Origin of the sequence: Streptomyces sp. NPDC058632 (genome assembly GCF_042717095.1) — a bacterium.
Classification (GTDB): domain Bacteria; phylum Actinomycetota; class Actinomycetes; order Streptomycetales; family Streptomycetaceae; genus Streptomyces.
Genome location: NZ_JBHXQZ010000063.1, coordinates 1 through 47,358, shown reverse-complemented (window position 1 = coordinate 47,358; position 47,358 = coordinate 1). Strand labels below are relative to the sequence as shown.

The window sequence follows — 47,358 nt, the reverse complement described above, 5'->3', positions numbered from 1 at the left end:
GCCGTCCGGCGCGCTCCACGGCTGGGACGCGGCGGCCAAGTCGCTTCCCACCGGACCCTGCCGGTGGTCCGCAGCGGCCTGGAGCACTGCGACGCGCAGCCCGCCTGCGAGCGCGTCGTCGAAGGCCGTGCGGTTCCCGAGCGGTGCGAGGCGTGTCACCCCTGGCGGACCGCTGGGGGGTTCCGGGCGCACCGACCGCGTGCTCCGTGACGTTCGGATCGGGGGTCGTCGAACCCGCGAGTGAACGCCCCAGCGGCTTGCCGGCGGACTTCAGCAGGGGAGCGGTTTCGGCTTCGGTGACGTGGGACCGGACGCCGACAGCGCTTTCGCCTTCGCCGGGACGCCCTGCTCAGGAGCGTGTGGGAACCGGTCGGCGCGTCCCCTCCATGACCCGATCGGCCGACACGCAGGGCCCGCTTTCCCGGTCGGTACGCTGCGCGAGTTGCCGTCCACGTCGTGTCACCCACACCATGGAGGCCTCGTCCGGAGGCCGACTCGTCCGGCCTCGCCGCCGGGGACGGAAGGGGTGCCGTACATGACCAGGTACTTCGAGAACGGCACCGGTGAACTCGTCCCCGACGCGCTGTCCGGATTCGCCCGCGCTCACGAGGACCTCGTGGACTACGACCCCGCGGACGGATACGTCACCGCCCGGCACCCCGCGCCGACACGGGCCGTGGGGCTTCTCTCGGGTGGCGGGTCGGGACACGAACCCCTGCACGCCGGATACGTCGGTGCGGGCATGCTCGATGCCGCCTGCCCCGGCAGGGTCTTCGCCTCTCCGCACAACCGGCAGATCTTCCGGGCCTCCCGCGCGGTGGCAGGGCCGCACGGCGTGCTGCACATCGTGAAGAACTACACGGGCGACCGGATCAACTTCGGTATCGCGGCCGAGCGGCTCGCCGACGCGGGGATCGCCTGCGGGAGGGTCCTCGTCGACGACGACCTCGCCTCCGACTCCGAGGACATCGCCGCCGGGCGCCGCGGCACGGGTGCCACGGTCCTGGTGGAGAAGGTCCTGGGCGGCGCCGCGGACACCGGAATGGGGCTCGACGCACTGGTGGAACTCGGCACCTTTGTGGCAGGCCGATGCCGGACGCTTGCCGTCGCCTCCGCCGCTCACCACGCACCGGTCACCGGTGAGCCGGCCTTCGCGCTGCCGTCCGGCGAACTGGAGTACGGCGTCGGTATCCATGGTGAACGCGCCGACCGCACCCGCAGCCAGAAACAGGTCGGCGTGCTGGTGGAGGACATGGCGGGGGCGCTGCTGGACGTACTGCGCCCCGGACCCGACGATCCGGTCGTCGCCCTGGTCAACGGTCTGGGCTCGGTCACGTCGCTCGAGCTGTACGGCATCTTCGGCGAGCTGGGCCGCGTCCTCGACGCCCGGCGGGTCCGGCTCGCCCGGCACCTCGTCGGCGACTACGTCACGGCACTCGACATGCGGGGCTTCTCCCTGACCCTCATGGTCGCCGACCGCAGGGTGCTGGACTTCTACGATGCGCCGGTCCACACCCCGGCGTGGCGGTGGTGAGTGGTGAGTGGTCAGTGGTCAGGGGCCGAGGGGGTCCGCGCCCGACGGCCCGTGACAGGAGCAGGAGGACGGCATCATGACGACCGCCGCTTTCGACACCGCGCAGACCCGTGACTGGATGCGTCGCTTCGCCGCATCGGTGTACGCCACCGAGGCCGAGCTGACCGAGCTGGACCAGAAGGCGGGAGACGGCGACTTCGGGACCAATCTCGCCGCGGGGGTCCGGGCCGCCGGGCTGCTGCTCGACCGGACGGGAGGTTCGGTCGGCTCCGCGAAGGAGCTGGGAGTTGTGGCCACCGCCTTCCTCGACGAGATCGGTGGGACCAGCGGCCCCCTGTTCGGTCTGTTGTTCCAGGCGTTGAGCAGGGCCGCCGATTCCACCGCCGACCCCGGCGGCGGGTTGACCACGGGTGCGCTCGCCGAAGGCACCGCCCAGGGCCTGGCCGCCATCCGCCGTGTGGGCGGTGCCGCGCCCGGGGACAAAACACTCGTCGATGCGCTGGCCCCGGCCGCCGCCGCGTTGCGGGCGGCGGAGGGCACTCCGCCCGCGGCGGCCCTGGCCGCGGCGGCGGACGGCGCATGGCAGGGGGTGCGGGACACCGCGTCCCTGACGGCGCGCAGGGGCCGGGCGAGCTACCTGGGCGACCGGGTGACAGGCATCCCGGATCCCGGGGCGGTGGGCGTTGCCCTGTTCTTCGCCTCCGCCGCCGCGACCGTGCACACCCTGGCGCCTCATCTCCCCACCGCCTGAACGTTTCCCCGTCCGGGCCCGGTGCCCTCTACGCGCCGATCCGGCTGTGGGCCCACGACAGCAGTTCACCGTCGGCGAGGCTCGCGACCCACAGGTCGGCCTTCTCCGCCTCCGGCCCCGGCGGGCACGGTCCGATGCCGAGGACGCGCAGTCCCGCCCGGCGGGCCGACTCCATGCCGGTCAACGAGTCCTCCACGGCCAGCGCCTCCTCGGGCGGCACGCCGCAGAGACGGGCGGCCACCCGGTAGACGTCGGGCTGCGGCTTCGGCCGTACGTCCTCGCCGGCGACCACGACGTGGCCGAAGCAGCCGAGAAGTCCGGCCCGGTCCAGGCACGACTCCACCACCTCGCGGGGGCAGTTGCTCGCCACGGCGAGGGGGAGGTGGCGGGCGGCCAGCCGGACCAGGGCGGCGGCGCCCGGCATGGTGACAGGGTCCTGGTCGACGAGTGTGGTGAAGGTGTCGAGGAGTGTGCTGGTCAGGTCCTCCACGAGGCCCGGCTTCCCGGTCTCCTCGGCCATGAGCGCGCCGCACTCGGTGTAGTGCATGCCCTTCGCCCGCTCGGCGAACCCGGCCGGCGGTTTGAGGCCGAACGCCCGGAACGTGATGCTCCGGGCCTCCTGCCAGTGCTGTTCCGTGTCCATCAGGGTGCCGTCGCAGTCGAAGACGATGGCGGCGGGTGACCAGGAAAGGATGCGATGAACTGTCATGCCACTGCCGTTCTCCAAGGCCGCGCCGACCGGTTCGGTGCCGGGGCGCAGGCGTGTACCGGGATGTGAGTGATCCACTCGCGGACACGAGTGGTGACGGGGGATCCCGTACGGCTGCCGCGGTCGTGCGAGCGTGACGGAGCGCGCTGTGGCGGACGCGGGTCGTCGTTTTCGGGCGATCCCCAAAAACATCGTGGTCGTTACGTTAATTTCGCTTCTTCGATTTCCGCAATCACCAATTCGGGTACAAGGGAATGTCCCGGCCGGAGGTCGTCGGCCTCTCGTTCGCGGGACGGAGAAAGAAGTCGGAGCGCTTGGGGGACGTTCAACACGCCTGGTGAAAGCTGTTTCCGGTGTGCCGCGGCGTCGGTCGGGGCGGGGTTCCCGCGCTCAGCTGAAACGATTCTGTTCGGCGGGGCCCACCCCGGGGTGCGTTACAGCCCGTTCCCGCGCATGGTCGAAGAATAATAAGATCTTCGCGCACTGCTCATGTGCCTCAACGGGTGGTGCCTGGATTTTCCCGTCATAGCGTTGGCGCGTTTGAGCGAAGGTGGAACTGGAGTGCAGGACAGGGCGCGTGCAACCCGCAAAGTGCTGTTGGAATCGGCAGCACATCTATTCGTCGAGCGGGGATATGCGGGAACGAGTGTCAACGACATAAGTGATCACTCGGGAAGAACCAGTGGGGCGATCTATTTCCATTACTCCAGCAAGGAGAAGCTGGCGCTGGCCGTGGTCCGCGAGCAGTTCGCCACCTGGCCGCAGCTCGACGCCGTCTACGCCAGGCCCGGCGTCCCTCCGCTGGAGAAGCTGGTCGGTCTCAGCTTCCGGGTCGCGCAGTCCCTCAGTGAGGACGTCGTCGCACGTGCCGGTGCACGGCTGTGGGCGGAACGCCGCACCATCGAGGCCGACGTACCCACGCCGTTCGACGCCTGGTCGGTGGCCGCCACCCGGCTTCTCGCACAGGCCCGCACCAGAGGCGAACTCGCGGAGGGGGTCGAGCCGTCGGCCGCGGCCGTGACGCTCGTGTGCGCGTTCTTCGGGCTCTGCACCCTGACCGACGAGATGCCGGGCGGGCGGAACTGGAGGGAGCGGCTCGACCAGTGGTGGATGCTGGTACTGCGGTTCCTGCAGGCGGATCCCGACCCGGCCGCTCTGCTCGCCCGGGCACGGGCGGGGATGCCCGCGCAGCGGGAGGACCCGGCTCCGTGCCACGCCTGACGGAGCCGACCCGCCCGGCTCCGGCAGGCAGGAGTTCCGCGCCGTGGTCACGGGGCGGGTCCACGCGACCGCGGGCCCGCCCCGCAGGCTTCCCTCCGCCGGCAGTCGCGGTCCGCGCCCGCTGTTCACGGACGAGGGGAGGGCGCTCTCACGGCGGCCCGCGGCGGGGGAGTTCACCGACCGGAGCGGGCGGCCGGCCCGAGCAGCAAGCAGCGAGCTCCCACGGGACCGGCGCGGTCACCCGGCCGCGTCGGTGATCCCGAGACGCAGATGCTCCACGTGGTACACCGCCTGGTCCAGCAGCCCGGCGACATGGTGGTCGTGCAGCGCGTACACCACGGAACGGCCCCGGCGCTCGCCCACCACCAGGCCCAGGTTGCGCAGCAGCCGCAGCTGGTGCGAGCAGGCCGACTGCTCCATGCCCACCTCCGCCGCCAACTCCGTGGCCGGCAGAGGCCCTTCGCGCAGCCGGGCGAGGATCAGCAGCCGGGACGGAGTGGACAGGGCCTGGAGCGTGGTGGCGACCTTCGCGACATTGTCCGCGTCGAGGCGGACACGCTCGGCGTCGTCCTGCGCGGGGATGACGGCTCCATGACCCATACGGACATCCTACCCACCGGTCACGAACACCTGAGTGAATGAACAGATGAATGAGTCTTCATGTGTTCCTGTATGGTGGCGTCCGTGTCCATGACTCTCGCTCCCGCGCCCCCGCCGTCCACCGGTGTCCCGGCGGGGCGCCGCCGCACCCGCGTGCTCGCCCTCCCGGAGGCGCGGTGGGCGCTCGCCTCGCTCGTCGCCTTCCTGGCCGGTCTCGCACTGGACCTCGGCGGGGCGCCGGGCTGGGTGAGCGGTGTCCCGTTCGCGGTCGCCTACGGGTGCGGCGGCTGGGAACCGGCCCTCGAAGGGCTTCGCGCGCTGCGCGGGAGGACCCTCGACGTCGACCTCCTGATGATCGTCGCCGCGCTCGGCGCCGCCGCCATCGGCCAGGTGCTCGACGGCGCCCTGCTCATCGTCATCTTCGCCACCTCCGGCGCCCTGGAAGCCCTGGCCACCGCCCGCACCGCCGACTCCGTACGCGGACTGCTCGACCTCGCGCCCGCCACGGCGACCCGGCTGACCGGCACCGGCGAGGAGTCGGTACCCACCGCCGACCTCGCCCCCGGCGATGTCCTGCTGGTCCGCCCCGGTGAGCGCATCGGCGCCGACGGCACCGTCCTGGACGGCGTCGGCGAGGCCGACCAGGCCACCATCACCGGCGAGTCGCTGCCGGTCGTCAAACGCCCCGGCGACGAGGTCTTCGCCGGCACCCTCAACGGCACCGGCGTCCTGCGGGTGCGGGTCGGACGCGACCCGGCCGACTCGGTGATCGCCCGCATCGTCGCCCTGGTCGAGGAGGCGTCCCGGACCAAGGCGCCGACCCAGCTGTTCATCGAGAAGATCGAACAGCGGTACGCGGTCGGCGTGGTGGCCGCCACGCTCGCGGTGTTCGGCATCCCGCTCGCCTTCGGCGAGAACCTCACCGACGCCCTGCTGCGGGCGATGACCTTCATGATCGTCGCCTCGCCCTGCGCGATCGTGCTCGCCACGATGCCGCCCCTGCTCTCCGCCATCGCCAACGCGGGACGGCACGGCGTCCTGGTCAAGTCGGCGGTCGCGATGGAACGCCTCGGCGAGATCGACGCGACCGCCCTCGACAAGACGGGCACCCTCACCGAAGGCACCCCCGAGGTGAGGGCCGTACGTCCGCTGCCCGGCTCCGGCCTCGACGAGGACGCCCTGGTCGCCCTGGCCGCGTCCGCCGAGCACGCCAGCGAGCACCCGCTGGCCCGTGCCGTGGTGGCCGCCGCCCGCGCCCGCGCCCTGCCCCTCACCCCCGCCACGGACTTCACGGCCACCCCCGGCCGCGGCGTCACCGCCACCGTCGCCGGACACGTCGTGACCGTCGGCCACGCGGAGACGGCAGTCGGCGCGGACCGGAAGGCTGCCGAGACGGGCGAACGGCTGCTCGGACCGGACGGCGGCGAGACCCTCGTCCACGTCACCCGCGACGGTGTCCCCGTCGGCACCCTCGCCCTCACCGACCGCCTCCGCCCCGACGCCCCCGGGGCGACCGCCGCGCTGACCGCCCTCACCGGCACCGCGCCCGTCCTGCTGACCGGCGACAACGCGCGCGCCGCCGCCCGGGTGGCCGCCGGGACCGGCCTCACGGACGTCCGCGCCGGCCTCCTGCCCGAGGCCAAGGTGCACGCCGTACGGGACCTCCAGGACGCCGGCCGCAAGGTCCTGTTCGTCGGCGACGGCGTCAACGACGCGCCCGCCCTCGCCGCCGCCCACGCGGGCATCGCCATGGGCCGCGCGGGCTCCGACCTGGCCCTGGAGACCGCGGACGCCGTCGTCGTGCGGGACGAACTCGCCGCCGTGCCCGCGGTCGTACGGCTGTCCCGGACCGCCCGCCGACTGGTCGTGCAGAACCTCGTCATCGCCGGCACGGCCATCACCGTCCTGGTCCTGTGGGACCTGATCGGCCACCTCCCGCTCCCGCTCGGCGTCGCCGGCCACGAGGGCTCGACCGTCCTGGTCGGCCTCAACGGGCTGCGGCTGCTGCGCGAGTCGGCGTGGCGAACCGGGGCGGCGCAGGCCGGCTGAGGTTCACGTCGGATTCCCGCGAGACCGGGCCCGGTCCGTGCCCGATGCTTGACCCATGCAGAAGGGGATGCACACCGACAACGAACGCTGCGTGCGTGCCGTGCGCTCCAAGGACGCGCGGTTCGACGGCTGGTTCTTCACCGCGGTCCTGACCACCGGCATCTACTGCCGGCCCAGCTGCCCGGTGGTACCGCCCAAACCCGAGAACATGGTCTTCCACCCGAGCGCGGCGGCCTGCCAGCAGGCGGGGTTCCGGGCCTGCAAGCGGTGCCGTCCCGACACCAGCCCCGGCTCACCGGAGTGGAACCGGCGGGCCGACGCCGTGGCCCGCGCCATGCGGCTGATCGCCGACGGGATCGTGGACCGGGAGGGCGTGCCCGGCCTCGCCGCCAGGCTCGGCTACAGCACCCGACAGGTCGAACGCCAACTGCTCGCCGAGCTGGGCGCCGGGCCCCTCGCCCTCGCGCGGGCCCAGCGCGCGCAGACCGCGCGGCTGCTCATCGAGACGACGGACCTGCCGATGGCGGAGATCGCCTTCGCCGCCGGCTTCTCCTCCGTCCGTACCTTCAACGACACCGTGCGCGAGGTCTTCGCCCTCGCCCCGAGCGATCTGCGCGCCCGCGCGCCGAAGCGGACGTCCGGTCCTGCCGCACCCCCCGGCCCCGCCGGTACCCCTGCGGCCACCGGCACCCCCGCCGCTCTGTCGCTGCGCCTGCCGTTCCGGGCCCCGCTCACCCCCGACAACCTCTTCGGCCACCTCGCCGCCACCGCCGTACCGGGCGTGGAGGAATGGCGGGACGGCGCCTACCGGCGCACCCTGCGGCTGCCGCACGGGCACGGCTTCGTGGCCCTGGCCCCGCGGCCCGACCACATCGCCTGCCGTCTCACCCTCACCGACCCGCGCGACCTCACCGTCGCCATCAGCCGCTGCCGCCGCCTCCTCGACCTGGATGCCGACCCGGTGGCCGTCGACGACCGGCTGCGCACCGACCCGGTTCTCGCACCCCTCGTGGACAAAGCCCCCGGACGCCGGGTCCCGCGTGCGGTCGACGAGGCGGAGTTCGCCGTCCGGGCCGTGCTCGGACAGCAGGTCTCCACCGCGGCCGCCCGCACCCACGCGGCCCGCCTGGTCACCGCGTACGGCGAACCGGTGCACGACCCGGACCCGGAGGGCGGACTCACCCACCTCTTCCCCTCGCCCGAGGCACTCGCGGACCTGGACCCCGAAACCCTGGCCCTGCCCCGCGCCCGCCGCGCCACCTTCACCACCCTGGTGCGCGCACTCGTGGACGGCAGCCTGCGCCTGGGCGTCGAGAGCGACTGGCCCGAGGCCCGTGCGAAGCTCCTCGCCCTCCCGGGCTTCGGCCCCTGGACCGCCGACGTCATCGCCATGCGCGCCCTCGGCGACCCCGACGCCTTCCTCCCCACCGACCTCGGCATCCGCCGCGCCGCCCGGGAACTCGGCCTGCCCTCCACCCCCGCCGCGCTCACCGCACACGCGGCGGCCTGGCGGCCCTGGCGGGCGTACGCGGTGCAGTACCTGTGGGCGACGGACAGCCACCCGATCAACATCCTGCCGACATGAGGACGTATGAAGCAGCACACCGTGATCGACAGCCCGTACGGCCCGCTGACGCTCGTCGCCGACGACGGCGGCGTCCTGTGCGGCCTCTACATGACCGACCAGCGCCACCGCCCTGCGGAGGAGGCCTTCGGAGACCGCGTCGACGGCGCGAGGGCCTTCGCCGAGGCCGAGGAACAACTGGAGGCCTACTTCGCGGGCGGGCTGAAGGAGTTCACCCTGGAACTGCGCCCGCACGGCACCCCGTTCCAGCGCCGCGTCTGGGACCTGCTGACGCGCATCCCCTACGGCGAGACCCGCACCTACGGTGAACTCGCCGAGGACCTCGGAAATCCGAAGGCGTCCAGGGCCGTGGGGCTGGCCAACGGCCGCAACCCGATCGGCATCGTCATCCCCTGCCACCGGGTCATCGGCGCGAGCGGCGGCCTCACCGGGTACGGGGGCGGTCTGCACCGCAAGCAGCGACTGCTGGAGCTCGAGCGGGGCCCGGGCCTGTTCCGGCAGCCACTGCTCCCCGGCCCCGTCAGGGGCCCCGTACCGGGGGGACACGGGCGACGGACGGGGACCGCCCGGGGGTGAACGCGCCACCCGCCGCGGTCCGCGCGTCGCGGCGTCCCTCGTCGTTCCCGAGCACCGTCCCGGAGTCGAGCACGACGATCACCACGGTCAGGACGAGGTCCGCCACCGGGCCGGCGATCAGCACGGACAGCGCCACGGCCACCGTGTCGTAGCGGATGGTGCCGGCGTCCGCGGCGGCCATGCCGATGCCGTCCGTCACGTAAGGCGTCGTCGTGGTGTCACAGGGCGTTCATCGCGGCGCCCGGCGGACTTCCGGACTCCGTCGAGTCCCGATCGGTTCGGCATCGGCTTCGGCCGGCTTCGTTCGCCTCAGTTCGCTCGATGGCCGTCCTCCAGCTCCGCGGTGCCCGAACCGTCGGCGAGGACATCCAGGGCGGCCAGCACACGACGTCCGAGGGAACCGGGGAGACGGCCTGTCAGCTCCTCGCGCGGCACGAGCCGCCAGGACAGCAGCTCCGACTCCTGGAGGCGGATCGCGGCGAGGTCGTCCGAGCCGAGCACCCCGCCGTCGTACAGGTAGGCCACCACCGGCGGCCGTCCGGGGCCGCGCACCCAGTCCACGACGAGCAGCCGTCCGAGCTCGCGGTCGAGCCCGATCTCCTCGGCCGTCTCGCGCCGGGCTCCCTGCCGGGGGGTCTCGCCCTCGTCCGACTCGATCGTGCCGCCGGGCAGTGCCCACCCCTCACGGTAGTTCGGCTCGACGAGCAGTACGCGGCCCTCGCCGTCCCGGAAGAGGGCGGCGGCGCCGGCGAGGACCCGGGGGAGCGAGGCGATATAGGTGGCGTAGTCCTGAGCGTCCTGAGCGATGGTCATGCGGGAAGGGTAGTGGCGGCGAACGGCCCCACCTCGGGCGGAAGCCCGGCCGGCCAGGGCGCACGGCAGCACATGCCGGTTCCGCGACCGGCACCGGACGGCGCACGCGCCGGGGGCTCCGCACGCCGAGGCCGTTCCACGGGCTGGGCAGGGACATGACGGTCCGGGGGCCGAGGGCTAGGGTCTGTCCGGCGGGTCAAGCCGGAGGAGGGCGTGCCGGCCCCCGCGTCTCCGGCATGATCTGCCGGACAGACCCTGGGACCGGTGGTGGCGCGGCCGACCCGGCATGCGGACGGGCCCGGAGAGCAAGGGATGGCGGAAGTGGCGGACGACGCAGTGAGTGGTAAGCGATCGGCGCAGTCGGAAGCGCCGGTGCGGCGGGTGCTCGTCGCCGCGGACAAGTTCAAGGGGTCGCTGACGGCGGTGGAGGTCGCCGAGCGGGTGACCGCCGGGCTGCGCCGGGTGGTGCCCGGCCTCGAGGTCGAGGCGCTGCCCGTGGCCGACGGAGGCGACGGCACGGTGGCCGCGGCGGTCGCGGCCGGGTTCGACCGGCGGGAGGTACGGGTCACCGGTCCCCTCGGCGACGAGGTCACCGCGGCGTTCGCACTGCGCGGCGACACCGCCGTGGTGGAGATGGCGGAGGCCAGCGGACTCGCGCGGCTGCCGGGCGGTGTCCTCGCACCGCTGACGGCGTCCACGTACGGATCCGGCGAGCTGCTGACGGCCGCGCTCGACGCGGGCGCGCGCACCCTTGTGTTCGGGGTCGGCGGCAGCGCCACCACGGACGGCGGCGCCGGCATGCTGGCCGCGCTGGGCGCCCGCTTCCTGAAGGCCGACGGCGAGCCGGTGACGCCGGGCGGCGCCGGTCTCGCCGGGCTGGCCTCGGCGGATCTGTCGGGCCTGGACCCGCGCCTCGGCGAGGTCGAGCTCGTGCTCGCCAGCGATGTCGACAACCCGCTGACCGGCCCGAAGGGCGCCCCGGCGGTCTACGGCCCGCAGAAGGGCGCCTCCCCGGAGGACGTAGGGCGGCTGGACGCGGCGCTCGCGCACTTCGTGAAGGTGCTGGAGGAGCCGGCCGGGGCCGGGGCCGCCGAGTTCGCCGCCTCGCCGGGTGCGGGCGCGGCCGGCGGCATCGGGTACGGCGCGCTGCTCCTCGGAGCCCGGTTCCGGCCCGGTATCGAGGTCATGCTGGACGTCCTCGGCTTCGCGCCGGCGCTGGAGCGGGCCGACCTCGTGATCACCGGGGAGGGCTCGCTGGACGAGCAGACCCTGCACGGCAAGGCCCCGGCGGGGGTGGCCGCCGCGGCCCGTGCCGCCGGCAAGGAGGTCGTCGCGGTGTGCGGGCGGCTCGCGCTGGCGCCGCAGGAGCTGGGGCGGGCGGGGATCCGGCGGGCGTACGCGCTGACCGATCTCGAGCCGGACGTGGCGACGTGCGTCGCGGAGGCGGGCCCGCTCCTGGAACGCACCGCGGAGCGGATCGCCCGGGACTTCCTGAGCTGAGGCCGCCCGGTCGCGCCCTACCAGGGGGCAGGGCCCCGGCAGGGCCCGCCCCCACGCCGGGTGCCCGCACGGCAAAGGGCCCCGGACCCCACAGGGTCCGGGGCCCGAAGCGGCAGGCGTTACGGCTGCGCCGCCCTCGCCTCGCGGCGATTGCCGCGGAAGTTGTTCACCCGGCGAGCCGTGGCGAACAGCGGGATCACCGCGCCCAGCACCAGCTGCAGCGCGCAGCCGGTCTGCAGGAGCAGCTGGCCGCCCGGGGCGTCGAAGGCCCAGGCCGCCAGCAGGCCCATGGCCAGCACGATCCAGGAGAGCATCGCGACCGCGAGGGGGCCCCGCGGCTTCGGGTACTCGACCCGGCTCACCATCAGCCAGGCGGTGCCCAGCACGGCCAGCACCGTCGCCACGAACGGCAGCTCGAGGAGCACGATCGAGACGACGGTCAGCGCGCCGAACGGGGACGGCATGCCCTGGAAGGTGCCGTCCTTGACGGTGACGCAGGAGAACCTCGCAAGCCTCAGCACCACCGCCAGCAGCACCACGATCGCCCCGACCGCGGCCACCTTCTGGTGCGCGTCGTCCGCGACCATGCCGTAGACGAGGACGAAGTACGCCGGCGCCAGACCGAAGCTGATCAGGTCCGAGAGGTTGTCGAGCTCCGCGCCCATGGGGGAGGAGCGCAGCTTGCGGGCCACCAGGCCGTCGAACAGGTCGAAGACCGCCGCGCACAGCATGAGGATCACGGCGGTGGCCGCGCTGTGCCGGGCCATCCCGGTCTCCTGGCTGCCCATGAGGTGCGGGATCAGGATGCCGGTGGTGGTGAAGTACACGGCCATGAAGCCGCAGGTGGCGTTGCCGAGGGTGAGGGTGTCGGCTATCGACAGGCGGAGAGAGAGGGGCATCTCCTCCTCGTCGTCGGTCTCGTCGGCGCCGGGCACCCAGCCGGCACTGGTCTTCTCCGGATCAACCACGGTCAATGCGAGTCACCCCAGCCATGGTCTTCTGGCCCACCTCGACGTCGATCTCCACGCCCTCGGGCAGGTAGAGGTCGACACGGGAGCCGAACCGGATGAGACCGATCCGCTCGCCCTGCTCGACCTTGGTGCCCTCGGGCACGTAGGGCACGATGCGGCGGGCGACCGCGCCGGCGATCTGGATCATCTCGATGTCACCGAGCTCGGTGTCGAAGTGCCAGACGACGCGCTCGTTGTTCTCGCTCTCCTTGTTGAAGGCGGGAACGAATCCACCGGGGATGTGCTCGACCGACGTCACCGTGCCGGCCAGTGGCGCGCGGTTGACGTGAACATTGAGCGGGCTCATGAAGATCGCGACGCGGGTCCGGCCGTCCTTCCACGGCATGATGCTCTGCACCACACCGTCGGCGGGCGAGATGACCCGGCCCCGGGTGATCTCGCGCTCGGGGTCGCGGAAGAACCACAGCATCCCCGCCGCGAGAGCGGTAACGGGGACGGCTACGGCCTTGGCGGCACCCGAGCGGCGGGCGCGGACCAGGCTGACGGCTGCGGTGGCGACGGTCGGCAGGAGCCACGGCGATGCTCCGCGCGCGAGGCGCACGCCGGCGATGCTGTCGCGAGATGCAGAGGTTTGGCTGTGGGGCATGGATGACCTTCGTAGCGGATAGTGCCGCGCACATGGACGGGGGACGGCGGCTTTCCGGCGATCGTAGCGGCTCCGGGCGACAACTGGGTAAGCCAGTCAGTCGAGTCGATGGCCGGAGGGTGCTGACGGGGCGTGATCCTGTAGCCCACGAAAACACCCCGTATCCGGACATTCAGCCCTGGAATCGATACTCTTCGAGCAGTCTGCGGCCGATGATCATTTTCTGGATCTCGGCGGTGCCCTCGCCGATCAGCAGCATCGGCGCCTCGCGGTAGAGGCGCTCGATCTCGTACTCCTTGGAGAAGCCGTAGCCGCCGTGGATCCGGAAGGCGTCCTCCACGACCTCCTTGCAGTACTCGGACGCGAGGTACTTCGCCATCCCTGCTTCAAGGTCGTTTCGTTCTCCGGAATCCTTTTTGCGTGCGGCGTTCACCATCATCGCATGCGCCGCCTCCACCTTGGTAGCCATCTCCGCGAGCTTGAACTGAATGGCCTGGTGCTGGGCGATCTGCTTGCCGAAGGTGTGCCGCTGCTGGGCGTACCGGACACCGAGCTCGAAGGCGCGCTGGGCGACACCGCAGCCGCGTGCCGCCACATTGACCCGGCCGACCTCGACGCCGTCCATCATTTGGTAAAAACCGCGGCCGGTGACCCCGCCGAGCACGCGGTCCGCCGGAATGCGCAGGCCGTCCATGATGAGCTCGGTCGTGTCGACGCCCTTGTAGCCCATCTTGTCGATCTTGCCCGGGATGGTCAGCCCGGGCCGGACCTCGCCGAACCCGGGCTCCTTCTCCACCAGGAAGGTCGTCATCGACTTGTGCGGCGCCGTGCCTTCGGGGTGTCCTTCGTCACTCCGGACCAGAACGGCCACCAGGGACGACGTGCCGCCGTTCGTCAGCCACATCTTCTGGCCGTTCAGGACGTACGCGTCGCCGTCCTTCACCGCCTTCGACGAGATCGCCGACACGTCGGAACCCAGCGCCGGCTCCGACATGGAGAACGCGCCCCGGATGTCGCCGGCCGCCATGCGCGGCAGGAAGTGGTCCTTCTGCTCCTCCGTACCGTGCTGCTTGAGCATGTACGCCACGATGAAGTGCGTGTTGATGATGCCGGACACCGACATCCAGCCGCGCGCGATCTCCTCCACACACAGGGCGTAGGTGAGGAGCGACTCGCCCAGACCCCCGTACTCCTCGGGGATCATCAGACCGAACAGGCCGAGTTCCTTCAGGCCGTCGACGATCTGCTGCGGGTACTCGTCGCGGTGCTCCAGGCCGGTCGCGACCGGGATGATCTCCTTGTCCACGAAGTCGCGGACGGTGGACAGGATCTCCCGCTGGACGTCCGTGAGGCCGTGGGTCTGGGCGAGACGGCTCATCTCTTACTTCTCCTGCTGCTCGGGTTCGGATCCAGGGGTGTCGCCCCGCAGGGGCGTCGTCCGAGGGCGGTGGTGGGAGACGGGCGGGCGGCCGGGCTGCTCGCCGCCGCGCTCCTTGATGTACGTCTCGGTCGGCACCATCACCTTGCGGCGGAACACGCACACCAGGGTGCCGTCCTGCTTGTACCCCCTGGTCTCGACGTGGACGATGCCGCGGTCGTTCTTCGACCTGGACGGCCACTTGTCGAGCACGGTCGTCTCGCCGTAGACCGTGTCGCCGTGGAAGGTCGGCGCCACGTGCCGCAGCGACTCGATCTCCAGGTTGGCGATCGCCTTCCCGGAGACGTCCGGCACCGACATGCCGAGCAGCAGCGAGTAGACGTAGTTGCCCACGACGACGTTCTTGCCGAAGTCCGTCGCCCTCTCCGCGTAGTGGGCGTCCATGTGGAGGGGGTGGTGGTTCATGGTGAGGAGGCAGAAGAGGTGGTCGTCGTACTCCGTGACCGTCTTCCCGGGCCAGTGCTTGTAGACCGCGCCGACCTCGAACTCCTCGTAGGTGCGTCCGAACTGCATCGCGCTCAGGCCTCCGGGATCTCGAACGTGCTGGTGCGCCGCATACCGGCGGCGCGGCCCTTGCCGGAGACGACCAGGGCCATCTTGCGGCTGGCCTCGTCGATCATCTCGTCGCCGAGCATCGCAGAGCCCTTCTTGCCGCCCGCCTCGGACGTGTAGTAGTCGTACGCGTCCAGGATCAGCTCGGCGTGGTCGTAGTCCTCCTGGGAGGGCGAGAAGATCTCGTTGGACGCCTCGACCTGGCCCGGGTGCAGTACCCACTTGCCGTCGAAGCCGAGGGCCGCGGCGCGCTGCGCGACCGCGCGGTAGCCGTCGACGTTGCGGATCTGCAGGTAGGGGCCGTCGATCGCCTGGAGGTTGTTGGCGCGGGCGGCCATCAGGATCTTCATCAGGATGTAGTGGTAGGCGTCCGCCGGGTAGCCGGGCGGCTGCTCGCCCACGACCAGCGACTTCATGTTGATCGACGCCATGAAGTCGGCCGGGCCGAAGATGATCGTCTCCACGCGCGGGGAGGCCTGCGCGATCGCGTTGACGTTGTTCAGTCCCCGGGCGTTCTCGATCTGCGCCTCGATGCCGATGCGGCCGACCTCGAAGCCCATGGTCTTCTCGATCTGGGTCAGGAGGAGGTCCAGGGCGACGACCTGCTGGGCGTCCTGGACCTTCGGCAGCATGATGCAGTCGAGGTTCGGGCCGGCGCCCTCGACGACGGTCACGACGTCGCGGTACGTCCACTCGGTCGTCCAGTCGTTGACCCGGACCACGCGTGTCTTGCCGGTCCAGTCGCCCTCGTTGAGGAACTTGACGATGGTGTGCCGCGCCTCGGGCTTGGCGAGCGGGGCGCAGGCGTCCTCCAGGTCGAGGAAGACCTGGTCCGCCGGGAGGCCCTGGGCCTTCTCCAGGAAACGCGGGTTCGAGCCCGGCACCGCCAGGCAGGAGCGCCGGGGGCGAAGCCGGTTGACCTGGGGCGAGGGAGTCGTCATGCGGGGACCTCCAGGGGGTCGAGCTTGTTCGCGTTGCGGATCTCGTCGACGATACGGCCGATGATCCCGGTGATGTCGAAGTCCTTCGGGGTGAAGACGGCGGCCACTCCGGCGGCCCTGAGCCGCTCGGCGTCGGCGTTCGGGATGATCCCGCCGGCGATCACCGGGATGTCGGCCGCACCGGCCTCGCGCAGCCGCTCCAGCACGTCCGGCACCAGCTGGGCGTGGGAGCCGGAGAGGATGGACAGGCCCACCGCGTGCACGTCCTCCGCGAGGGCGGCGTCCACGATCTGCTCCGGCGTGAGCCGGATGCCCTGGTAGACCACCTCGAACCCGGCGTCCCGGGCCCGCACGGCGATCTGCTCGGCACCGTTGGAGTGGCCGTCCAGGCCCGGCTTGCCGACCAGGAAGCGCAGCTTGCCGACACCGAGGTCACGGGCCGTCACGTCCACCTTGCGGCGGACGCCGGCGAGCGCCGAGCCCTCCTCGGCCGGGACGGCTACCGGCGCCGAGGACACCCCGGTCGGGGCGCGGTACTCGCCGAACACCTCGCGCAGGGCGCCGGCCCATTCGCCGGTCGTGGCCCCCGCGCGGGCGCACTCCAGGGTGGCCTCCATCAGGTTGCCGTCGCCCTTCGCGGCCTCCTTCAGCGCCTCCAGCGCCTTGCAGGGACGCGGGTGGTTGAACGGCGGCTGGTAGCGCGTGTCGCGCCAGTTTCGCAGCGCCGTGACGACCCGGGCCTCGACGGCCGGGTCGACCGTGTGGATCGCGGTGTCGAGGTCGGCGGTCAGCGGGTTCGGCTCGGTGCCCTCGAAGGCGTTGACCCCGATGATCTTCTCCTCGCCCGACTCGATCCGGGCCCGGCGAGCGGCGTGCGAGGAGACCAGCTGGGACTTCAGGTAGCCGGACTCGACGGCGGCCATCGCGCCGCCCATCTCCTCGATCCGCCCCATCTCGGTGAGCGACGCCTCGACCAGCTCGTCCACCTTCGCCTCGACCACCTTGGAGCCCTCGAAGAGGTCCTCGTACTCCAGCAGGTCGCTCTCGTAGGCGAGCACCTGCTGGATGCGCAGCGACCACTGCTGGTCCCAGGGGCGGGGCAGGCCCAGGGCCTCGTTCCAGGCCGGCAGCTGGACGGCACGCGCGCGTGCGTCCTTGGAGAGGGTCACGGCCAGCATCTCCAGCACGATCCGCTGGACGTTGTTCTCCGGCTGCGCCTCGGTCAGGCCGAGGGAGTTGACCTGGACGCCGTAGCGGAAACGGCGGTGCTTGGGGTTCTCGATGCCGTACCGCTCGCGCGTGACGCGGTCCCAGATGCGGCCGAAGGCGCGCATCTTGCACATCTCCTCGACGAAGCGGACGCCCGCGTTCACGAAGAACGAGATGCGGCCGACGACGTCGCCCATGCGCTCCGGCGGCACCTGGCCGCCGTCGCGCACGGCGTCGAGCACCGAGACCGCCGTGGACATCGCGTACGCGATCTCCTGGACCGGTGTGGCGCCCGCCTCCTGCAGGTGGTAGCTGCAGATGTTGATCGGGTTCCACTTCGGCATGCGGGAGACCGTGTACGCGATCATGTCCGTCGTCAGGCGCAGGCTCGGCCCCGGCGGGAACACGTGCGTGCCGCGCGAGAGGTACTCCTTGACGATGTCGTTCTGGGTCGTCCCCTGGAGCCGGGTGATGTCCGCGCCCTGCTCCTCGGCGACGACCTGGTAGAGCGCCAGCAGCCACATGGCGGTGGCGTTGATCGTCATCGAGGTGTTCATCTGCTCCAGGGGGATGTCCTGGAACAGCCTGCGCATGTCGCCGATGTGCGAGACCGGCACCCCGACCCGGCCGACCTCACCGCGGGCGAGGACGTGGTCGGGGTCGTAGCCGGTCTGCGTGGGCAGGTCGAACGCCACCGACAGGCCGGTCTGGCCCTTGGCGAGATTGCGCCGGTACAGCTCGTTCGACGCCTCGGCCGTGGAGTGGCCGGCGTAGGTCCGCATGAGCCACGGCCGGTCCCGTTCCCCTCGCGCCCGCGGCGCGCTCTGACGCTCGCTCATGTGATCCCTCAGATGTTCCGGAAGCGGTTGATGGCGTCCTCGTGCTTCGCGCGCTTCTCGTGGTCGCGCACGCCCAGGCCCTCCTCGGGGGCCAGGCACAGCACGCCGACCTTGCCCTGGTGGAGGTTGCGGTGCACGTCGTAGGCGGCCTGGCCGGTGTCCTCGAGGGAGTACACCCGCGACAGCGTGGGGTGGATCTTCCCCTTGGCGACGAGGCGGTTGGCCTCCCAGGCCTCGCGGTAGTTGGCGAAGTGGGAGCCGACGATCTTCTTCAGGGACATCCACAGGTACCGGTTGTCGTACTCGTGGTGGTAGCCCGAGGTGGAGGCGCAGGTGACGATGGTGCCGCCCTTGCGGGTGACGTACACGGAGGCGCCGAAGGTCTCGCGGCCGGGGTGCTCGAAGACGATGTCGACGTCCTCGCCGCCGGTGAGTTCGCGGATGCGCTTGCCGAAGCGCTTCCACTCGCGCGGGTCCTGGGTGTGCTCGTCCTTCCAGAACCTGTAGCCCTCGGCGGTGCGGTCGATGATCGCCTCGGCGCCCATCGCCCGGCAGATGTCCGCCTTCTGCTCGCTGGAGACGACGCAGATCGGGTTGGCGCCGCCGGCCAGCGCGAACTGGGTGGCGTAGGAGCCGAGTCCGCCGCTCGCGCCCCAGATGAGCACGTTGTCGCCCTGCTTCATGCCGGCGCCGTTGCGGGAGACCAACTGCCGGTAGGCGGTGGAGTTGACCAGTCCGGGGGCGGCGGCCTCCTCCCAGCTCAGGTGGTCCGGCTTCGGCATCAGCTGGTTGGACTTCACCAGCGCGATCTCCGCCAGGCCGCCGAAGTTGGTCTCGAAGCCCCAGATCCGCTGCTCCGGGTCGAGCATCGTGTCGTTGTGGCCGTCGCTGGACTCCAGCTCGACGGAGAGGCAGTGGGCGACGACCTCGTCGCCGGGGTGCCAGGCGTTGACGCCGGGACCGGTGCGCAGCACGACGCCGGCGAGGTCGGAACCGATGATGTGGTACGGCAGGTCGTGGCGCCTGGTCAGCTCGCTGAGCTTGCCGTAGCGCTCCAGGAAGCCGAAGGTCGCCATCGGCTCGAAGATCGACGTCCACACCGAGTTGTAGTTGACCGAGGAGGCCATCACGGCCACCAGGGCCTCACCCGGGCCGAGTTCGGGCACGGGCACGTCGTCGAGGTGGATCGACTTGCGCGGGTCCTTGTCGCGGGTGGCGAGCCCGGAGAACATCTCCGTCTCGTCCTTGTGCACGGTGATCGCACGGTACGACTCGGGCAGCGGCAGGGCGGCGAAGTCCTCCGACGTGGAGTCGGGCGACTGGATCGCGGCCAGGATGTCCTTCATGGTCACGGTGTTGCCTCCGGCGGTGAGCACCCTGAGGGAGGGGCGCTGAGGGTTACGTCGTTGCTGCTGAGGGTTTGGGGGATGCCGTCGGTTCGGCGGTGGTGCTTCGGCAGCGCTTGGTGGCGCGGGAGGGTGCCTGTGACGCAGGCGTCCGGGCGGGCAGGCCTTCCGGCTTGCTGGGACAGCCGGCGCACGAAGGGTCTCTGCGCGCCGGCCGCCCGGACTCCTTCAACGTATGGCACGCCGTGACAGCGTGCAAGGCACCGGGTGCCATGAATCGATCTCAGATGAAATCTTTACGTAACAAATGAGCGATGATCGATCGAACGGCGCCGGCAGAGGGCGCGAAAAGCGGCCCTGACATGGCAAAACGGCCACCCGGTGGGGTGGCCGTCGTCACAGCGCTGAGGGCGTGCTCAGCGTTCCTTCAGGGCCCGCTCGATGGTCCGCATCACCTCGTCCAGCGGGGCGTCGGTGCGGGCGACCGTCACCAGCACCTCGCCCTGGGTGGACACCGACGCGGCCGGCGGCCTCGGCGGCACCGTACGGCGGCCCGCCATGATCCCGCTCCCGAAGGTCTTGCGGACGATCGAGAAGGCGTGGTCGAGTTCCGCCTCCACATCACCCTGGCCGTCCGCCCTGAGCCAGCGCCGCAGCACGTGGTTGTGCGCGGTGACCACGGCGGACGCGGCGACCTCGGCCAGCAGCGGGTCGTCGCCCGCGTCCTCGTCGTGCGCGTGCTCGTCGAAGTGGCCGAGCAGATAACGGGTGAAGAGGCGCTCGTAGCGGGCCACCGAAGCGATCTCCGCCTCGCGCAGGGTGGGCACCTCACGCGTCAGCCGGTAGCGGGCGACCGAGATCTCCGGCCGCGCCGCGTACATCCGCATGACCTCCTTGATGCCGCGGCACACCGTGTCGAGCGGATGCTCGTGTGCCGGGGCCGCGTTGAGCACCGCCTCGGCGCGCACCAGGGTGTCGTCGTGATCCGGGAAGATCGCCTCTTCCTTGGAGCGGAAGTGCCGGAAGAAGGTCCGGCGGGCGACCCCGGCCGCGGCCGCGATCTCGTCGACGGTGGTGGCCTCGTACCCCTTGGTCGCGAACAGCTCCATCGCGGCGGCCGCCAGTTCCCGGCGCATCTTCAGCCGCTGGGCGGCGGCGCGCGTGCCTGCGGCGCGTTCCGGCGGCTCGGTCGTGACGGGTGTACGGGAGGACCTGGCGGGCTGGGACATGCCCCGAACGTACTGCATGCGCGCAGCTCGCCGCGCCCGGCCGGGAACTCCCCCGTCCCCGGGGGGCGGGGGAGCGGTGCGGCCCGCGGGCTGCGGGAACCGGTCGGGTTCCAGCAGCCCGCCCCACTGGCCGTCGCCGCGGTGCCAGTCGTCCAGGCGGTGCGGGAGCTCAGCGCTTGGCATATTCGCGGAAGCCGCGGCCGGTCTTGCGGCCGAGGCAGCCCGCGGCCACCAGGTGTTCCAGCAGCGGTGCCGGGGCCAGCCCCGGGTCGCGGAACTCGCGGTGCAGGACCTTCTCGATCGCGAGCGAGACGTCCAGCCCGACCACGTCCAGCAGCTCGAACGGGCCCATCGGGTAACCGCCGCCCAGCTTCATCGCGGCGTCGATGTCGTCGATGCCGGCGTAGTGCTCCTGCACCATCTTGACCGCGTTGTTGAGGTACGGGAACAGCAGCGCGTTGACGATGAACCCGGCCCGGTCGCCGCAGTCCACGGCGTGCTTGCGGATCGCGTGGCAGACCTCGCGCACCGTCGCGTGGACGTCGTCCCCGGTCAGCACCGTACGGACCACCTCGACCAGCTTCATGGCCGGCGCCGGGTTGAAGAAGTGCATGCCGATCACGTCCTGCGGACGCGAGGTCGCGCGGGCACAGGCGATCACGGGCAGCGAGGAGGTGGTGGTGGCGAGCACCGCTCCCGGCTTGCACACCTTGTCCAGTGTCCCGAACAGCTGCCGCTTGACCTCCAGGTCCTCGGCGACCGCCTCGACCGCCAGGTCCACGTCGGCGAAGTCGTCGTAGGAGCCCGTCGGCCGGACCCGCTCCAGAGCCTGGGCGGCGGCCTCGGCGGTCATCCGCCCCTTGTCGACGGAGCGCGTCAGCGACTTCCCGATCCGGGCCTTGGCGCCCTGCGCCTTCTCCGCACTGCGTGCGGCGAGGACCACGTGGTAGCCGGCCTTGGCGAACACCTCGGCGATCCCCGAGGCCATGGTGCCCGAGCCCGCCACGCCCACCGAACGGACCGGCCGGCCCTCGGTGGGCCGGCCGCCCTCCGGCGGGGTCAGCGCGTCCCGCACGACGGCGGCGCTGCCCGGCTCCTCGTACGTGTAGAAGCCGCGCCCCGCCTTGCGGCCCGTCAGACCCGCCTCGCTCAGCTGCCCGAGGATCGGGGCCGGCGCGTGCAGCCGGTCGCGGGACTCCGTGTACATGGCCTCCAGGACCGTGCGCGCGGTGTCGACGCCGATCAGGTCGAGCAGCGCCAGCGGTCCCATCGGCAGACCGCAGCCCAGCCGCATCGCGGCGTCGATGTCCTCGCGGGACGCGTAGTTCGACTCGTACATCGCGGCGGCCTGGTTGAGATAGCCGAACAGCAGTCCGTCGGCGACGAATCCGGGCCGGTCGCCGACCGCGACCGGCTCCTTGCCCAGGTCCAGGGCCAGATCGGTGACCGCGGTGACGGCCGCCGGCGAGGTCAGCACCGAGGAGACGACCTCCACCAGCTTCATCGCGGGGGCCGGATTGAAGAAGTGCAGACCCAGCACGCGCTCGGGGCGGGCCGAGTCGGCGGCGAGGCGGGTGACCGACAGGGCGTTGGTACCGGTCGCCAGGATCGTCTCCGGCCGCACCACGGCGTCGAGTTCCCGGAAGACCTGCTGCTTGGCCTCGTACGACTCCGGCACCACCTCGATCACCAGATCGGCGCCGGCCGCCGCCGCGACGTCGGTGGAGGTGGTCACGCGGGCCAGCAGCTCCGTTCGCTGCTCCGTGGTGAGCCGGCCGCGCCCCACGGCGCGGGCCGTCGAGGACTCCAGGGCGGCGACGCACCGCGCGGCCCGGGCCGCGCTGATGTCGATGCCGACCACCTCGCGGCCGGCCTTGGCGAGGACCTCGGCGATGCCGGTGCCCATCGTGCCGAGGCCGACCACGGCGACGGTCCGGAGCGGGGACACGGAAGTGCCGGACTGGGGGGACAGGGGAGTGGCCATCGAGGGACTCCAGGAATGAGGGTGACGACGGAGAACGCGCCCCGGTGCGCCGAAGGGCGCACCGGGTGCGTGCGTACGGAGTGCGGGTGATGCCGGGCTGCGAGCGCACACGCCCGGTGCCGTCACGACGGGCGTGCACACGCCCGGGAACGGCGGTTCCGACCGGCCCTGTCCCGAGGCCGAGCCGTACTGCGGTACACGAGTACCGAACCGACTGCACTCACCGTGGCTGCGTCACCAAACCACCGTGAGGAGAAACGAACAGCGGGAACGCGAGTGGGTAACTCGCTCGATTGAGCTTAACTCGCCGGTAACGAGCGCGCCAGCCCCCGGTGTTTGTGATGCACGTCCCGAGATGCGGGTGGGCCGTCTAACCTCGGAGCATGGACGAAGAGTTGCGATCGCTCACGGAGCGCTTACGGAGTGAGGCGGCCGGAGCGGCCGGATCGGCGTCCCTCGACCGGCTTCTGGCGACCGAGGACCCCGATGCCCTGGCCGCCGTACTCACCGAAACCGGGCAGCCGCTGTGGGCCAGGGAGCTGGCCGCCTTCCGCCTCGGGCTCGCGGGGGACCGGCGGGCCTTCGAGTCCCTCGTCCTCCTCCTCAACCACCGGGACCCCCCGCGCTGTGCCGCCGCCGCCCACGCCCTGGCCCGCCTCGGCGACCCGCGCACCGCCCGCGCCGCCGCCGCCCTCGCCACCAACGAACTCCGCGTCGCCTACGCCCTGCACCCCGTACGCCTGCTCGTCGCGCTGCGCGCCCCGGAGGCGGTGCCCGCCCTGATCACCACGCTGCAGCGGCGGCTGCGCCCGCACGACCCGTACCGCGGGGTGGCCCTCGCCTGCGTGGACGGACTGGGCGAACTCGGCGACGCCCGCGCCGCACCCGTCCTGAACGAGGCCCTGGCCCACCCCGCCCTGGCCGAGGCGGCGGTCCACGCCCTGGCGCGGATCCCGGGGCAGCGGCAGGCGCCGGGGCCGCCACTGATTCCCGGGCAGCGGTAGCCGCAGAACCGGTTGAGGGGGCTCCCGGGGCGGGGCCGGCTGCTTGCTCAGTCGCGGAGCGGTTCCTTCGCGTACCGCACCTCCGGCACCACCGCCCCGCCCACCTCGAAGGCCTCCTCGGCGCCGTCCGCGACGAAGCCGGCGCGCTCGTAGAAGCGGCGGGCGCGGGTGTTGCCCTTGAGGACCCACAGGTACATGCGCGCGTGCCCGGCGTCGGCGCAGTGCCGGGTCGCCGCCGCGAGGAGGACCCTGCCCACGCCCCGCCCGATGTGTTCGGGGCGGAGGTGGAGGGCGTACAACTCGGCGTCCCCGGTGCGTGTGTCGCCGTCCCGGTACGGGCCGAAGGCGACCCGGCCGAGAAGCCCGCCGTCGTCCCCGTCGACGACCAGGTTCCGCACACTCCCGTCGCCGTCCAGCAGCCGGGCGCGCTGCCGGTCGGCGTCCGCCGCGACGTCGAGCCCGTCGAGATACGGCTGGGGGACCAGGCCCTCGTAGGCGTACTGCCGGCCGCGTACGCGGATCCCGGCCACGCCGCCGCAGTCGTCCGCCGTCATCGGACGCGGGACGATGCCCGCCGGGGAGGCGGGAAGGACGCGGTCGGGGGCGGGGGCCCCGGTCGGCTCACTCATGGGCCCCATGGTGGACCAGGGGTCCGACGACGCGTCACGTGCCCCGCCCCGCCCCGGCTCCCCGCCCCCGACGAACGCCCCGCTCAGTTGCGGAAGCCGAGGAGGCCGTGGAGGGTCGAGCCGCGGGACGTGGTGGATGCCGCCTTCGACGTGCGCGGGGCCGGGTCGGGAAGGGGCTCGCAGACCGCGTCGGCCTCGCCGCGGCCGCGCGGCACGGTGCCGTCGGTCAGGTAGGCCGTCAGGTGCTCGTCCAGGCAGGCGTTGCCGCTCAGCGTGATGCCGTGGTTGCCGCCGCCCTGCTCCACCACCAGGCTGGAGCCGGCCAGCAGATGGTGGACCGTCACGCCGCCCTGGTACGGGGTGGCCGCGTCGTCGGTGGCCTGGAAGAGCAGCGCCGGCGGGAGCTTCGTGTTGACGACGTTCACCGGCCGCTGCGACCCGGTCGGCCAGAACGCACACGCCGCGTTGTACCAGGCGTTGTTCCACGTCATGAACGGCGCCCGCTCGTACACCTCCCAGTTGTCCTTGCGCCACTGCCGCCAGTCCCGCGGCCAGGACACGTCCCTGCACTCGACGGCCGTGTAGACGCTGTACCCGTTGTCGCCGGCGGCGTCGACCGCGCCGAAGTTCTCGTACGTCTCGACCAGGGGTCCCGAGTCGCCGTCGTTCACGTACGCCGCGAACGCCTCCGCCAGGTAGGGCCAGTAGCCGTTGTAGTAGCCGCCCGGGAGGAAGGTGTCCTCCAGCTCGGCAGCGCCCACCTTGTCACCGGCCGGCCTCTTCGCCAGGGCCGCGCGCATCGCGTACCACTCGGCCTCGACCCCCTCCGGACCGGTGCCCAGCCGGTACGTGCTGTCGTGCTCGGCGATCCAGGCCATCAGGGCGCGGTGGCGGTCGTTGAAGGCGTGGTCCTGGTTCAGGTTGGCCTCGTACCAGACCTCGGTGGGGTCGACGACCGAGTCGAGGACCAGGCGCCGCACCCGCTCCGGGAACAGCTTGGCGTACACGGCGCCCAGGTACGTGCCGTAGGAGTAGCCGAAGTAATTGATCTTCCTGGCGCCCAGCGCCTGACGGATCACGTCCATGTCGCGCACCGCGCTGGTCGTGTTCACGTACGGCAGGAGATCCCCGTGCTTCTTGCCGCAGGCGTCCGCGAACGACTTCACGCGCTCGAGGTTGGCCCGCTCCACCGCGGGGGCGCTCGGCACCGGGTTCGGCCGTACCGGGTCGAAGAAGCCCGGCCGGCAGTCGAGGGCCGGCTTGCTCGCGCCCACCCCGCGCGGGTCGAAGCCGATCACGTCGTACTGGGCTGCCACCTCCTTCGGCAGCGAGGCCGCGACGAAACCGGCGAGCGGCAGCCCGCTGCCCCCGGGGCCGCCCGGGTTGACCAGCAGGGGGCCCTGGTACTTCTTCGCGGTGTGCGGCACACGGGACAGCGCGAGGGTGATTTTCCGCCCCCCGGGGCGGGCGTGGTCGAGCGGCACTTCGACGGACGCGCACTGCAGCGCCGGATAATCCTCGGTGCCGCAGTCCTTCCACGCGGGCTTCGCCGCGCGGAACGTGTCGGCACCGCTCGGTGCGGCCGCCTCGGCGGGCAGGGCCGTCAGGCTCCCGGCCATGACGGCGGCGGCACCGCACAGCACTGCTGCGCGTTTCCTCATGGGTCCTCCCAGGACGGAGGTCGGTGAACCGCGGGCTCACGGTCCACGCGGCATCGTCCCGGAACGAGCCGCCGGATGAACGTGTTCTGCCGGCTCTTGACCCGATCGGGTCGCCGGATGCCCTCGAATGCTTCTGAAGAAGCGAGAGTTGGGTGGGGCGCTCCGCGGGTGGGGCGGGGCCGTGCGCGGTGGGGCGATGCCCTCGTATACCGTGCACCTGGAGCAGCGCCGGTCCTGTGCGGGTGGGTGTCAGCCTCCGAGCGGACGCAGTGGGGGCTGCCGGCCGTCGAGGCGGCGCGCCGTGTGCTCGCGCAGCAGCAGCCACGGTGCGACGGCATCGCCCGCGGGGCGTGCGCCCGATCCCTGGAAGAGTTCGGTGCGGGCGGCCCGTCCTGCTTCTCCCGGGGCGGGGCGCGGGTCCGTCCTCCCGGTGGGGATCGACCTCGTCATGCTCTTCCAGGCTCCGTCTGCGTGCGGTGCGCTGATCAACGAACCTCCCCGGGCGAAGGGGGACTTGAGGCGCAGTACGCAGTGCGGTACGTACGCGCTCGCGTGTCCCTGGCGGTACCGACCCACACAATAGAACACATGTTCCCTTGATCGTGCGGGTGATCGCTTCGGGAGCACTCCCGATCACTTCGGGACCCCCGATTTGGGGGGCCGGGCGAGGGGGTGGTTGGCTTGCCCCGACCCACCGAGAACCCATGTCCTGGAGGAAATCGATGGCGCAGGTCGAGGCCACTACGGAGCGGATCGTCGCGGCGGACGCGGAGACGGTGTTCGACGCCCTCGCCGACTACAGCGGCACACGCGCGAAGGTGATGCCCGAGCAGTACAGCGAGTACGAGGTCCGCGAGGGCGGTGACGGGGAGGGCAGCCTCGTCCACTGGAAGCTCCAGGCCACCAGCAAGCGCGTCCGTGACTGTCTGATGGAGGTCACCGAGCCGAGCGACGGCGAACTGGTCGAGAAGGACCGCAACTCGTCCATGGTCACCACCTGGCGCGTCACCCCGGCCGGGGAGGGGAAGTCCCGGGTCGTCGTGACCACCACCTGGACCGGCGCCGGGGGCATCGGCGGCTTCTTCGAGAGGACCTTCGCCCCCAAGGGGCTCGCGCGCATCCACGACGCGCTGCTGGCCAAGCTCGCCGCCGAGGTCGAGAAGTAGCCGGTGCGGTGACGTGAGGGGGCCGGCGGTGCCGTGAGGCGGCCGGCCCCCTTGCCTCCTCCCCCCCACCACGACGGAGTGCCGTCCGACGGCTCCCGCATCGAACTGCCGTCCGCCTGGTACGTGACCGGGCGCGCCGGGTGACCCGGGGCGTGGCACAGGACATGGAGGTACAGGGGCTGGAGGCATAGGGGCTGGTGGGAGGCGGTTCCGTGCGTCCTGTACCGTCATTGGTCCGGGCCGGTGAGAGTTTTCCACAGGCCTGGCAGAGCTTTGGCGGCAGGACGTAGCGTGAGGCGCATGAAGATCCTCATCAGCGCCGACATGGAGGGCGCCACCGGTGTCACCTGGCCGGCCGACGTGCTGCCGGGCACCCCGCAGTGGGAGCGCTGCCGGTCCATGTTCACCTCCGACGTCGACGCCGCCGTGTGCGGTTTCTTCGACGGCGGCGCCGACGAGGTGCTGATCAACGAGGCGCACTGGAGCATGCGCAATCTCCTGCTGGAGCGGCTCGACGAGCGGGCCGAGATGCTCACCGGGCGGCACAAGTCCCTGTCCATGGTCGAAGGCGTGCAGCACGGCGACGTGGACGGCATCGCGTTCGTCGGCTACCACGCGGGCGCCGGCATGGAGGGCGTCCTCGCCCACACCTTCCTCGCCAACTCCATCACCGGCGTGTGGCTGAACGGCGAACGGGCGAGCGAGGGCCTGCTCAACGCGGCCGTCGTCGCCGAGTACGGGGTGCCGGTCGTCCTGGTCACCGGCGACGACGTGGCCTGCGAGGACGCGCTCGGCTACGCACCCGGGGCACTGAAGGTCGCGGTCAAGGACCACGTGTCGCGGTACGCGGCCGTGTGCCGGACGCCCGCCCGGACGGCCTTCGACATCCGCGCGGCGGCCAAGGACGCCGCCGCGCTCGCGGTGCGCCACGAGCCGGTGGCCGGGGGCCCCTTCACCGTCGCGGTGGAGTTCGACGCAGAGCATCTGGCCATGGCCGCCACCGTCGTGCCGGGCGTGGCCCGGACCGGTGAGCGGAAAGTGGCGTACACCAGCGGGACCATGTACGACGGGATCCGCACCTTCAAGGCGGTCACCACGATCGCCTCGGCCGCGGTGGAGGAGCAGTATGGCTGACGAACGCGCCCTGGACGAGGTCGTGACCTTCACGTCCGAGCTCATCAGGATCGACACCACGAACCGGGGCGGCGGTGACTGCCAGGAGCGGCCCGCCGCCGAGTACGCGGCGGAGCGGCTGGCCGGAGCGGGCCTGGAACCGGTGCTGCTCGAACGCACCCCCGGCCGGACCAACGTCGTCGCGCGCCTCACGGGCACCGACCCGACGGCCGACGCGCTCCTCGTCCACGGCCACCTCGACGTCGTACCGGCCGAGGCCGCCGACTGGAGCGTGCACCCGTTCTCCGGCGAGGTGCGCGACGGGGTGGTCTGGGGGCGCGGCGCCGTCGACATGAAGAACATGGACGCGATGATCCTCGCCGTGGTGCGGGCCTGGGCCCGCCAGGGCGTGCGGCCCCGGCGCGACATCGTGATCGCCTTCACCGCCGACGAGGAGGCCAGCGCCGAGGACGGCTCCGGCTTCCTCGCCGACCGGCACCCGCAGCTCTTCGAGGGCTGCACCGAGGGGATCAGCGAGTCGGGCGCCTACACCGTGCACGACGGCACCGGCCGGCAGCTCTACCCCATCGCGGCCGGGGAGCGCGGCACGGCCTGGCTCAAACTCACCGCGCGCGGGCGGGCCGGCCACGGCTCCAAGGTCAACCGGGACAACGCGGTGACCCGCCTCGCCGCCGCCGTCACCCGCATCGGCGAGCACGAGTGGCCGCTGCGCCTCACCCCGACCGTCCGCGCGGCCCTTACCGAACTCGCCGCCCTGTACGGTGTCGACCCCGACCTGTCCGACGTGGACGCGCTGCTCACCAAGCTGGGCCCGGCCGCGAAACTCGTCGAGCACACCCTCCGCAACAGCAGCAACCCGACGATGCTGGACGCCGGCTACAAGGTCAACGTGATCCCCGGCCAGGCCGAGGCGTACATCGACGGACGGATCCTGCCCGGGGGCGAGGACGACTTCCACGCCACCCTGGACCGGCTCACCGGGCCCGACGTGGACTGGGAGTTCCACCACCGCGAGCCGGCCCTCCAGTCGCCGGTGGACTCGACGACGTTCGCCCGGATGCGGGCCGCCGTGCAGGAGTTCGCACCCGAGGGGCACCCCGTGCCGTACTGCATGTCCGGCGGCACGGACGCCAAGCAGTTCTCCCGCCTCGGCATCACCGGCTACGGCTTCGCCCCGCTGAAGCTGCCGGAGGGCTTCGACTACCAGGCCCTCTTCCACGGGGTCGACGAGCGAGTCCCCGTCGAGGCACTCCACTTCGGCGTCCGCGTCCTCGACCGGTTCCTGCGGACGGCCTGAGCGGATGGGCGAGAGCGTGGGGGAGACGGTGCGGACCCTGCCGTACGGCGAGTGGCCCTCGCCCATCGACGCGGCCACGGCCGCGGCGCACGACGGAAGCCCCGAGTACGTGGGGTTCGTCGGGGACGAGGTGTGGTGGACCGAGCCCCGGCCCGCCGAGGGCGGCCGCCGCACCCTGGTGCGCCGGCACTCCGACGGCGTCGAGGAGTCCGTCCTGCCCGCGCCGTGGAACGTGCGCAGCCGGGTCCACGAGTACGGCGGACGGCCCTGGGCCGGGTTCGTGCGGGACGACGATCCGCTCGTGGTGTTCGTCGACTTCGCCGACCAGCGCCTCTACCGGTACGAACCGGGCGGCGAGCCGCGTCCGCTGACCCCCGTCTCCCCGGTGGGGCAGGGGCTTCGCTGGGCCGAGCCGACCCTGCTGCCGGACCGCGGCGAGGTGTGGTGCGTCCTGGAGGAGTTCACCGGCGACGGCCCCGGTGACGTGCGCCGCGTCCTGGCCGCCGTACCACTGGACGGCTCGGCCGCCGACGCTCGCGGGGCCGTGCGCGAACTCACCGACGACCGCCACCGGTTCGTCACCGGGCCGCGCCTTGCCCCCGACGGGCGGCTCGTCGCCTGGCTGGCCTGGGACCATCCCCGCATGCCCTGGGACGGCACCGAACTCCGCCTCGCCGACGTCGCACCCGACGGCACCCTGCACGACGCCCGCACCGTGGCGGGCGGCCCCGGCGAGTCGGTCGCCCAGGCCGACTGGACGCACGACGGCCGACTGCTCCACTCGAGCGACCGCACCGGCTGGTGGAACCTCTACCTCGACGGCGAACCCGTCTGCCCGCGCGAGGAGGAGTTCGGCGGGCCGCTGTGGAAACCGGGGTCGCGCTGGTTCACCCCGCTGGACAGCGGCCTGATCGCCGTCGTGCACGGCCGGGGCGCCGCCACGCTCGGCATACTCGACCCGCGGACGGGCGACGTCGTCGACGCGGCCGGCCCCTGGACCGAGTTCACGCCCACGCTCGCGGCCCACGGTGAGCGCGTCGTCGCGGTCGGAGCGAGCCCGCGCAGTGCCCACGAGGTCGTCGAGCTGGACACCCGCACCGGCAGGGCCCGGGTGATCGGTGCCCCGCACGAGGACGCCGTGGACCCCGCCCACTACCCCGAACCGCAGGTCCGCACCTTCACCGGACCGGACGGCCGCGAGATCCACGCCCAGGTGTACCCGCCGCGCAGCCCCGGCTGCGCCGGGCCCGACGGCGAGCCGGCGCCGTACGTGATCCGGGCGCACGGCGGGCCCACCGGCCGGGCACCGCTCGTCCTCGACCTCGAGATCGCCTACTTCACCTCGCGCGGCATCGGCGTCGCCGAGGTCGACTACGGCGGCTCCACCGGCTACGGGCGTGCCTACCGCGACCGGCTGCGCGAGCAGTGGGGCGTCGTCGACGTCGAAGACTGCGCCGCCGTCGCGCGCGCCCTCGCCGACGAGGGCACCGCCGACCGCGACCGGCTCGCCGTCCGCGGCGGCAGCGCCGGCGGCTGGACCGCGGCCGTCTCCCTCACCACGACCGGCCTCTACGCCTGCGGCACCATCATCTACCCGGTGCTCGACCTGACCGGCTGGGGTCCGGGGGAGACCCACGACTTCGAGTCCCAGTACCTCGAGAGCCTCATCGGCCCGCGCGCCGAGGTCCCCGAGCGGTACGCCGAACGCTCGCCCGCCGCGCACGCCGACCGGCTCACCGCACCGTTCCTGCTCCTCCAGGGCCTGGACGACCGCATCTGCCCTCCCGTGCAGTGCGAGCGGTTCCTGGCCCGGCTGGAGGGCAAGGACGTGCCGCACGCCTACCTCACCTTCGAGGGAGAGGGGCACGGCTTCCGGCGCGCGGAGACCATGGTGCGCGCACTGGAAGCCGAACTGTCCCTGTACGCGCAGGTTTTCGGACTCGAGGTGCCGGGCCTGCCGGTCCTTGGGCTGACCGGACCAGCCGGGGCGAACCGATGAACCGGGCCGAGCGGCCGAGCCGCGCCGGGCAGCCGGTGGGCCGGGTGGAACCGTTGCGGCGGCCGCCCCGGCTCGGCCCCGGCGCCCGGGTGGCCGTCGTCGCGCCCAGCGGGCCCGTGCCGGAGGATCGGCTTCAGGCCGGACTCGACACGCTGCGCGGCTGGGACCTCGACCCGGTGGCCGCACCCCATGTCCTCGACCGGCACGGCGAGTTCGACTACCTGGCCGGCACCGACGCCGACCGGGCCGCCGACCTGCAGGCCGCCTGGTGCGACCCCGCGGTGGACGCGGTGATCTGCGCCCGGGGCGGCTACGGCGTGCAGCGCATGGTCGACCTGCTCGACTGGACGGCGATGCGGGCCGCCGGGCCCAAGGTCTTCGTCGGGTTCAGCGACATCACGGCCCTGCACGAGGCGTTCGCGACCCGGCTCGGCCTGGTCACCCTGCACGGGCCGATGGCCGCGGGCGTCGACTTCCTCAAGAACGCCCGCGCGCAGGAGCACCTCAGGTCCACCCTGTTCGCCCCCGAGACCGTCCGCACCCTCGCCTCCGAGGGCACGGCGCTCGTCCCCGGCCGGGCGCGCGGCGTCACGCTCGGCGGCTGCCTCGCCCTGCTCGCCGCCGGCCTCGGCACCCCGCACACCAGGCCCTCCGCGCGCGGCGGCCTGCTGTGCCTGGAGGACGTGGGGGAGGAGCCGTACCGCCTCGACCGCTACCTCACCCAGCTGCTGCGGGCAGGCCGGCTCGACGGCGTGTCGGGGCTGCTGCTCGGCTCCTGGGCGCAGTGCGGCCCGTACGAGAAGGTGCGGGCCCTGCTCGCCGACCGGCTCGGCGGTCTCGGCGTACCCGTGGCAGAGCAGTTCGGGTTCGGGCACTGCGACGGGGCGCTCACCGTGCCGTTCGGAGTCACCGCCGAACTCGACGCGGACGCGGGCACCCTGACGCTCGACGAACCGGCGCTGACCTGAGCCCGTCCGGCACGCGGCAGCGGGCATCGGGTACCCGCCGTAGGGTGGCACGGTGCCGCACCCCGATTCCCGCTACCTCGCCGAAGGCCCCCGCGTGGGGATACGCCACTTCACCCACGCGGACAGCGCCGAGTTCACCGCCCGCGCCCGGCAGAGCAGGGACCTGCACCACCCCTGGCTGTTCCCGCCGGACACCGCCTCGGCGTACTCCGCGTACGCGCAGCGGCTGATCGAGGACCCGGCCAGGGCGGGCTTCCTGGTCTGCGAGAAGGGCGACGGCTCCATCGCCGGGTTCATCAACATCAACAACATCGTGCACGGGGCGTTCCAGTGCGGTGTCCTGGGGTACGGCGCGTTCGCGCACGCGGCGGGGCGCGGGCTGATGCGCGAAGGGCTGGACCTCGTCGTGCGGCACGCCTTCGGGCCGATGCGGCTGCACCGGCTGGAGATCAACGTGCAGCCCGCCAACGCCGCCTCCATCGCCCTGGCCCGCGGCTGCGGATTCCGTCTCGAGGGGTTCTCGCCGGGCATGCTCTTCATCGACGGCGCCTGGCGCGACCACGAGCGCTGGGCACTCACCCGCGAGATGCGCGGGCCGAACTGAACCCGTCGGCGCGTACGGCGTCCCGTGTCCGGAAGACCGTCGACGCCACCCCGCCCCCTGATCCGTACCACCTCCCCTGATCGGGCGGAGGCGGCACGGATCACGGGGAGGGTACGGACGGAGCCGTGGCCGGGCGGGTCAGGCGGTGCGGCGGTCCGCGTACTCGTACACCGCCCCGTCCGGATGCCGTGCGATGAGATTGCGGCCCACCGGGGTGGGGAGCGGGCCCGCGATGATGTCCGCGCCCATCTCGGCCAGCACCTGACCGGCCTCCTCGACGTCCTTCACCGCGATGGTCGCCGCCACCTTGCGCAGCACGTCCAGTTCGGCCGCGGGGCCGCTCATCAGCAGGAAGCAGCCGACGGCGGCCACCTGGACACCGGCCCGCTCGAAGCGCAGGGCCCTGCCTCCCGCCAGCCGCTCGTAGAAGGGGATCGCGGTCTCGATGTCGTCGACGCAGACGCGCAGTGTGGCACCCAGAATCTCCATGACGACGAGCCTAGTTGGCCTGCGGCGGCGGTTGTGCCTCGGCTCGCCCCCGCCTCGTGCCCGGCCGGACCGGGGACCGGCGGACGTTTGGCCGCCCGGTGCGGGGAAACGCGGAAGTCTCCCGAAACACGTGACGACAGCGTTGGAGGCGAGCCGTGGGGCGACCCCGCATCGTGATCGTCGGTGCCGGCTTCGCCGGTTACCGCACCGCCCGCGCCCTGTCCCGCTCGGCGCGCGGCCGGGCCGACATCACGCTGCTGAATCCGACCGACTACTTCCTGTATCTGCCCCTGCTGCCCCAGGTCGCCGCCGGCATCCTGGAGCCGCGCCGGGTCACGGTCTCCCTCTCCGGCACGCTCCCGCACGTACGGCTGGTGCTGGGCGAGGCCGACGGCATCGACCTCGAGGCACGCACCGTGCACTACACCGGCCCCGAGGGCGAGGGCGGCACCCTCGCGTACGACCGGCTGGTGCTGGCCGCCGGCAGCGTCAACAAGCTGCTGCCCATTCCCGGCGTCGCCGAGCACGCGCACGGCTTCCGCGGTCTGCCCGAGGCGCTGTACCTGCGCGACCACGTGACCCGGCAGGTGGAGCTCGCGGCCGCCACCGACGATCCCGCGAAATGCGCCGCCCGGTGCACCTTCGTCGTGGTCGGTGCCGGTTACACCGGAACCGAGGTCGCCGCGCACGGACAGCTGTTCAGCGACGCGCAGGTCCACAAGCACCCCATGCGGACAGGCATGCGGCCACGCTGGCTGCTGCTGGACGTCGCCGACCGCGTCCTGCCCGAACTCGACGAGAGGCTCTCCCGCACGGCCGACCGGGTCCTGCGCGAACGGGGCGTGGAGGTACGCATGGGGACCTCCGTGAAGGAGGCCACGCACGAGGGAGTGCTGCTGACCGACGGCGAGTTCGTCGACACCCGGACGGTGGTGTGGTGCGTGGGCGTACGGCCCGATCCGCTCGCCGCGTCGCTCGGGCTGCCCATGGAACGCGGGCGGCTGCTGGTCGACCCGCAGCTGCGGGTACCGGGCCGGCCCGAGGTGTTCGCCTGCGGCGACGCGGCGGCCGTCCCCGACCTGGAGAAGCCCGGACAGTACACCCCGATGACCGCGCAGCACGCCTGGCGGCAGGGCAAGGTCTGCGCCCACAACATCGCCGCCTCCCTCGGCGACGGCGAGCCGCGCGCCTACCGGCACCGCGACCTGGGCTTCGTGGTGGACCTCGGCGGTGTCAAGGCGGCGGCCAACCCGCTGGGCGTCAACCTGTCCGGGCCGGCGGCGGGGGCGGTCGCCCGCGGCTACCACCTCGCGGCGATGCCCGGCAACCGGGTGCGTGTCGCCGCCGACTGGCTGCTGGACGCCGTACTGCCGCGCCAGGCGGTCCAGTTGGGGCTCGTACGGTCGTGGTCGGTGCCGCTCGACACGGCGTCCCCGGAACTGGCCCGGGTGCCGCCCGGCCCGGCGCAAAGGCACCACGCCGGCGAGGACGAAGATCCTGCCGCGCCGCAGCCGGCCACCGAGCCGGCGAAGAACCAGCCCGGCGGTGAGCCGGCGAAGAACCAGCCCGGCGGTGAGCCGGCGAAGAACCAGCCCGGCGGTGAGCCGGCGAAGAACCAGCCCGGCGGTGAGCCCGCGAAGAACCAGCCCGGCGGTGAGCCCGCGAAGAACCAGCCCGGCGGTGAGCCCGCGAAGGGCCGGCCGGCCCCAGGGCCCGTCAAACGCACCGACGCCCCGGGGAACGGGGCCGGCCGCGCCGACGCGACCGGCCCCACGTATCCCCGTGATCCTGACGATCCCACCCCTCCCGCCCAAGGAGACTCATGAACACCGGTGAACTCGTCGAGTTCGGACAGCAGTTGCGCGTGGACAGCATCCGCGCCGCAGCCTCCGCCGGCTCCGGGCACCCCACGTCCTCGATGTCCGCGGCCGACCTGATGGCCGTCCTGCTGGCACACCACTACCGCTACGACTTCGACCGCCCCGATCACCCGGGCAACGACCGCCTCATCCTCTCCAAGGGACACGCCTCGCCCCTGATGTACGCCGCCTTCAAGGCGGCCGGAGCCATCGACGACGAGGAACTGCTCACCTTCCGTAAGCTCGGCAGCCGCCTCGAAGGGCATCCCACTCCCCGGCGGCTGCCCTGGGTCGAGACGGCCACCGGGTCGCTCGGCCAGGGGCTGCCCGTCGGCGTCGGCATCGCGCTGGCCGGGAAGCGGCTCGACCGCTCCGGCTACCGGGTGTGGGTGCTGTGCGGGGACAGCGAACTGGCCGAGGGATCGGTGTGGGAGGCCGCCGAGCACGCCGGGTACGAGAACCTCGACCATCTCACCGCCGTCGTGGACGTCAACCGGCTCGGCCAGCGCGGCCCCACCCGGCACGGGCACGACCTCGACGCCTATGCCCGCCGGTTCCAGGCCTTCGGCTGGCACACCGTGGAGGTGGACGGGCACGACGTCGACGCCGTCGACCGCGCCTGCGGCGAGGCGGCCTCCACCAAGGGGCAGCCGACCGTGATCCTCGCCCGGACCCTCAAGGGCAAGGGTGTCGCGGCCGTCCAGGACCGCGAGGGGATGCACGGCAAACCCCTGCCGGAAGCCGACGAGGCGATCGCCGAACTCGGCGGCCCGCGCGACCTGCGCGTCCAGGTGCGGGAACCGTCCGACACCCCTGCCGTGCACACCGTGCACACCGGGCAGGCCGAATTGCCCCGGTGGGACAAGGGCGAGAAGGTCGCGACGCGCAACGCCTTCGGCGAGGCGCTGGCCGCCCTCGGCACCGCGCGCGGCGACGTCGTGGCCCTGGACGGAGAGGTCGGCGACTCCACCCGTGCGGAGTTCTTCGCCAAGGAGCACCCCGAGCGCTACGTCGAGTGCTACATCGCCGAGCAGCAGCTGGTCGCCGCGGCGACCGGCATCGCGGCGCGCGGCTGGGTGCCGTACGCGACCACCTTCGCCGCCTTCCTCACCCGCGCGTACGACTTCGTCCGCATGGCGTCGGTCAGCGGCTCGGGAATCAACCTCGTCGGCTCGCACGCCGGCGTCGCCATCGGCGAGGACGGGCCCAGCCAGATGGGCCTCGAGGACCTGGCGATGATGCGGGCGGTGCACGGATCGACCGTGCTGTACCCCTGCGACGCCAACCAGACCGCGCGCCTGGTGGCCGCCATGGCGGACCTCGACGGCATCCGCTACCTGCGGACCTCGCGCGGCGAGAGCCCGGTGATCTACGGTCCGGACGAGGAGTTCCCCGTCGGCGGCAGCAAGGTGCTGCGCTCCTCGCCCGAGGACCGGCTGACCGTGCTCGCGGCCGGTGTCACGGTGCCCGAGGCGCTGGCCGCCGCGGACACCCTGGCCGAGCAGGGCATCGCGGTCCGGGTGATCGACCTGTACTCGGTCAAGCCCGTCGACCGGGACACCCTGCGCCGGGCGGCGGAGGAGACCGGCTGCCTGCTGACGGTGGAGGACCACCACCCGGAGGGCGGTCTCGGGGACGCGGTCCTCGACGCCTTCACCGACGGGCGGCCCGTCCCGCGCCTGGTACGGCTGGCCGTCCGCGACATGCCCGGTTCGGCCTCGCCCGAGGAGCAACTGCGCGCCGCGGGCATCGACGCCGATTCCATCGCGGCGGCCGGACGGCTGCTGGCGGAGGAGGCGATCGTGCCGTGACCGACAGCGGCGACGGCCGTGACGGCAAGGGTGGTGACGGCAAGGGGCGTGACGGTGACGCCCGTGACGGCGTGCGGACGGTGCGGGCCGGCCGCCGCAGGGTGGGGATCCACCGGCCGGGGAAGGTGCTCTTCCCCGGCGGCGGGGGCGTCCGGGAGTACACCAAGAGCGACCTCGTCGAGTATCACCGGGCCGTCGCCCCGTTCATGCTGCCGCACCTGCGGGGCAGGCCCCTGATGCTGGAGCGGCGGCCGGACGGCATCGACGGGCCCGCGTTCATGCAGAAGCACACTCCCGGGACCTATCCGGAGTGGATCACCCGCGTCGAGGTCGGCAAGGAGGACGGCACGGTCCGCCACACCGTGTGCGACGACACGGCCACCCTGCTGTACCTCGTCGACCAGGCGAGCATCACCCTGCACCGCTGGCTGTCCCGGGCCGACCGGATCGAGCGGCCGGACCGGCTGGTCTTCGATCTCGACCCCTCGGGCGACGACTTCGAGGCGGTGCGGGAGGCCGCCCGGCTGCTGGCGGAACTGCTGGACGAGCTGAACCTGCCCTCGGCGCCGATGACCACCGGATCCCGAGGGCTCCACGTCGTCGTGCCCCTCAACGGCGGCCACGACTTCGACGACGTGCGCGACTTCGCCCGCGAGGTCGCCGACACCCTCGTCGAGGCGCACCCCGACCGGCTCACGACCGCCGCGCGCAAGAAGGAGCGGGCCGGCCGGCTCTACCTGGACGTGCAGCGCAACGCCTACGCGCAGACCGCGGTCGTCCCCTGCACCGTCCGGGCGCTGCCCGGGGCCCCCGTGGCGACCCCGATCACCTGGGACCAGCTGGACGACCCGGAGCTGCACGCCCGCCGCTGGACCGTCGCCGACGCCGTCGCCCACCTGCGTACCGGCCCCTGGGCCGGACTGCCGCGCCGGGGCCGCGCGCTGGGACCGGCCCGCCGACGGCTGAACGCCCTGAGCGGTGGAAGCGGGACGCCGGCACGGCGGCCGGCCGGCCGCCGTGCGCCAAAGGAGGCTCCGTGACCGGACTGCGGTACGTGTACGCCATATGCCGCCCCTACGGCACGCCGCTCCAGGCGCAGCTGACCGGTGTGGCGGGCGATCCGCCCCGGCTGCTGCCGCACCACGGCCTGATGGCCGTCGTCAGCCATGTCCCGGAGGCAGACTTCGCCGAGGAGCCGTTCCCCACGCGCCGGGAGGACCCCGACTGGCTGACCGCGGTCGCCCGTGCCCACCAGGGCGTCGTCGACGCGCTCACCACCGTCACCACCCCGCTGCCGCTGCGGCTGGGCAGTGTGTTTCCCGACGACAGCGGCGTGCGGACGATGATGGAGGCGCGCGAGGAGCACTTCCTGCGGACGCTGGACCGGCTGGAGGGCCGGGTGGAATGGGGCGTCAGGGTCTTTGTCGAGGAGCCTGCCGAGACCTCCGCCGCACCGCCGGTGTCCCCGCAGCAGGCGGAGGCTCTCGCGAACCGGCTGTTCGAGACGCTGGCCGGATACGCCGAGGATTCCCGGCCGCGCGCGTCACGGAACCCCGCGCTCCTCGTCGAAGACCGCACCCCGGGACACAATGTGCTCGATGCGGCTTTTCTCGTCCCCCGGGCGGAATCCGAGAAGTTCGTGGAAAGGGTGGAGCGAGCCAAAGGCGCGGTGCCCGGAATTCGCGTGGAACTCGCCGGGCCGTGGGCGGCGTATTCGTTCACCGGGGAAGGCGCCTGAACGGCCCGGAGCGCAGACCCCGGGAAAGGGGCCTGCGCTCCGGGAGCCCAGAGGGCTTCGAGGGCTCGGGGCCTCAAGCCGGCCCCGGGGGTTTCGTCATCTCACCACCGGTACCAACGGCCCCTGCCGCCGCTCGCGGACGTGCCGCGCATGAAGAATCCCAGCAGCCACAGGACAAGGACCGCCAACGCGATCCACCAGAGCACCTTCACGGCGAATCCGGCGCCGAAAAGAACCAGGGCCAGAAGCAGTACGAGCAGAATAGGAACCATTGTGTCGACCTCCTGGACTTCTGATTGCCCGGATTCCTCGTTTCACGCGTCCTTGCGGCAGAGAATTTCTCCGTGCAGCACACTGAACCATCCGTCGTCCCGCGCGCCCCACTCCCGCCAGGCGTCCGCCACCGCCTTCAGCTGCTCACCGGTGGCATGGCCCTGCCCGGTGGCCCGCCCGGCGTAGCCCGACGCCACCGTGCGGTCGGCCCACAGGCCGCTCCACCAGGCCCGTTCCTCCGCGGTCGAGTAGGTCCAGGTGCCCGAGGTCGCGGTGATGTCCGTGAACCCCGCGGCCAGTGCCCAGGACTTCAGCCGCCGCCCCGCATCCGGCTCGCCCCCGTTGGCCCGCGCCACCCGCCGGTACAGGTCCAGCCAGTCGTCCATGCCCCGGGACAGGGGGTACCAGGTCATCGCCGCGTAGTCCGCGTCGCGGACGGCGACGACACCGCCCGGCCCGGTCACCCGCTTCATCTCGCGCAGCGCCCGCACCGGATCGCCCACGTGCTGGAGTACCTGATGGGCGTGCACCACGGAGAACGTGTCGTCCGGAAAGTCCAGCGCGTGCACGTCGCCCACCGTGAACGTGGTGTTCGTCAGGCCCCGCTCGGCGGCCGTCGACCGGGCCTGCTCCAGGACGCCCGGCGCCCGGTCGAGCCCGGTGACGTGCCCGTCGGGGACGAGCGCGGCCAGGTCCGCGGTGATGGTGCCGGGCCCGCAGCCGATGTCCAGGATCCGCAGGGAGGGCTCCAGCGCCCCGAGGAGGTACGCCGCCGAGTTGGCCGCCGTGCGCCAGGTGTGCGACCGGAGCACCGATTCGTGGTGCCCGTGGGTGTAGACGGCTGTCTCCTGCGGTGCGGACATGAGGGGCCCGTCCCTTCTCGTCGCGTTCTGCTGTTCCCGGATTTCCCGCGTGACCGACACGGTAGGCGCTCCGGCCGCATGATGAGACGCGCGTTTCATATACCGGACACAGTCCTCCGGTCGCGGGCCCGCGCGTGCCCCGCGGTCAAAACGGTTTGCCACCTGCGCCGACGCCCCGGACAATCGCCTCTCATGGGTCACCTCGAAGCCGCGTATCTGGAGTACTTCCTTCCCGACGGGAGGGCGCTCCTGGGCGACGTGTCCTTCCGGGTGGGGGAAGGGGCCGTCATGGCCCTGGTGGGACCCAACGGCGCGGGCAAGACGACGCTCCTGCGCCTTCTGTCCGGCGAGCTGAAGCCGCACGGCGGATCGGTCACGGTCAGCGGCGGCCTCGGCGTCATGCGCCAGTTCGTGGGCTCCGTACGGGACGAAACGACCGTGCGCGACCTCCTCGTCTCCGTCGCCGCACCCCGGATCCGCGAAGCCGCCCGCGCCGTCGACAAGGCCGAGCACGCCCTCCTCGCCGTGGACGACGAGGCCGCCCAGCTGGAGTACGCGCAGGCCCTCGCCGACTGGGCCGAGGCGCGTGGCTACGAGGCCGAGACGCTCTGGGACATGTGCACGACGGCCGCGCTCGGCGTCCCGTACGACAAGGCGCAGTGGCGCCAGGTGCGCACCCTCTCCGGCGGCGAGCAGAAACGCCTGGTCCTCGAGGCGCTTCTGCGCGGCACCGACGAGGTCCTGCTCCTCGACGAGCCCGACAACTACCTCGACGTGCCCGGCAAGCGCTGGCTGGAGGAACGGCTCGAACAGACCCGTAAGACCGTGCTGTTCGTCTCCCACGACCGCGAACTGCTCGCCCGCGCCGCCCAGCGCGTCGTCTCCCTCGAACCGGGCCCCGCCGGCGCCGACGCCTGGGTGCACGGCGGCGGCTTCGCCACGTACCACGAGGCCCGCCGTGAACGCTTCGCCCGCTTCGAGGAGCTGCGCAGGAGGTGGGACGAGAAGCACGCCCAGCTGAAGAAGCTGGTGCTGAACCTCCGCCAGGCCGCCTCCGTCAGCCACGACATGGCGTCCCGGTACCAGGCGGCGCAGACCCGGCTGCGCAAGTTCGAGGAGGCCGGACCGCCGCCGGAGCCGCCGCGTGAGCAGGACATCAGGATGCGCCTGAGGGGCGGCCGGACCGGAGTCCGCGCGGTCACCTGCGAGCAGCTCGAACTCACCGGCCTGATGCGGCCGTTCGACCTGGAGGTCTTCTACGGGGAGCGGGTCGCCGTGCTCGGCTCCAACGGCTCAGGCAAGTCGCACTTCCTGCGTCTGCTCGCCGGGGACGACGTGAGCCACACCGGCGGCTGGCGGCTCGGCGCCCGTGTCGTCCCCGGGCACTTCGCGCAGACGCACGCGCACCCCGAACTGGAGGGCCGCACCCTCCTGGACATCCTGTGGAAGGAGCACGCCCAGGACCGGGGCGCCGCCATGTCCCGGCTGCGCCGCTACGAACTGACCGGCCAGGCCGAGCAGGCCTTCGAGCGGCTCTCCGGCGGCCAGCAGGCCAGGTTCCAGATCCTGCTCCTCGAGCTCGAGGGCGTCACGGCCCTGCTGCTCGACGAGCCGACGGACAACCTGGACCTGGAGTCGGCCCAGGCGCTCCAGGAGGGCCTGGAGGCGTTCGAGGGCACGGTGCTGGCCGTCACGCACGACCGCTGGTTCGCCCGTTCCTTCGACCGCTACCTGGTCTTCGGCAGCGACGGCAGGGTCCGGGAGACCTCCGAACCGGTGTGGGACGAGCGCCGGGTGGACCGGGCCCGGTAGACGGAACGGGCCCGGTGGCCGGGATGTTCGTAGAGTGGATGCAGGGACGCGGGGCCCGTGGCCTTCCCCGGCGGGTACCCGGACCGCAGGACGCACACGACGAGCGGGGCACACGATGACCGGAGTCGAGCCGAACCGCCTGGACGACCAGCAGCTCATGAAGGAGCTGGAAACCATCCACCGCACGCGTCACGACACCCTGCTGTACGCCTCCAACGGCGCGCTGCGGGCCCACAACGAGCGCATGGCGCAGCTCGAGGGCGAGTACCTGCGCCGCAACCCCCGCCGCCGGACAGCGCCGGGCCGCACGCGCGAAGGCGCCCGCGAGCGGTCCGGCGCGACCGGGGCGGACCCCACGACTCCGGGCACCTGACCTTCGTCCGGGCGGCCGTCCCTCGTCCCGGCGGCCGTCCCGGGGCCCTGCCCGGGACGGCCGCCGCTCAGGCGGCCCTCGCGTCCGCTTCCGCGGCGAAGACCTCGAGATACGTCTCGCAGAACGCCTTGAGGTCGTCCGGCTTGCGGCTGGTGACCAGCTTGCCGGGTCCGTGGTCGCAGACCTTCACCTGCTCGTCGACCCAGGTGGCGCCGGCGTTGCGCAGGTCGGTTTCGAGGCTGGGCCAGCTGGTCAGCTCCCTGCCGCGGACCACGTCCGCCTCGATGAGGGTCCAGGACGCGTGGCAGATCGCGGCGACCGGCCGCCCCTGCCCGGCGAAGTCCCGCACGAACGCGACGGCCTTTTCGTCCGTGCGCAGGAGGTCCGGGTTGGCCACGCCGCCCGGCAGCACCAGCCCGCCGAAGGCGTCGGCCGATGTGTCGCCGACGACCTCCTGCACGGGAAAGGTGTCCGCCTTGTCGAGATGGTTGAAGGCCTGGATGCTGCCGGACTGCGTCGACACGAGCACGGGCTCGTGACCGGCGTCCACGGCCGCCTGCCACGGCTCGGTCAGCTCGATCTGCTCGACACCTTCGGGCGCGACGAGGAATGCGATGCGCATGGCGCGCTCCGTCCTTTCCGTATGAGTCGTTCGGATGATGTTGTGGGAGCCGGGCGGCTACGCGTTCTCCGTCTCCCGGGACCGGGTCAGCGCCTCGGCCAGTTCCTGGACGCTGCCGTAGCGGGCCTGCCGCGGCAGCCGCTCCAGCGCCTCGACGAGCGTGTCGGGGGCGTGCCGCCGGCTCAGGGTGCGCATCAGCTCGCGCGGGCCCGCGGGGAACGCCCCGCGGCCCAGGATCCTGGCCAGCTCCAACCGCACCGACTCCAGTGACGTCGGCGCGCGGCTCGGCGTCACCGGACCGTGCGCCACCTCCGGGTCGTCCTCGGCGGACGGCTCCGGATCGTTCCACTCCTCGGTCCGGGTGGGGTGCCCCGACCTCAGCAGGCCCTGCAGTTCGTGCTTCATCTCGTCGTCGCGGTGAGCGCTCAGCCGGTCACTGCCTCGCTGCATGTTTCCCTCCAGATGGCTAGGGGTCCGCACCGCGTACCCGGACAGCGGGGACCGACACGGGGTTCACCGGGCGGATCGTCACCGCCTTCACCAGCAGGCCCGTGCACCGCCGGTTTGCGCCGGGAGCCGCGGGAGACCCGGTTGGCTCGCTCCTACGTGCCCCCCCACATGTCTCCTGGAAAGGGACCGGCCATGGCGGTGCTCGCCGTGCTCATTCCGTCGCTCATGCTCGGCGTACTGCTGATGCTGGGCCATTACGAGGAACTCCTGCTGCCCGGCCCGCGCGAGAGGGCCCCCGACGGCGTCACTCCGGCGCGGGACGCGGGCGCCCGGGCCGGCGTCACGCTCGCCGCGCCGGCCGTCCGGGCGGAACCGGGGCGGGTTCCCGGCAGTTCCTGATCCGCTGTACGGGTTCTGGCACACGAGGGTTCACCCGCTCGGGCGTGCGCGTCCCGCGAATGGTGCCCGGCCGCGCGCGATGCGGTGGCCGGAGGGCTGTGATGGATGCGGGGCGCGACCCCCGTGCCCCGCCGACGTGGGATCACCCCCGCGGCCGTCGAACGGGACGCCGTGCCCCGGCCGTCGCCCGAAGGAGCCCGCACCATGCGCCGCACCGCCCGTGCCCTGACCCTCGCCGCAGCCGTCGGTACCGTCCTCAACGTGCTCGCGCCCGCCGCGTCCGCGGAGCCGTCCGCCGAGGTCAGTCCGGGCAGCGCGGCCCCGGGCGGCACCGTCACCGTCTCGGTCTTCTGCGATCCGACCGGCGGGCCCCCGCCGCAGACCCTCGAGGCGACTTCGGAGGCCTTCGACAAGGAGGTCGTCGAACTGAAGAAGGTCCCCGGCGCCGACGAGGAGGAGTCCGGTCCCACCTACCGCGGCACCGCGGACCTCCAGGACATCCTGGATGCGGAGGGTGCGGCCGCGCCCCGGAAGGACGAACTCCTCGACGAGGAACTCGACGAGGAGCTCGACGAAGACCCGGATGCGGATTTGGACGACGACCTGAACGAGGCACCCGACGAGGGGACCGACGGAGGAATCGAGGACACGGAAGACACGGAGTACCCCGAGGAGGCGGAAGACCCCGTCAGTCCTGCCGACGGTGCGCCCGACGCGCTCGCCCTCGACGCCCTCGACGCGCTGGAGGCCGGCGGCACGGCGGGCGGCGGCTCCGCGTGGACCGTCGAGGGCACGTGCCCCGCCGCACCCGGCGGGAAGGGCAAGCCGTGGAGCGCCGCCTTCACCGTCGTCCCCCGCCACCAGGACGGTTCCGGCACCCCCTCCCGCGCGCCGTCCCCGTCCCACCCCCACAAGCCGTCCCCCTCCCACAAGCCGTCCCCCTCGTCCTGCCCTCCGTCCGAGCGCGCCCCCTGCGGCGGCCCCACCGTCCCGGGAGGCGTCCACGCGGGAGCGGGCGGCGGGTTCACCGACTCCGTCCCCGCCCTGGCTGCGGGCGGGCTGCTGATCGCGGGCGCGTTCGGCGCCGCCGCCCACCGGCTCTGCCGTGGCAGGGGTACGCGTACGCACCGCTGATGTCTCCCCCGAACGGCCTCCCGCGACCGGCCGGCCCCGCACCGTCTTCCCGGCCGGGACATGGACCGGAGTGGGGGCGGGCACTGTGGGTACTGACACCGGACACTGCGTGGAGGTGCGTATGCGGCGGACGGACCCCGAAGGCCACGGCCCCGTCCGTTTCGGGCCGGCGCTGCCCGAGGACGGGCTGCCCGTGCTGCCCGAGCTGGCCGCCGTCCTCGCCGCCGCCGCGTCCCGCCCCGAGGCCGAGCCGGTCGGCGGCGGCCGGGTCCTGTTGGACGCCGCGTGCGGCCACGGCGGCCGGCGCGGCCTGCCGGTGGCCCCGGACCGGGTGGCCGCCGGCCCCGGCGCGCCCGCGTTGCTCGTGGCGCTCACCGCGGCGATCGGCGGGGACGTGCTGGTGCCCCGGCCCTGCGCCGCCTGGTGGGCCCCCTACGCCCGGCTGCTCGGCCGCCCCGCCTTCCACGTGCCGACGCCCGCCGAAAGCGGCGGCGTCCCCGATCCGTACGCCCTGCTGGAGACCGTACGGCGGCTGCGTGCCGAGGGCGGCGACCCCCGCCTGCTGGTGCTCTCCGTCGCCGACGACCCCACCGCCACCGTCGCCCCGCCCGAGCTGCTGCACGAAACCCTCGAGGCCGCCGTGGGCGAAGGGCTGCACCTGGTGAGCGACGAGACCTGGCGCGACACCCTGCACACACCGCGCGACACCGTGCTGCTCAGCCCCGCCGAGATGCTGCCCGAACAGGTCACCGTGGTCACCGACCTGGCGGGCGCCCTGCTCCCGCCCGGCTGGCCCGCCGCGGTCGCCCGTTTCCCGGCGGGCGCGGCGGGCGGCGCGCTGCACGCGCGCGTGCTCGACGTCCTGACCGCGCTCGACGCGCGCGTCGCCACCCCGGTCGCCGCGGCCGCCGCCTACGCGCTGTCCGAGCCGGAACCGGTCACCGCGCGGGTGGCAGCCGCCGTACGCCTGCACGCGCTCGTGGCCGCGGCCGCGCGCGACGCGGTGGTCGCAGCGGGAGCCCTGGCCCGGCCCCCGCAGGCCGGGCGGCACCTGTACGTCGACCTCGCGCCGCTGGCCCCGGGGCTCGCCGCGCACGGCGTCGGCGACGCGCAGGAGCTGGAGGACTTCCTCACCGGACGGCTCGGCATGCCCGCGGCGGGCGGTCACCGCTTCGGCGACGACCTCGAGGCACCCCGCGTACGACTGTGCACCGCGCCCCTGCTCGGCGACACCGCCGAACGGCGCGCGGAATGCCTCGGATCCTCTGCGCCGTTGGAACTCCCGCACCTGCGAAGCACGTTGATCCACCTGAAGACGGTCTTCGACGATCTCCGCGATAACGCCCGGCGAGGGGAGTCTCCTCGATGACGCAGCAGTCCGAGTCGACCACGGCCACGAGCGCCACCCCGCACGCGGACGGCCCGAACCCCGCCGGCCCGGCGGCCGGCTCCTCCCCGGCCCCGTACCCCCCGCTCGCCGAACCCCGCCCGCTCGCCGAACGACGGGTGTGGCCGCGCACCTTCCACGACCGGCTCACCTCTCCGCTGCCCGGCCTGAAAGGGCTCGCCCGCTTCGCCCGCGAGGGCTCCACCAGACCCGGCCCGCAGGGCCTCGCCGACATACCGCGACTGCCCTACGCTCCCGGCCCGCTGCCCCGTGTCGGTCCCCGCACGGTCGCCGTCACCTGGGCGGGGCACGCCAGCTGGGTGGTGCGGATCGACGGGCTCACCGTGCTCACCGACCCCGTCTGGTCCCGCCGCATCCTCGGCACCCCGGCCCGCATCACCCCCGTCGGCGTCGCCTGGGAGGCCCTGCCCCGCGTCGACGCGGTCGTCATCAGCCACAACCACTACGACCACCTCGACGCCCCCACGCTGCGCCGGCTCCCGCGCGACACCCCGGTGTTCGTGCCGGCCGGGCTCGCCGGCTGGTTCCACCGCCGCAGGTTCACCCGTGTCACCGAGCTGGACTGGTGGGAGGCCGCCGAGCTGAAGGGCGTCCGCTTCGACTTCGTGCCGGCCCACCACTGGTCCAGGCGCACCCTCACCGACACCTGCCGTTCCCTGTGGGGCGGCTGGGTGCTCACCGGCTCCGACGGACAGCGCGTCTACTTCGGCGGCGACACCGGCTACGGCCACTGGTTCTCCCGGATAGGCCGCCGCTACCCCGGCATCGACCTCGCCCTGCTGCCCATCGGCGCCTACGAGCCGCGCTGGTGGCTCAGGGACGTCCACTGCGACCCCGAGGAGGCGGTCCGCGCCGCCCGTGACCTCGGCGCGCGCCGGATGGCGCCCATGCACTGGGCGACGTTCGTCCTCTCCGCCGAACCGGTGCTGGAACCCCTCACCCGCGTCCGTGCCGCCTGGGATCAGGCGGGCCTGCCCCGCGAGCACCTCTGGGACCTGCCGGTCGGCGGCTCCCGTGTCCTGGACTGACCGCGGACACCCGGCCTGCCCGCCCCCGCCCCCGCCCCCGCCCCCGCCCCTGCGGGGGGGGGCGGCGACGCGGTGACCCGCCGCCCGGAGACCGTCGGCGAACGCGACGACGCCGGGAGTCAGCCCCAGCGCGTGGTGGAACAG

Annotated in this window: 43 protein-coding genes and 2 pseudogenes; 24 read left to right on the top strand and 21 right to left on the bottom strand. The window is 72.8% G+C overall.

All coding sequences use genetic code 11. The features are described from left to right. Positions 1 to 535: 535 nt before the first annotated feature. Both ACFWVE_RS23265 and dhaL read left to right on the top strand, forming a co-directional pair. Positions 536 to 1,534, top strand: coding sequence for a dihydroxyacetone kinase subunit DhaK (locus tag ACFWVE_RS23265; protein ID WP_384017067.1), 999 nt, complete (start codon positions 536 to 538; stop codon positions 1,532 to 1,534). A 76-nt stretch (positions 1,535 to 1,610) separates the two neighbouring features. Then, complete coding sequence (dhaL, locus tag ACFWVE_RS23260; RefSeq protein ID WP_384017064.1) at positions 1,611 to 2,285, top strand: dihydroxyacetone kinase subunit DhaL; 675 nt, start codon at positions 1,611 to 1,613, stop codon at positions 2,283 to 2,285. 28 nt (positions 2,286 to 2,313) lie between these two features. Here the strand turns inward: dhaL and ACFWVE_RS23255 are convergent, their stop codons facing one another. Beyond that, entirely contained in the window at positions 2,314 to 2,994 is a 681-nt protein-coding gene (locus ACFWVE_RS23255) for an HAD family hydrolase (protein WP_384017061.1), read from the bottom strand. Positions 2,995 to 3,555: 561 nt separating this feature from the next. Between ACFWVE_RS23255 and ACFWVE_RS23250 the strand changes: the two genes are divergently transcribed. Then, the gene (locus ACFWVE_RS23250; RefSeq protein ID WP_384017058.1) at positions 3,556 to 4,215 is read left to right on the top strand and encodes a ScbR family autoregulator-binding transcription factor; all 660 of its coding nucleotides are present in this window, start codon (positions 3,556 to 3,558) and stop codon (positions 4,213 to 4,215) included. A gap of 237 nt (positions 4,216 to 4,452) precedes the next feature. On the opposite strand, the gene ACFWVE_RS23245 is transcribed toward ACFWVE_RS23250, so the two are convergent. Continuing rightward, positions 4,453 to 4,815, bottom strand: a complete 363-nt coding sequence (locus ACFWVE_RS23245) for an ArsR/SmtB family transcription factor (RefSeq protein WP_384017056.1) — start codon at positions 4,813 to 4,815, stop codon at positions 4,453 to 4,455. Between the two features lie 72 nt (positions 4,816 to 4,887). Between ACFWVE_RS23245 and ACFWVE_RS23240 the strand changes: the two genes are divergently transcribed. From ACFWVE_RS23240 to ACFWVE_RS23230, 3 genes and pseudogenes are all read left to right on the top strand, one after another. Next, the gene (locus tag ACFWVE_RS23240; RefSeq protein WP_384017053.1) at positions 4,888 to 6,864 is read left to right on the top strand and encodes a heavy metal translocating P-type ATPase; all 1,977 of its coding nucleotides are present in this window, start codon (positions 4,888 to 4,890) and stop codon (positions 6,862 to 6,864) included. A gap of 55 nt (positions 6,865 to 6,919) precedes the next feature. Continuing rightward, a complete protein-coding gene (locus ACFWVE_RS23235) occupies positions 6,920 to 8,449 on the top strand; it encodes an AlkA N-terminal domain-containing protein (RefSeq protein WP_384017050.1) in 1,530 nt (509 codons plus the stop codon). A 6-nt stretch (positions 8,450 to 8,455) separates the two neighbouring features. Beyond that, positions 8,456 to 8,944, top strand: a pseudogene (locus ACFWVE_RS23230) (methylated-DNA--[protein]-cysteine S-methyltransferase); the annotation flags it as partial. 25 nt (positions 8,945 to 8,969) lie between these two features. Here the strand turns inward: ACFWVE_RS23230 and ACFWVE_RS23225 are convergent. Together ACFWVE_RS23225 and ACFWVE_RS23220 are read right to left on the bottom strand one after the other, a co-directional pair. Then, positions 8,970 to 9,224 (bottom strand): hypothetical protein, encoded by a 255-nt coding sequence (locus ACFWVE_RS23225; RefSeq protein WP_384017048.1) that lies wholly within the window; start codon positions 9,222 to 9,224, stop codon positions 8,970 to 8,972. A gap of 110 nt (positions 9,225 to 9,334) precedes the next feature. Beyond that, positions 9,335 to 9,838 (bottom strand): NUDIX domain-containing protein, encoded by a 504-nt coding sequence (locus ACFWVE_RS23220; RefSeq protein WP_384017045.1) that lies wholly within the window; start codon positions 9,836 to 9,838, stop codon positions 9,335 to 9,337. Between the two features lie 381 nt (positions 9,839 to 10,219). On the opposite strand from ACFWVE_RS23220, the gene ACFWVE_RS23215 reads away from it, so the two are divergent. Further along, entirely contained in the window at positions 10,220 to 11,338 is a 1,119-nt protein-coding gene (locus ACFWVE_RS23215) for a glycerate kinase (protein ID WP_384017085.1), read from the top strand. A gap of 119 nt (positions 11,339 to 11,457) precedes the next feature. Here ACFWVE_RS23215 and pssA read toward each other — a convergent pair whose 3' ends face one another. The 9 genes from pssA to ACFWVE_RS23170 all read right to left on the bottom strand — a co-directional run bounded on the left by pssA (position 11,458) and on the right by ACFWVE_RS23170 (position 22,493). Further along, positions 11,458 to 12,273: a CDP-diacylglycerol--serine O-phosphatidyltransferase gene (pssA, locus tag ACFWVE_RS23210; protein WP_384017082.1), complete on the bottom strand. Its 816-nt coding sequence runs from the start codon at positions 12,271 to 12,273 to the stop codon at positions 11,458 to 11,460. 25 nt (positions 12,274 to 12,298) lie between these two features. Beyond that, a complete protein-coding gene (locus ACFWVE_RS23205; RefSeq protein WP_384017042.1) occupies positions 12,299 to 12,955 on the bottom strand; it encodes a phosphatidylserine decarboxylase in 657 nt (218 codons plus the stop codon). Between the two features lie 172 nt (positions 12,956 to 13,127). Then, on the bottom strand, positions 13,128 to 14,333 hold the full coding sequence (locus ACFWVE_RS23200; protein WP_384017039.1) for an acyl-CoA dehydrogenase family protein: 1,206 nt from the start codon (positions 14,331 to 14,333) through the stop codon (positions 13,128 to 13,130). Between the two features lie 3 nt (positions 14,334 to 14,336). Continuing rightward, positions 14,337 to 14,906, bottom strand: a complete 570-nt coding sequence (locus tag ACFWVE_RS23195; protein WP_384017036.1) for a MaoC family dehydratase — start codon at positions 14,904 to 14,906, stop codon at positions 14,337 to 14,339. Between the two features lie 5 nt (positions 14,907 to 14,911). After that, positions 14,912 to 15,886, bottom strand: a complete 975-nt coding sequence (locus ACFWVE_RS23190) for an HpcH/HpaI aldolase/citrate lyase family protein (RefSeq protein WP_384017033.1) — start codon at positions 15,884 to 15,886, stop codon at positions 14,912 to 14,914. Further along, a complete protein-coding gene (locus tag ACFWVE_RS23185) occupies positions 15,883 to 17,934 on the bottom strand; it encodes a protein meaA (RefSeq protein WP_384017030.1) in 2,052 nt (683 codons plus the stop codon). Before ACFWVE_RS23185 ends, ACFWVE_RS23190 begins: the two co-directional genes overlap by 4 nt. A gap of 8 nt (positions 17,935 to 17,942) precedes the next feature. After that, on the bottom strand, positions 17,943 to 19,280 hold the full coding sequence (gene ccrA / locus ACFWVE_RS23180) for a crotonyl-CoA carboxylase/reductase (protein WP_384017079.1): 1,338 nt from the start codon (positions 19,278 to 19,280) through the stop codon (positions 17,943 to 17,945). Between the two features lie 416 nt (positions 19,281 to 19,696). Then, positions 19,697 to 20,509: a TetR family transcriptional regulator gene (locus tag ACFWVE_RS23175; RefSeq protein ID WP_384017027.1), complete on the bottom strand. Its 813-nt coding sequence runs from the start codon at positions 20,507 to 20,509 to the stop codon at positions 19,697 to 19,699. A gap of 169 nt (positions 20,510 to 20,678) precedes the next feature. Further along, positions 20,679 to 22,493: a 3-hydroxyacyl-CoA dehydrogenase family protein gene (locus ACFWVE_RS23170; protein WP_384017024.1), complete on the bottom strand. Its 1,815-nt coding sequence runs from the start codon at positions 22,491 to 22,493 to the stop codon at positions 20,679 to 20,681. A 383-nt stretch (positions 22,494 to 22,876) separates the two neighbouring features. On the opposite strand from ACFWVE_RS23170, the gene ACFWVE_RS23165 reads away from it, so the two are divergent. Beyond that, positions 22,877 to 23,497: an adenylosuccinate lyase gene (locus ACFWVE_RS23165; RefSeq protein WP_384017021.1), complete on the top strand. Its 621-nt coding sequence runs from the start codon at positions 22,877 to 22,879 to the stop codon at positions 23,495 to 23,497. 47 nt (positions 23,498 to 23,544) lie between these two features. Here the strand turns inward: ACFWVE_RS23165 and ACFWVE_RS23160 are convergent, their stop codons facing one another. The 3 genes from ACFWVE_RS23160 to ACFWVE_RS23150 all read right to left on the bottom strand — a co-directional run bounded on the left by ACFWVE_RS23160 (position 23,545) and on the right by ACFWVE_RS23150 (position 26,237). Continuing rightward, positions 23,545 to 24,051, bottom strand: a complete 507-nt coding sequence (locus ACFWVE_RS23160; protein WP_384017076.1) for a GNAT family N-acetyltransferase — start codon at positions 24,049 to 24,051, stop codon at positions 23,545 to 23,547. A gap of 158 nt (positions 24,052 to 24,209) precedes the next feature. Next, on the bottom strand, positions 24,210 to 25,787 hold the full coding sequence (locus ACFWVE_RS23155) for an alpha/beta hydrolase (RefSeq protein WP_384017018.1): 1,578 nt from the start codon (positions 25,785 to 25,787) through the stop codon (positions 24,210 to 24,212). Positions 25,788 to 26,036: 249 nt separating this feature from the next. Continuing rightward, complete coding sequence (locus ACFWVE_RS23150) at positions 26,037 to 26,237, bottom strand: hypothetical protein (protein WP_384017015.1); 201 nt, start codon at positions 26,235 to 26,237, stop codon at positions 26,037 to 26,039. Positions 26,238 to 26,509: 272 nt separating this feature from the next. Here ACFWVE_RS23150 and ACFWVE_RS23145 point away from each other — a divergent pair, with 272 nt between their 5' ends. The 6 genes from ACFWVE_RS23145 to ACFWVE_RS23120 all read left to right on the top strand — a co-directional run bounded on the left by ACFWVE_RS23145 (position 26,510) and on the right by ACFWVE_RS23120 (position 32,955). Continuing rightward, on the top strand, positions 26,510 to 26,953 hold the full coding sequence (locus ACFWVE_RS23145; RefSeq protein WP_384017073.1) for an SRPBCC family protein: 444 nt from the start codon (positions 26,510 to 26,512) through the stop codon (positions 26,951 to 26,953). Between the two features lie 300 nt (positions 26,954 to 27,253). Further along, the gene (locus tag ACFWVE_RS23140; RefSeq protein WP_384017012.1) at positions 27,254 to 28,087 is read left to right on the top strand and encodes a M55 family metallopeptidase; all 834 of its coding nucleotides are present in this window, start codon (positions 27,254 to 27,256) and stop codon (positions 28,085 to 28,087) included. Next, positions 28,080 to 29,384, top strand: a complete 1,305-nt coding sequence (locus ACFWVE_RS23135; protein WP_384017009.1) for a M20/M25/M40 family metallo-hydrolase — start codon at positions 28,080 to 28,082, stop codon at positions 29,382 to 29,384. Before ACFWVE_RS23140 ends, ACFWVE_RS23135 begins: the two co-directional genes overlap by 8 nt. A 4-nt stretch (positions 29,385 to 29,388) precedes the next feature. Continuing rightward, positions 29,389 to 31,383: a prolyl oligopeptidase family serine peptidase gene (locus tag ACFWVE_RS23130; RefSeq protein WP_384017006.1), complete on the top strand. Its 1,995-nt coding sequence runs from the start codon at positions 29,389 to 29,391 to the stop codon at positions 31,381 to 31,383. Beyond that, on the top strand, positions 31,380 to 32,351 hold the full coding sequence (locus ACFWVE_RS23125; protein ID WP_384017003.1) for an LD-carboxypeptidase: 972 nt from the start codon (positions 31,380 to 31,382) through the stop codon (positions 32,349 to 32,351). The genes ACFWVE_RS23130 and ACFWVE_RS23125 overlap by 4 nt, the downstream gene beginning before the upstream one ends. Positions 32,352 to 32,403: 52 nt before the next feature. Then, positions 32,404 to 32,955: a GNAT family N-acetyltransferase gene (locus ACFWVE_RS23120; RefSeq protein ID WP_384017000.1), complete on the top strand. Its 552-nt coding sequence runs from the start codon at positions 32,404 to 32,406 to the stop codon at positions 32,953 to 32,955. 138 nt (positions 32,956 to 33,093) lie between these two features. Here ACFWVE_RS23120 and ACFWVE_RS23115 read toward each other — a convergent pair whose 3' ends face one another. Continuing rightward, positions 33,094 to 33,444: a VOC family protein gene (locus ACFWVE_RS23115; protein ID WP_384016995.1), complete on the bottom strand. Its 351-nt coding sequence runs from the start codon at positions 33,442 to 33,444 to the stop codon at positions 33,094 to 33,096. A gap of 155 nt (positions 33,445 to 33,599) precedes the next feature. On the opposite strand from ACFWVE_RS23115, the gene ACFWVE_RS23110 reads away from it, so the two are divergent. The 4 genes from ACFWVE_RS23110 to ACFWVE_RS23095 all read left to right on the top strand — a co-directional run bounded on the left by ACFWVE_RS23110 (position 33,600) and on the right by ACFWVE_RS23095 (position 38,852). Continuing rightward, positions 33,600 to 35,270 (top strand): FAD-dependent oxidoreductase, encoded by a 1,671-nt coding sequence (locus tag ACFWVE_RS23110; protein ID WP_384016992.1) that lies wholly within the window; start codon positions 33,600 to 33,602, stop codon positions 35,268 to 35,270. After that, complete coding sequence (locus tag ACFWVE_RS23105) at positions 35,267 to 37,114, top strand: transketolase (protein WP_384016989.1); 1,848 nt, start codon at positions 35,267 to 35,269, stop codon at positions 37,112 to 37,114. Before ACFWVE_RS23110 ends, ACFWVE_RS23105 begins: the two co-directional genes overlap by 4 nt. An 80-nt stretch (positions 37,115 to 37,194) precedes the next feature. Continuing rightward, complete coding sequence (ligD, locus tag ACFWVE_RS23100) at positions 37,195 to 38,154, top strand: non-homologous end-joining DNA ligase (RefSeq protein ID WP_384017070.1); 960 nt, start codon at positions 37,195 to 37,197, stop codon at positions 38,152 to 38,154. Further along, positions 38,151 to 38,852: a GvpL/GvpF family gas vesicle protein gene (locus tag ACFWVE_RS23095; protein WP_384016986.1), complete on the top strand. Its 702-nt coding sequence runs from the start codon at positions 38,151 to 38,153 to the stop codon at positions 38,850 to 38,852. The genes ligD and ACFWVE_RS23095 overlap by 4 nt, the downstream gene beginning before the upstream one ends. Before the next feature lie 101 nt (positions 38,853 to 38,953). On the opposite strand, the gene ACFWVE_RS23090 is transcribed toward ACFWVE_RS23095, so the two are convergent. Both ACFWVE_RS23090 and ACFWVE_RS23085 read right to left on the bottom strand, forming a co-directional pair. Beyond that, entirely contained in the window at positions 38,954 to 39,124 is a 171-nt protein-coding gene (locus tag ACFWVE_RS23090; protein ID WP_384016983.1) for a hydrophobic protein, read from the bottom strand. Positions 39,125 to 39,166: 42 nt separating this feature from the next. Then, entirely contained in the window at positions 39,167 to 39,988 is an 822-nt protein-coding gene (locus tag ACFWVE_RS23085; RefSeq protein WP_384016980.1) for a class I SAM-dependent methyltransferase, read from the bottom strand. 192 nt (positions 39,989 to 40,180) lie between these two features. Between ACFWVE_RS23085 and ACFWVE_RS23080 the strand changes: the two genes are divergently transcribed. Both ACFWVE_RS23080 and ACFWVE_RS23075 read left to right on the top strand, forming a co-directional pair. After that, complete coding sequence (locus tag ACFWVE_RS23080; protein ID WP_384016977.1) at positions 40,181 to 41,800, top strand: ABC-F family ATP-binding cassette domain-containing protein; 1,620 nt, start codon at positions 40,181 to 40,183, stop codon at positions 41,798 to 41,800. Positions 41,801 to 41,838: 38 nt separating this feature from the next. After that, positions 41,839 to 42,173, top strand: a pseudogene (locus ACFWVE_RS23075) (DUF6158 family protein). 67 nt (positions 42,174 to 42,240) lie between these two features. Here ACFWVE_RS23075 and ACFWVE_RS23070 read toward each other — a convergent pair. Continuing rightward, positions 42,241 to 42,795 carry a type 1 glutamine amidotransferase domain-containing protein gene (locus tag ACFWVE_RS23070; RefSeq protein WP_384016974.1) on the bottom strand — a complete coding sequence of 185 codons (555 nt, stop codon included), beginning with the start codon at positions 42,793 to 42,795 and terminating at the stop codon, positions 42,241 to 42,243. Positions 42,796 to 42,852: 57 nt separating this feature from the next. After that, positions 42,853 to 43,245 (bottom strand): DUF2795 domain-containing protein, encoded by a 393-nt coding sequence (locus ACFWVE_RS23065; protein WP_384016971.1) that lies wholly within the window; start codon positions 43,243 to 43,245, stop codon positions 42,853 to 42,855. 192 nt (positions 43,246 to 43,437) lie between these two features. On the opposite strand from ACFWVE_RS23065, the gene ACFWVE_RS23060 reads away from it, so the two are divergent. The 4 genes from ACFWVE_RS23060 to ACFWVE_RS23045 all read left to right on the top strand — a co-directional run bounded on the left by ACFWVE_RS23060 (position 43,438) and on the right by ACFWVE_RS23045 (position 47,214). Continuing rightward, entirely contained in the window at positions 43,438 to 43,644 is a 207-nt protein-coding gene (locus ACFWVE_RS23060; protein WP_384016968.1) for a hypothetical protein, read from the top strand. 204 nt (positions 43,645 to 43,848) lie between these two features. Continuing rightward, positions 43,849 to 44,778 (top strand): hypothetical protein, encoded by a 930-nt coding sequence (locus ACFWVE_RS23055; protein ID WP_384016965.1) that lies wholly within the window; start codon positions 43,849 to 43,851, stop codon positions 44,776 to 44,778. Between the two features lie 121 nt (positions 44,779 to 44,899). Continuing rightward, positions 44,900 to 46,147, top strand: coding sequence for an aminotransferase class I/II-fold pyridoxal phosphate-dependent enzyme (locus ACFWVE_RS23050; RefSeq protein WP_384016962.1), 1,248 nt, complete (start codon positions 44,900 to 44,902; stop codon positions 46,145 to 46,147). Further along, positions 46,144 to 47,214 carry an MBL fold metallo-hydrolase gene (locus tag ACFWVE_RS23045; RefSeq protein WP_384016959.1) on the top strand — a complete coding sequence of 357 codons (1,071 nt, stop codon included), beginning with the start codon at positions 46,144 to 46,146 and terminating at the stop codon, positions 47,212 to 47,214. The genes ACFWVE_RS23050 and ACFWVE_RS23045 overlap by 4 nt, the downstream gene beginning before the upstream one ends. Positions 47,215 to 47,358: the final 144 nt, after the last annotated feature.

What these genes read in the sequence shown, in the direction of transcription:
- ACFWVE_RS23050 (WP_384016962.1), top strand. Translation starts at nt 44,900, where the DNA reads ATGCGGCGGACGGACCCCGAAGGCCACGGCCCCGTCCGTTTCGGGCCG.
- ACFWVE_RS23255 (WP_384017061.1), bottom strand. Translation starts at nt 2,994, where the DNA reads ATGACAGTTCATCGCATCCTTTCCTGGTCACCCGCCGCCATCGTCTTC.
- ACFWVE_RS23150 (WP_384017015.1), bottom strand. Translation starts at nt 26,237, where the DNA reads ATGACGAGGTCGATCCCCACCGGGAGGACGGACCCGCGCCCCGCCCCG.
- ACFWVE_RS23205 (WP_384017042.1), bottom strand. Translation starts at nt 12,955, where the DNA reads ATGCCCCACAGCCAAACCTCTGCATCTCGCGACAGCATCGCCGGCGTG.
- ACFWVE_RS23190 (WP_384017033.1), bottom strand. Translation starts at nt 15,886, where the DNA reads ATGACGACTCCCTCGCCCCAGGTCAACCGGCTTCGCCCCCGGCGCTCC.
- ACFWVE_RS23115 (WP_384016995.1), bottom strand. Translation starts at nt 33,444, where the DNA reads ATGGAGATTCTGGGTGCCACACTGCGCGTCTGCGTCGACGACATCGAG.
- ACFWVE_RS23135 (WP_384017009.1), top strand. Translation starts at nt 28,080, where the DNA reads ATGGCTGACGAACGCGCCCTGGACGAGGTCGTGACCTTCACGTCCGAG.
- ACFWVE_RS23165 (WP_384017021.1), top strand. Translation starts at nt 22,877, where the DNA reads ATGGACGAAGAGTTGCGATCGCTCACGGAGCGCTTACGGAGTGAGGCG.
- dhaL (WP_384017064.1), top strand. Translation starts at nt 1,611, where the DNA reads ATGACGACCGCCGCTTTCGACACCGCGCAGACCCGTGACTGGATGCGT.
- ccrA (WP_384017079.1), bottom strand. Translation starts at nt 19,280, where the DNA reads ATGAAGGACATCCTGGCCGCGATCCAGTCGCCCGACTCCACGTCGGAG.
- ACFWVE_RS23055 (WP_384016965.1), top strand. Translation starts at nt 43,849, where the DNA reads ATGCGCCGCACCGCCCGTGCCCTGACCCTCGCCGCAGCCGTCGGTACC.
- ACFWVE_RS23220 (WP_384017045.1), bottom strand. Translation starts at nt 9,838, where the DNA reads ATGACCATCGCTCAGGACGCTCAGGACTACGCCACCTATATCGCCTCG.
- ACFWVE_RS23145 (WP_384017073.1), top strand. Translation starts at nt 26,510, where the DNA reads ATGGCGCAGGTCGAGGCCACTACGGAGCGGATCGTCGCGGCGGACGCG.
- ACFWVE_RS23245 (WP_384017056.1), bottom strand. Translation starts at nt 4,815, where the DNA reads ATGGGTCATGGAGCCGTCATCCCCGCGCAGGACGACGCCGAGCGTGTC.
- ACFWVE_RS23160 (WP_384017076.1), bottom strand. Translation starts at nt 24,051, where the DNA reads ATGACGGCGGACGACTGCGGCGGCGTGGCCGGGATCCGCGTACGCGGC.
- ACFWVE_RS23125 (WP_384017003.1), top strand. Translation starts at nt 31,380, where the DNA reads ATGAACCGGGCCGAGCGGCCGAGCCGCGCCGGGCAGCCGGTGGGCCGG.
- ACFWVE_RS23085 (WP_384016980.1), bottom strand. Translation starts at nt 39,988, where the DNA reads ATGTCCGCACCGCAGGAGACAGCCGTCTACACCCACGGGCACCACGAA.
- ACFWVE_RS23195 (WP_384017036.1), bottom strand. Translation starts at nt 14,906, where the DNA reads ATGCAGTTCGGACGCACCTACGAGGAGTTCGAGGTCGGCGCGGTCTAC.
- ACFWVE_RS23240 (WP_384017053.1), top strand. Translation starts at nt 4,888, where the DNA reads ATGGTGGCGTCCGTGTCCATGACTCTCGCTCCCGCGCCCCCGCCGTCC.
- ACFWVE_RS23080 (WP_384016977.1), top strand. Translation starts at nt 40,181, where the DNA reads ATGGGTCACCTCGAAGCCGCGTATCTGGAGTACTTCCTTCCCGACGGG.
- ACFWVE_RS23130 (WP_384017006.1), top strand. Translation starts at nt 29,389, where the DNA reads ATGGGCGAGAGCGTGGGGGAGACGGTGCGGACCCTGCCGTACGGCGAG.
- ACFWVE_RS23155 (WP_384017018.1), bottom strand. Translation starts at nt 25,787, where the DNA reads ATGAGGAAACGCGCAGCAGTGCTGTGCGGTGCCGCCGCCGTCATGGCC.
- ACFWVE_RS23200 (WP_384017039.1), bottom strand. Translation starts at nt 14,333, where the DNA reads ATGAGCCGTCTCGCCCAGACCCACGGCCTCACGGACGTCCAGCGGGAG.
- ACFWVE_RS23065 (WP_384016971.1), bottom strand. Translation starts at nt 43,245, where the DNA reads ATGCAGCGAGGCAGTGACCGGCTGAGCGCTCACCGCGACGACGAGATG.
- ACFWVE_RS23265 (WP_384017067.1), top strand. Translation starts at nt 536, where the DNA reads ATGACCAGGTACTTCGAGAACGGCACCGGTGAACTCGTCCCCGACGCG.
- ACFWVE_RS23175 (WP_384017027.1), bottom strand. Translation starts at nt 20,509, where the DNA reads ATGTCCCAGCCCGCCAGGTCCTCCCGTACACCCGTCACGACCGAGCCG.
- ACFWVE_RS23235 (WP_384017050.1), top strand. Translation starts at nt 6,920, where the DNA reads ATGCAGAAGGGGATGCACACCGACAACGAACGCTGCGTGCGTGCCGTG.
- ACFWVE_RS23070 (WP_384016974.1), bottom strand. Translation starts at nt 42,795, where the DNA reads ATGCGCATCGCATTCCTCGTCGCGCCCGAAGGTGTCGAGCAGATCGAG.
- ACFWVE_RS23185 (WP_384017030.1), bottom strand. Translation starts at nt 17,934, where the DNA reads ATGAGCGAGCGTCAGAGCGCGCCGCGGGCGCGAGGGGAACGGGACCGG.
- ACFWVE_RS23140 (WP_384017012.1), top strand. Translation starts at nt 27,254, where the DNA reads ATGAAGATCCTCATCAGCGCCGACATGGAGGGCGCCACCGGTGTCACC.
- ACFWVE_RS23060 (WP_384016968.1), top strand. Translation starts at nt 43,438, where the DNA reads ATGGCGGTGCTCGCCGTGCTCATTCCGTCGCTCATGCTCGGCGTACTG.
- ACFWVE_RS23170 (WP_384017024.1), bottom strand. Translation starts at nt 22,493, where the DNA reads ATGGCCACTCCCCTGTCCCCCCAGTCCGGCACTTCCGTGTCCCCGCTC.
- ACFWVE_RS23105 (WP_384016989.1), top strand. Translation starts at nt 35,267, where the DNA reads ATGAACACCGGTGAACTCGTCGAGTTCGGACAGCAGTTGCGCGTGGAC.
- ACFWVE_RS23090 (WP_384016983.1), bottom strand. Translation starts at nt 39,124, where the DNA reads ATGGTTCCTATTCTGCTCGTACTGCTTCTGGCCCTGGTTCTTTTCGGC.
- ACFWVE_RS23045 (WP_384016959.1), top strand. Translation starts at nt 46,144, where the DNA reads ATGACGCAGCAGTCCGAGTCGACCACGGCCACGAGCGCCACCCCGCAC.